This is a genomic window from Rhizobium sp. PAMB 3174 (assembly GCF_052908375.1).
Map to the genome: position 1 here is coordinate 3031356 of NZ_CM128608.1, position 57671 is coordinate 3089026.

The 57671-nt window shown below is 62.6% G+C and carries 49 protein-coding genes, 2 tRNA genes and 1 pseudogene (2 of these 52 cut by a window edge); 21 read left to right on the forward strand and 31 right to left on the reverse strand.

Annotation, left to right across the window (positions count from 1 at the left end):
* The 5 genes from pstB to phoR form a co-directional block, all read right to left on the reverse strand.
* Window positions 1–796: the 5' portion of a phosphate ABC transporter ATP-binding protein PstB gene (gene pstB, locus ACU5AY_RS14560; RefSeq protein ID WP_446825415.1), read on the reverse strand. Its footprint begins 8 nt before the window's first position; only the first 796 of its 804 coding nucleotides appear in the window; the start codon lies at window positions 794–796; its stop codon lies beyond the left edge, outside the window.
* The gene (pstA, locus tag ACU5AY_RS14565; RefSeq protein WP_446825416.1) at window positions 793–1635 is read right to left on the reverse strand and encodes a phosphate ABC transporter permease PstA; all 843 of its coding nucleotides are present in this window, start codon (window positions 1633–1635) and stop codon (window positions 793–795) included. The genes pstB and pstA overlap by 4 nt, the downstream gene beginning before the upstream one ends.
* A 3-nt stretch (window positions 1636–1638) precedes the next feature.
* Complete coding sequence (pstC, locus tag ACU5AY_RS14570; protein ID WP_446825417.1) at window positions 1639–2592, reverse strand: phosphate ABC transporter permease subunit PstC; 954 nt, start codon at window positions 2590–2592, stop codon at window positions 1639–1641.
* A gap of 104 nt (window positions 2593–2696) precedes the next feature.
* Window positions 2697–3755 (reverse strand): phosphate ABC transporter substrate-binding protein PstS, encoded by a 1059-nt coding sequence (gene pstS, locus ACU5AY_RS14575; protein WP_446826748.1) that lies wholly within the window; start codon window positions 3753–3755, stop codon window positions 2697–2699.
* 289 nt (window positions 3756–4044) lie between these two features.
* The gene (phoR, locus tag ACU5AY_RS14580; protein ID WP_446826749.1) at window positions 4045–5325 is read right to left on the reverse strand and encodes a phosphate regulon sensor histidine kinase PhoR; all 1281 of its coding nucleotides are present in this window, start codon (window positions 5323–5325) and stop codon (window positions 4045–4047) included.
* Window positions 5326–5509: 184 nt separating this feature from the next.
* Here phoR and ppk2 point away from each other — a divergent pair, with 184 nt between their 5' ends.
* A complete protein-coding gene (gene ppk2 / locus ACU5AY_RS14585; RefSeq protein ID WP_446826750.1) occupies window positions 5510–6391 on the forward strand; it encodes a polyphosphate kinase 2 in 882 nt (293 codons plus the stop codon).
* Between the two features lie 6 nt (window positions 6392–6397).
* On the opposite strand, the gene ACU5AY_RS14590 is transcribed toward ppk2, so the two are convergent.
* Window positions 6398–7585 carry a hypothetical protein gene (locus ACU5AY_RS14590; RefSeq protein WP_446826751.1) on the reverse strand — a complete coding sequence of 396 codons (1188 nt, stop codon included), beginning with the start codon at window positions 7583–7585 and terminating at the stop codon, window positions 6398–6400.
* Window positions 7586–7831: 246 nt separating this feature from the next.
* Between ACU5AY_RS14590 and ACU5AY_RS14595 the strand changes: the two genes are divergently transcribed.
* The 3 genes from ACU5AY_RS14595 to ACU5AY_RS14605 all read left to right on the forward strand — a co-directional run bounded on the left by ACU5AY_RS14595 (window position 7832) and on the right by ACU5AY_RS14605 (window position 10191).
* A complete protein-coding gene (locus tag ACU5AY_RS14595; protein ID WP_446826752.1) occupies window positions 7832–8791 on the forward strand; it encodes an NAD(P)H-dependent flavin oxidoreductase in 960 nt (319 codons plus the stop codon).
* A 149-nt stretch (window positions 8792–8940) separates the two neighbouring features.
* Window positions 8941–9016, forward strand: a tRNA-Thr gene (locus ACU5AY_RS14600).
* A 284-nt stretch (window positions 9017–9300) separates the two neighbouring features.
* Window positions 9301–10191 (forward strand): hypothetical protein, encoded by an 891-nt coding sequence (locus ACU5AY_RS14605; protein ID WP_446826753.1) that lies wholly within the window; start codon window positions 9301–9303, stop codon window positions 10189–10191.
* 52 nt (window positions 10192–10243) lie between these two features.
* Here ACU5AY_RS14605 and ACU5AY_RS14610 read toward each other — a convergent pair whose 3' ends face one another.
* From ACU5AY_RS14610 to ACU5AY_RS14625, 4 genes are all read right to left on the reverse strand, one after another.
* On the reverse strand, window positions 10244–11674 hold the full coding sequence (locus ACU5AY_RS14610; RefSeq protein ID WP_446826754.1) for a M20 family metallopeptidase: 1431 nt from the start codon (window positions 11672–11674) through the stop codon (window positions 10244–10246).
* A gap of 156 nt (window positions 11675–11830) precedes the next feature.
* Window positions 11831–12961, reverse strand: coding sequence for a vWA domain-containing protein (locus ACU5AY_RS14615; protein WP_446826755.1), 1131 nt, complete (start codon window positions 12959–12961; stop codon window positions 11831–11833).
* A 467-nt stretch (window positions 12962–13428) separates the two neighbouring features.
* On the reverse strand, window positions 13429–14565 hold the full coding sequence (locus ACU5AY_RS14620; protein WP_446826756.1) for an aromatic ring-hydroxylating oxygenase subunit alpha: 1137 nt from the start codon (window positions 14563–14565) through the stop codon (window positions 13429–13431).
* A 70-nt stretch (window positions 14566–14635) separates the two neighbouring features.
* Window positions 14636–14845, reverse strand: a complete 210-nt coding sequence (locus tag ACU5AY_RS14625) for a hypothetical protein (RefSeq protein WP_446826757.1) — start codon at window positions 14843–14845, stop codon at window positions 14636–14638.
* A 93-nt stretch (window positions 14846–14938) separates the two neighbouring features.
* Here ACU5AY_RS14625 and ACU5AY_RS14630 point away from each other — a divergent pair, with 93 nt between their 5' ends.
* Window positions 14939–16654 carry a long-chain-fatty-acid--CoA ligase gene (locus tag ACU5AY_RS14630; protein WP_446826758.1) on the forward strand — a complete coding sequence of 572 codons (1716 nt, stop codon included), beginning with the start codon at window positions 14939–14941 and terminating at the stop codon, window positions 16652–16654.
* On the opposite strand, the gene ACU5AY_RS14635 is transcribed toward ACU5AY_RS14630, so the two are convergent.
* Window positions 16651–18063, reverse strand: a complete 1413-nt coding sequence (locus ACU5AY_RS14635; protein WP_446826759.1) for a helix-turn-helix domain-containing protein — start codon at window positions 18061–18063, stop codon at window positions 16651–16653. The genes ACU5AY_RS14630 and ACU5AY_RS14635 overlap by 4 nt on opposite strands.
* Window positions 18064–18184: 121 nt before the next feature.
* On the opposite strand from ACU5AY_RS14635, the gene ACU5AY_RS14640 reads away from it, so the two are divergent.
* The 6 genes from ACU5AY_RS14640 (at window position 18185) to pgi (ending at window position 27292) form a co-directional block, all read left to right on the forward strand.
* The gene (locus ACU5AY_RS14640; protein ID WP_446826760.1) at window positions 18185–19717 is read left to right on the forward strand and encodes an acyl-CoA carboxylase subunit beta; all 1533 of its coding nucleotides are present in this window, start codon (window positions 18185–18187) and stop codon (window positions 19715–19717) included.
* An 88-nt stretch (window positions 19718–19805) separates the two neighbouring features.
* The gene (gene yghU / locus ACU5AY_RS14645) at window positions 19806–20702 is read left to right on the forward strand and encodes a glutathione-dependent disulfide-bond oxidoreductase (RefSeq protein ID WP_446826761.1); all 897 of its coding nucleotides are present in this window, start codon (window positions 19806–19808) and stop codon (window positions 20700–20702) included.
* A gap of 12 nt (window positions 20703–20714) precedes the next feature.
* Complete coding sequence (locus tag ACU5AY_RS14650; RefSeq protein WP_446825432.1) at window positions 20715–21092, forward strand: hypothetical protein; 378 nt, start codon at window positions 20715–20717, stop codon at window positions 21090–21092.
* Window positions 21093–21097: 5 nt separating this feature from the next.
* Window positions 21098–23101, forward strand: a complete 2004-nt coding sequence (locus ACU5AY_RS14655; RefSeq protein ID WP_446826762.1) for an acetyl-CoA carboxylase biotin carboxylase subunit — start codon at window positions 21098–21100, stop codon at window positions 23099–23101.
* Between the two features lie 319 nt (window positions 23102–23420).
* Window positions 23421–25559 (forward strand): methylmalonyl-CoA mutase, encoded by a 2139-nt coding sequence (scpA, locus tag ACU5AY_RS14660; protein WP_446826763.1) that lies wholly within the window; start codon window positions 23421–23423, stop codon window positions 25557–25559.
* A gap of 107 nt (window positions 25560–25666) precedes the next feature.
* Window positions 25667–27292 (forward strand): glucose-6-phosphate isomerase, encoded by a 1626-nt coding sequence (gene pgi / locus ACU5AY_RS14665; protein ID WP_446826764.1) that lies wholly within the window; start codon window positions 25667–25669, stop codon window positions 27290–27292.
* Window positions 27293–27468: 176 nt separating this feature from the next.
* Here the strand turns inward: pgi and ACU5AY_RS14670 are convergent, their stop codons facing one another.
* The gene (locus tag ACU5AY_RS14670) at window positions 27469–28683 is read right to left on the reverse strand and encodes a polyhydroxyalkanoate depolymerase (protein WP_446826765.1); all 1215 of its coding nucleotides are present in this window, start codon (window positions 28681–28683) and stop codon (window positions 27469–27471) included.
* 108 nt (window positions 28684–28791) lie between these two features.
* Between ACU5AY_RS14670 and ACU5AY_RS14675 the strand changes: the two genes are divergently transcribed.
* The gene (locus ACU5AY_RS14675; protein WP_446826766.1) at window positions 28792–29445 is read left to right on the forward strand and encodes a glutathione S-transferase; all 654 of its coding nucleotides are present in this window, start codon (window positions 28792–28794) and stop codon (window positions 29443–29445) included.
* Window positions 29446–29457: 12 nt separating this feature from the next.
* Here the strand turns inward: ACU5AY_RS14675 and ACU5AY_RS14680 are convergent, their stop codons facing one another.
* Both ACU5AY_RS14680 and ACU5AY_RS14685 read right to left on the reverse strand, forming a co-directional pair.
* Entirely contained in the window at window positions 29458–30384 is a 927-nt protein-coding gene (locus ACU5AY_RS14680; RefSeq protein ID WP_446826767.1) for a carbohydrate kinase family protein, read from the reverse strand.
* 86 nt (window positions 30385–30470) lie between these two features.
* The gene (locus ACU5AY_RS14685) at window positions 30471–31169 is read right to left on the reverse strand and encodes an orotate phosphoribosyltransferase (RefSeq protein ID WP_446825440.1); all 699 of its coding nucleotides are present in this window, start codon (window positions 31167–31169) and stop codon (window positions 30471–30473) included.
* Between the two features lie 178 nt (window positions 31170–31347).
* Here ACU5AY_RS14685 and ACU5AY_RS14690 point away from each other — a divergent pair, with 178 nt between their 5' ends.
* Complete coding sequence (locus tag ACU5AY_RS14690; RefSeq protein WP_446826768.1) at window positions 31348–31863, forward strand: DUF1269 domain-containing protein; 516 nt, start codon at window positions 31348–31350, stop codon at window positions 31861–31863.
* A 38-nt stretch (window positions 31864–31901) separates the two neighbouring features.
* Window positions 31902–32051, forward strand: a complete 150-nt coding sequence (locus ACU5AY_RS14695; protein ID WP_446825442.1) for a DUF3096 domain-containing protein — start codon at window positions 31902–31904, stop codon at window positions 32049–32051.
* Between the two features lie 110 nt (window positions 32052–32161).
* Here the strand turns inward: ACU5AY_RS14695 and ACU5AY_RS14700 are convergent, their stop codons facing one another.
* The 10 genes from ACU5AY_RS14700 to ACU5AY_RS14745 form a co-directional block, all read right to left on the reverse strand.
* The gene (locus tag ACU5AY_RS14700; protein ID WP_446826769.1) at window positions 32162–33289 is read right to left on the reverse strand and encodes a hypothetical protein; all 1128 of its coding nucleotides are present in this window, start codon (window positions 33287–33289) and stop codon (window positions 32162–32164) included.
* A gap of 591 nt (window positions 33290–33880) precedes the next feature.
* On the reverse strand, window positions 33881–34246 hold the full coding sequence (locus tag ACU5AY_RS14705) for an N-acetyltransferase family protein (protein WP_446826770.1): 366 nt from the start codon (window positions 34244–34246) through the stop codon (window positions 33881–33883).
* Window positions 34246–35283, reverse strand: coding sequence for a dihydroorotase (gene pyrC, locus ACU5AY_RS14710; RefSeq protein ID WP_446826771.1), 1038 nt, complete (start codon window positions 35281–35283; stop codon window positions 34246–34248). Before pyrC ends, ACU5AY_RS14705 begins: the two co-directional genes overlap by 1 nt.
* A gap of 80 nt (window positions 35284–35363) precedes the next feature.
* Window positions 35364–36443 carry a response regulator gene (locus tag ACU5AY_RS14715; protein ID WP_446826772.1) on the reverse strand — a complete coding sequence of 360 codons (1080 nt, stop codon included), beginning with the start codon at window positions 36441–36443 and terminating at the stop codon, window positions 35364–35366.
* Window positions 36444–36475: 32 nt separating this feature from the next.
* On the reverse strand, window positions 36476–38731 hold the full coding sequence (locus tag ACU5AY_RS14720; protein WP_446826773.1) for an ATP-binding protein: 2256 nt from the start codon (window positions 38729–38731) through the stop codon (window positions 36476–36478).
* Window positions 38728–39222 carry a molybdopterin-dependent oxidoreductase gene (locus ACU5AY_RS14725; protein WP_446826774.1) on the reverse strand — a complete coding sequence of 165 codons (495 nt, stop codon included), beginning with the start codon at window positions 39220–39222 and terminating at the stop codon, window positions 38728–38730. The genes ACU5AY_RS14720 and ACU5AY_RS14725 overlap by 4 nt, the downstream gene beginning before the upstream one ends.
* Window positions 39223–39253: 31 nt before the next feature.
* Window positions 39254–39652 carry a response regulator gene (locus ACU5AY_RS14730; RefSeq protein ID WP_446825449.1) on the reverse strand — a complete coding sequence of 133 codons (399 nt, stop codon included), beginning with the start codon at window positions 39650–39652 and terminating at the stop codon, window positions 39254–39256.
* 392 nt (window positions 39653–40044) lie between these two features.
* Complete coding sequence (locus tag ACU5AY_RS14735) at window positions 40045–40827, reverse strand: ATP-binding cassette domain-containing protein (RefSeq protein WP_446825450.1); 783 nt, start codon at window positions 40825–40827, stop codon at window positions 40045–40047.
* Window positions 40827–41885, reverse strand: a complete 1059-nt coding sequence (locus tag ACU5AY_RS14740; RefSeq protein WP_446825451.1) for an ABC transporter permease — start codon at window positions 41883–41885, stop codon at window positions 40827–40829. The genes ACU5AY_RS14735 and ACU5AY_RS14740 overlap by 1 nt, the downstream gene beginning before the upstream one ends.
* A 101-nt stretch (window positions 41886–41986) precedes the next feature.
* On the reverse strand, window positions 41987–43012 hold the full coding sequence (locus ACU5AY_RS14745; RefSeq protein WP_446825452.1) for a substrate-binding domain-containing protein: 1026 nt from the start codon (window positions 43010–43012) through the stop codon (window positions 41987–41989).
* A 334-nt stretch (window positions 43013–43346) separates the two neighbouring features.
* Between ACU5AY_RS14745 and ACU5AY_RS14750 the strand changes: the two genes are divergently transcribed.
* Window positions 43347–44594 (forward strand): ROK family transcriptional regulator, encoded by a 1248-nt coding sequence (locus ACU5AY_RS14750; RefSeq protein WP_446826775.1) that lies wholly within the window; start codon window positions 43347–43349, stop codon window positions 44592–44594.
* Complete coding sequence (locus tag ACU5AY_RS14755; protein WP_446825454.1) at window positions 44578–45009, forward strand: RbsD/FucU family protein; 432 nt, start codon at window positions 44578–44580, stop codon at window positions 45007–45009. The genes ACU5AY_RS14750 and ACU5AY_RS14755 overlap by 17 nt, the downstream gene beginning before the upstream one ends.
* 4 nt (window positions 45010–45013) lie before the next feature.
* On the opposite strand, the gene ACU5AY_RS14760 is transcribed toward ACU5AY_RS14755, so the two are convergent.
* From ACU5AY_RS14760 to epmA, 4 genes and pseudogenes are all read right to left on the reverse strand, one after another.
* A complete protein-coding gene (locus tag ACU5AY_RS14760) occupies window positions 45014–46543 on the reverse strand; it encodes an acetyl-CoA hydrolase/transferase family protein (protein WP_446826776.1) in 1530 nt (509 codons plus the stop codon).
* A gap of 149 nt (window positions 46544–46692) precedes the next feature.
* Window positions 46693–46890 (reverse strand): hypothetical protein, encoded by a 198-nt coding sequence (locus tag ACU5AY_RS14765; protein WP_446825456.1) that lies wholly within the window; start codon window positions 46888–46890, stop codon window positions 46693–46695.
* 495 nt (window positions 46891–47385) lie between these two features.
* On the reverse strand, window positions 47386–48447 hold the full coding sequence (locus ACU5AY_RS14770) for a lysine-2,3-aminomutase-like protein (RefSeq protein ID WP_446826777.1): 1062 nt from the start codon (window positions 48445–48447) through the stop codon (window positions 47386–47388).
* An 838-nt stretch (window positions 48448–49285) separates the two neighbouring features.
* A pseudogene (epmA, locus tag ACU5AY_RS14775) lies at window positions 49286–50335 on the reverse strand (EF-P lysine aminoacylase EpmA); the annotation flags it as partial.
* 154 nt (window positions 50336–50489) lie between these two features.
* On the opposite strand from epmA, the gene efp reads away from it, so the two are divergent.
* The 4 genes from efp to phnN all read left to right on the forward strand — a co-directional run bounded on the left by efp (window position 50490) and on the right by phnN (window position 53674).
* Complete coding sequence (gene efp, locus ACU5AY_RS14780; RefSeq protein WP_446825458.1) at window positions 50490–51059, forward strand: elongation factor P; 570 nt, start codon at window positions 50490–50492, stop codon at window positions 51057–51059.
* 191 nt (window positions 51060–51250) lie between these two features.
* Window positions 51251–51952, forward strand: a complete 702-nt coding sequence (locus ACU5AY_RS14785; protein ID WP_446826778.1) for a DUF1045 domain-containing protein — start codon at window positions 51251–51253, stop codon at window positions 51950–51952.
* Window position 51953: 1 nt separating this feature from the next.
* Window positions 51954–53093: an alpha-D-ribose 1-methylphosphonate 5-triphosphate diphosphatase gene (locus ACU5AY_RS14790; protein WP_446826779.1), complete on the forward strand. Its 1140-nt coding sequence runs from the start codon at window positions 51954–51956 to the stop codon at window positions 53091–53093.
* Window positions 53093–53674: a phosphonate metabolism protein/1,5-bisphosphokinase (PRPP-forming) PhnN gene (phnN, locus tag ACU5AY_RS14795; protein WP_446826780.1), complete on the forward strand. Its 582-nt coding sequence runs from the start codon at window positions 53093–53095 to the stop codon at window positions 53672–53674. Before ACU5AY_RS14790 ends, phnN begins: the two co-directional genes overlap by 1 nt.
* A 106-nt stretch (window positions 53675–53780) precedes the next feature.
* On the opposite strand, the gene ACU5AY_RS14800 is transcribed toward phnN, so the two are convergent.
* Window positions 53781–55334 carry an MFS transporter gene (locus ACU5AY_RS14800; protein WP_446826781.1) on the reverse strand — a complete coding sequence of 518 codons (1554 nt, stop codon included), beginning with the start codon at window positions 55332–55334 and terminating at the stop codon, window positions 53781–53783.
* Between the two features lie 103 nt (window positions 55335–55437).
* Here ACU5AY_RS14800 and ACU5AY_RS14805 point away from each other — a divergent pair, with 103 nt between their 5' ends.
* A complete protein-coding gene (locus ACU5AY_RS14805; RefSeq protein WP_446826782.1) occupies window positions 55438–56331 on the forward strand; it encodes a LysR family transcriptional regulator in 894 nt (297 codons plus the stop codon).
* A 112-nt stretch (window positions 56332–56443) separates the two neighbouring features.
* On the opposite strand, the gene ACU5AY_RS14810 is transcribed toward ACU5AY_RS14805, so the two are convergent.
* Window positions 56444–56520 (reverse strand) — tRNA-Arg (locus ACU5AY_RS14810).
* 86 nt (window positions 56521–56606) lie between these two features.
* Window positions 56607–57671: the 3' portion of an ATP-binding protein gene (locus ACU5AY_RS14815; protein ID WP_446826783.1), read on the reverse strand. The gene runs 456 nt beyond the window's last position; the window shows 1065 of its 1521 coding nt (coding positions 457–1521); its start codon lies off the right edge, out of view — the gene reads right to left on this strand; it ends in the stop codon at window positions 56607–56609.

Below are 57671 nucleotides of genomic sequence, written 5' to 3' on the forward strand. Positions count from 1 at the left end.
AGCGACCGGTGACGTAGTCCTGCGTGCGGCTTTCCTTCGGAGACGTGAAGATCTTCGCGGTCTCGTCGAATTCAACCAGCTCGCCGAGATACATGAAGGCGGTCTGGCGCGAAACGCGGGCAGCCTGCTGCATGTTGTGCGTGACGATGACGATGGTGTAGTCGGCGCGCAGCTCGTCGATCAGTTCCTCGATCTTGGCGGTCGAGAGCGGGTCGAGAGCGGAGGCCGGTTCGTCGAGCAGGATGATCTCCGGCTTGACGGCAACGGTGCGGGCGATGCAGAGGCGCTGCTGCTGGCCGCCGGACAGGCTGAGGCCGCTGGCATGCAGCTTGTCCTTCACCTCGTTCCACAGGGCGGCGCGGGTCAGGGCAGCTTCCACCCGTTCGTCCATCTCGCTCTTATTGAGATTCTCGTACAGGCGGATGCCGAAGGAGATGTTCTCGTAGATCGACATCGGGAACGGGGTCGGCTTCTGGAACACCATGCCGACCTTGGTGCGCAGCAGGTTCAGGTCCTTCGACTTGTCGAGAATGTTCTCGCCGTCGATCAGCACCTCGCCCTCGGCGCGCTGCTTCGGATAAAGCTCGTAGATCCGGTTCAGGACACGCAGCAGGGTCGACTTGCCACAGCCCGACGGACCGATGAAGGCCGTGACGCTGCGCTCCGGCAGAGACAGGCTGATGTCCTTCAGGGCCTTGCTGTTGCCATAGTAGAAGTTGAGATTCTTGATCTCGATCTTCGTCTTTTCGGCGGCCTTCTGTGGGGCGACTTTGTCTAGGGAAAGCATCTGGCTCATCTGTCCTCTCTGCGTCCGGTCAGGCTACGGGAAATTACGCTCAAACCCAAGACGGTCATGGTTATGATCAATGCGCCGGTCCAGGCCAATTGCTGCCATTCTTCATAGGGGCTGAGGGCAAACTGGAAGATCGTCACCGGCAGGCTCGCCATCGGAGCATTGAGGTTGGAACTCCAGAACTGGTTGTTGAGCGCGGTAAATAGAAGCGGCGCCGTTTCGCCGGAGATGCGGGCGACGGCGAGCAGGATGCCCGTGACGATGCCCGACGAGGCGGCGCGGTAGGCGACCGAGCGGATGACGATCCAGCGCGGTGCGCCGATCGCCGTGCCGGCTTCACGCAGCGCGTTCGGCACGAGGCTCAGCATGTCCTCCGTCGTGCGCAGCACCACCGGGATGACCAGCACGGCGAGCGCGAAGGATCCGGCCAGCGCCGAGAAGTGGCCCATCGGGCGCACCACGATCTCGTAGATGAACAGGCCGACGACAATGGACGGTGCCGACAGCAGGATGTCGTTGATGAAGCGCACGACCATGGTCAGCTTGCTGAAGCGGCCGTACTCGGCCATGTAGGTGCCGGCCAGGATGCCGATCGGCGTGCCGACGAACATCGCGATGATGGTCACGATCAGGCTGCCGACGATGGCGTTCAGAAGACCGCCCTCCTCACCCGGAGGCGGAGTCATTTCGGTGAAGACCTGCAGGTTCAGACCGGCGGCGCCCTTGTAGACCAGCGCGCCGAGAATGAGCGCAAGCCAGATGATGCCGATGCCGGCGGCGACGACGCAGAGCGTCATCATCACGGTATTCTTGATCTTGCGACGGGGATAGATCGAGGACATCGGTCAGGCTCCCTTCTTGCTCTCGATGCGCATCAGCATGTAGCGCGCGATGGCAAGGATGATGAAGGTAATGATGAAGAGGATAAGGCCGAGAGCGATCAGCGAGGACGTGTACATTTCGCCATCCGCTTCGGTGAATTCGTTGGCGATCGTCGCCGAAATGGTCGTGCCCGGTGCGAAGAGCGAGGCGCTGATGCGGTGGGCGTTGCCGATGACGAAGGTGACGGCCATGGTTTCGCCCAGAGCGCGGCCGAGGCCGAGCATGACGCCGCCCATGATGCCAACGCGGGTATAGGGAACGACGACGTTCTTCATCACTTCCCAGGTGGTGCAGCCGATGCCGTAGGCGGATTCCTTCAGCACCGAGGGCACCGTGTCGAACACATCCTTGGTGATCGACGAGATGAACGGCAGGACCATGATCGCCAGGATCAGCGAGGAGGTCAGCAGGCCGATGCCGTAGGGCGGGCCGGCGAAAAGGCTGGAGAGGATCGGCACGTCGTGGAAAAGATCGATTACAAAGGGCTGAACCTTCGTCTGGATGAACGGTGCGAAAACGAACAGGCCCCAGATACCGTAGATGATCGACGGAATGCCGGCGAGTAGCTCGATGGCGATGCCGATCGGGCGGCGCAGCGGACGCGGGCAGAGCTCGGTCAGGAAGATGGCGATGCCAATGCCGATCGGCACGGCGATCAGGATGGCGATCGCGGAAGTGACGATCGTGCCGTAGATCGGAGCAGCGGCGCCGAAGTTTTCCTTCACCGGGTTCCAGCTTTCGGTGACAAGGAAGGAGAAGCCGAACTTGGAAAGAGCGTCCCACGATCCGATGAACAGCGAGGCCGCAACACCACCGAGAAGAAGGAGGACGATGACAGCGGATGCGCGGGAAACGGCATGGAAAACCGCATCGGTCAGAGCGAAGCGCCGGACGACCTTTTCGCGGCGACCTGCCATTTGTTGATCTGTGACTGCTGCCATCGACATGCGGCTATTCCCCTTCGCAGGCCTGGAACCGAAAGAAGAAGAGGGGCGAGAACTCGCCCCTCTTCATTCATGCATTACATTGCGGAGTAGAGCGGCTTGCCGTCAGAACCGACGACGTCCTTGGCCCACATTTCCTCAACGCTCTTGACGACGCTTTCCGGCATCGCGACGTAGTCGAGTTCGTCGGCCATCTTGCCGCCGTTCTTGTAGGACCAGTCGAAGAACTTCAGAGCCGAACCGGTCGCAGCAGCGTCTTCCGGCTGCTTGTAGACGAGGATCCAGGTAGCAGCCGTCATCGGCCAGGATTCAGCGCCCGGCTGGTTGGCGAGGATGACGCCGTAGCCCGGCTGCGAGTTCCAGTCAGCGTTGGCGGCAGCAGCAGCGAAGGCTTCAGCCGTCGGAGCAACCTTCTTGCCGTCCTTGTTGAGCATGTCGGCATAGGTCATCTTGTTCTGCTTGGCGTAAGCATACTCGACGTAGCCGATGGAGCCCGAGGTCTGCGCAACGTTGTTGGCAACGCCTTCGTTACCCTTGGCGCCGATGCCGACCGGCCATTCTACAGCCTTGTCCACGCCGATCTTTTCCTTCCAGTCGGCGGAAACGTCAGCGAGGTAGTAGGTGAAGTTGTAGGTGGTGCCCGAACCGTCCGAACGGTGAACGACGGCGATCGCCTGCGACGGCAGGGTGACGTCCGGGTTCAGCTTCTTGATGGCTTCGTCGTCCCAGGAGGTGATTTCACCCATGAAGATCTTGGCGAGGGTTTCGCCGTCGAGAACCAGATCGCCCGGCTTGAGGCCTTCAACGTTGACGACCGGGACGATACCGCCCATGACCATCGGGAACTGTGCGAGACCGATTTCGTTGAGCTCATCACCGGAAAGCGGAGCGTCGGAAGCACCGAAGGTGACGGTCTTCGCCTTGATCTGCTTGATACCGCCGCCGGAACCGATCGACTGGTAGTTCAGGCCGATGCCGGTTTCCTTCTTGTAGGCGTCAGCCCACTTTGCGTAGATCGGGTAAGGGAAGGTAGCGCCAGCGCCGGAGATGTCGGCAGCCTGGGCGGCGGAGAACATGAAGCCTGCGGAGGCAGCCACTGCCACGGCATAGGCCATTGGACGGAAGAAGTTTTTCATTGAGGTCGCTCCTCTTGGAATTCGATCTTGTAAGCACCGCGAATGGTGCCTGTCGGGGCCGGACAACAGTTGACGGCTTGGCGTTTTCCGTCGCTGCAACCCAAGGAACGCTTCTTCATCCCCCTGGTCTGCGGCGCTGGATTGTTGACCTTTCCGGCGCCCGGCCCGCTTGTCATATCCGCTCCAGCGCCACCCTTTTATGTCAGTTCAGTGAAAGTTTTGTGACAGTTTAAGATATTGAAAATAAACAATATTATTTTCAAAGACAAATCACCTGCCCTTCAACATGTCAAAAACGGACGGTAAACTTGGCGCCCTTGCCAACTTCCGAGGAAACAAGCAGCCTGGCGCGATGGCGCGTGAGGATGTGCTTGACGATTGCCAGCCCCAGGCCAGTGCCCTTCTTCGACCGGCTATCCTCGACGCTGACCCGGTAGAAGCGTTCGGTCAGGCGCGGCACATGCTCGGCGGGAATCCCTGGCCCGTAGTCGACGACATTGACCTCGGTCGGCTTGCCACCGCCTTCGCTGAGGTAGACATCGATCCGCTTGCCTTCCTGGCCATACTTGCAGGCGTTCTCAATCAGGTTCTCGAACACCTGCACGAGTTCGTCCCGATCGCCGATCACCTCGACAGGTTTTTCCGGCAGGTGCAGGACGATGTCGATGCCGAGTTCCTCCGACAACGGCTTCAGCCCGTCGGTGACCTGGCCGAGCAGCGGCACGAGGTCGACCTTGGCGTCGGGGGCGATATGCGACTTCAACTCCAACCGCGACAGCGACAGCAGATCGTCGATCAGCCGGCTCATCCGCGTCGCCTGCTCCAGCATGATGCCGAGAAAGCGCTGCTGCGCCTTGGGATCGTCCTTCGCCGGCCCCTGGATCGTCTCGATGAAGCCGCGCAGCGACGCGAGCGGCGTCCGCAGCTCATGGCTGGCATTGGCGACGAAATCGGAGCGCATGCGATCGAGACGGCGCAACTCGGAGACATCGCGGAAGGAGAGAAGAAAGAGGCCGGGCCTCGCCTCGCCCGGAACAATCAACGGCTTGACGCAGACGATGAAGCTGCGCTCCGACGGCAGGCGCTCGAAATGTTCGGTCTGGTTGACCTTCCCGCTCGTCACGGTATCGCGCGCCATGTCGAGAATACCGGGCGAGCGGATGCGGGCGGAAAGATGCGCGCCTTCGGTCAGCTCGCCAAAGGCCTTCAGCGCCGCCTCGTTCTGAAAGACGACCGTCAGGTCGCGGTCGAGCAGGAAGAGCGGCATGTCGATTGCCGACAAGGCGGCGCGAACGCCGCGGACGTCGCCGCTCCAGTTGCGCCGTTCTTCCGCCGAATGGCCCTTGGCCTCATCCAGCCGGCGGCCGGCCGGCATGGCGACAAGCGCGACCGCGGCGGCCAACCACAGGATAAGAACGAGAGGCCAGCCGGGGCTGATCACCGCCAGCAGGACGGCGAAGCAGGAGAGCACCAGCAAAGGCCAGGCGGCCAGGCGCAGGCGCACGGCAAGCACGTTCGCAACGCTCGCGGTCTCTTCTCTGGTCTCTGGTTGGTCCGGTCGCTGCAACATTCCCCACTTCCACTTCATTGTGCGGAAGGCCCTTGTTATCCCTTTTTCATGACAGAAGTTTTTTGTCCGCGCCAGAGCGGGTGCCAAGGGCTATCTGCAAGGCATCTTGAACTCGCCGCAAGGATATGGCCACATGCGGCGATCGATTTTCTCACAACGATCAACACCTTGGAGAGGAACCGCCATGAGCGATGTAATGGAGAGCCGCGCTGTGGAACTGACCGTCGGCGGCAAGAAGCGCATCTTCGACATCGACGATCCCAAGCTGCCCGACTGGGCCGACAAGGACGAAATCGAATCGGGCGACTTTCCCTACAAGGAGAAGATGGACAAGGGCGAGTACGAGAAGACGCTCGAAGCGCTGCAGGTTGAGCTCGTGAAGATGCAGTTCTGGATGCAGGAGAAGGGCAAGCGCGTGATGGCCGTCTTCGAGGGGCGTGATGCGGCCGGCAAGGGCGGCTCGATCTTCGCCACCCGCGCCTATCTCAATCCCCGCTACGCCCGGGTCGTGGCGCTGCCGAAACCGAGCGACATCGAACGCGGGCAATGGTATTTCCAGCGCTATGTCGAGCATTTCCCGACGACCGGCGAGTTCGTGATGTTCGACCGCTCCTGGTACAATCGCGCCGGCGTCGAGCCGGTCATGGGCTTCTGCACGCCGGACCAATACGAGCATTTTCTCAAGCAGGTGCCACGCTTCGAGGAGATGCTGGTCGACGACGGCATCTTCTTCTTCAAGTTCTGGCTGAACATCGGCCAGGAAATGCAGATCAAGCGCTTCCACGACCGCCGCCACGATCCGCTCAAGGTCTGGAAACTGTCGCCGATGGACATCGCCGCGCTGTCGAAGTGGGACGATTACACCGAAAAGCGCGACCGCATGCTGAAGGAGACCCACACCAAGGATGCGCCATGGACCATCGTCAAGGCGAACGACAAGCGCCGCGCGCGCATCAACCTGACCCGCCACATCCTGCTGTCGCTGGACTATGACGGCCGCGACCTGAAGGTGATCGGCGAGATCGACGACAAGATCCTCGGCCAGGGCCCGGATTTCCTGAAGTAGCGGCTCTCACCGGCCGGGCAGCAGCCTCACCGCATAGAGATTGATGCCGTTGCCCTTGGCCGCGAGATCCGGATTGATGATCAGCTTGCCCGGTGCGTTCGGCGTCAGCGAGCGGGTGAACTCGATCTGGAACAGCGTGTCGGTCTTTTCCTGCGCCACTGTGAAACGATGCCGGCCACAGCCGCCGAGCGTGGAAAAATCGCACTGCACGGACACCTGCACGTTGTTCTCCGAGGAGGACTGGAAGGTGAGCGCCACCGTCGAGCGCTTGCCGGCCATGGCTCTCAGGATCGCCGGCGGGATCGTCACCGTCACCGAGCCGTCGTCGTCGGCGCTGGTCGAGGTCATCTGGATCGCCGGACCGGCGCTGGTTTCCACCGGATCGATGGTGGCGTTCTGTCGGGCGTTCAGGACGGAGATGTTCTGCGGCGTGAAGAGTTCGATCCATTCGGACGAGAAGCCGGTCTGGATGCCGACCGTCTGCGGCTTGCCGGTTCCGTCGAAATCCTCGTCCGCAACCTGCGGCGTCGGGCTTTGCGGCGCGTCGTCAGCCGTACCACCGCCGAGAAGACCGGTATCGACAGCCCACCAGAGACCGATGCCGACGAACGCGACGGCGACCGACGACATGAAGATGCGCGAGAAGACGCCACGGCTGCGGCGCGGTTTGGCCGACGGCGTGGCGGGCAGATCGAGCGACGCAGCCAGCGGCGACCGGCCGCTTGCCATCGGGCGGGCTTCGGCCGCGCCGAGCGCGGAAAGATCGTTGGCAACCGGCGGCGGGGTTCGCCGGGATGTGCCCGGCGCAGGCGCGTCGAACCAGCCCTTGTCCGCGGCGGGCGGGGCGTCGTGCGATACTTCGGGCTCGGGATAAGCGGGCTTCGCCGGCGCCGGCCGGGCAGGCGCCGGGCGTTCCGGTTGCGGCTCGGGTGCGGCTTGCGGATAGGTCTCTTCCGGCGTCGGCTCGTCGGGCTCTTCAGCCGGCCGCAACTCTTCTTCCTGCTCGATTGCGGCGATCACTCGCTCCAGGCGGCCGCGTTGCGCGGCAATCGTCACCGGGTCATCGATGCCCTGCTTTTCCAGGCCGGATTCGAGCGCCCGGCGCGCCGACTGATAAATCTTGGCTCGAACGCGCGGATCGGAGCGGTTCGCCCGCTCCAGCGCATTTCTGATCGCCGCATCCAATCCCGTCACGAAGAAACCCTTGCCTTGCCGAACATAGCATTCCAAGAACCGGTAGACGCAAAGTCAGGCCGTATCAAGTTCTCGATACTGCCGGCCCTTCCTTGTCCCCGTGGAAATGCCCGGGATCGGCAAGGGCGCACGCGCCGGGTCCCCGGCATTCCCGACCGGCCCGGCTGCGAATTGGGCTTTCCCTTCGCGGTCGCCTCTGCTAGAGATTTTGACGTTCGCGTAAACGTCAATTATGTCGGAGGAGACATGGCGCTTCCCAAACTGCTCAGCGAAAACCTGCGCCTGCCGGTCATCGCCTCGCCGCTTTTCATCATTTCCCATCCGGCCCTGACGCTCGCCCAATGCAAGGCTGGCGTTGTCGGCGCGTTTCCTGCGCTCAATGCCCGGCCCGAATCCCAGCTCGACGAATGGCTGGCCGAGATCACCGAAGGCCTGGCGTCACACAATGCCGCCAATCCGGAGCGCCCGGCCGCACCCTTCGCGGTCAACCAGATCGTCCACACCTCCAACAAGCGCCTCGAGCACGATCTGATGATGTGCGTGAAGTACAAGGTGCCGATCGTCATCTCCTCGCTCGGCGCCGTGCCGGAGGTCAACCAGGCCGTCCATTCCTATGGCGGCATCGTGCTGCACGACGTCATCAACAACCGCCACGCCAATTCGGCGATCCGCAAGGGCGCCGACGGGCTGATCGCGGTTGCCGCCGGTGCGGGCGGCCATGCCGGACGCCTGTCGCCCTTCGCCCTTCTCCAGGAGATCCGCGAATGGTTCGACGGGCCGCTGCTGCTCGCCGGCGCGATCGCCAATGGCGGCGCGATCCTCGCGGCACGGGCCGCCGGCGCCGACATGGCCTATATCGGCTCGCCCTTCATCGCCACGCATGAGGCGCGCGCCAGCGACGCCTACAAGCAGATGATCGTCGACAGCAAGGCGGACGACATCGTCTATTCCAACTACTTCACCGGCGTGCACGGCAACTACCTGAAGCCCTCGGTGATCGCAGCCGGCATGGACCCGGACCATCTGCCGGAAGGCGACCTGAAGACGATGGATTTCGACAGCGCGGTGACCGGCGCCAAGGCCTGGAAGGATATCTGGGGCTGCGGCCAGGGGATCGGCGCGGTCAAGGACATCACCTCCGTCGAAGGTCTGGTGGCGCGGCTCGAACGCGAATACCAGGACGCCAGAGCACGACTCTGCGCCTGAGGCATCCGGCTGTGGGCGCGCGACCGAAAATTGCGGGCTCTCCACGAATTTTTTAAAGCCGGGCGAAACTCATGACTTGAATTCCGCCCGCTTTGCGGTTATCAGCCCCTCACGCCAGCCGCCGGCCCCGCGCCGCCGGCATTTGAAGGGCCGCTTTAGCTCAGTCGGTAGAGCACATCATTCGTAATGATGGGGTCACGTGTTCGAGTCACGTAAGCGGCACCATTTCACTCCCTTGATGCATCAGCCTTCAATATCGTGACGCCCGCGCGCCCTGCCGGTGGTCACGGTTGCGAATGCATCACTCTCCATTGCGGCACTTCATCCGCCCATTTTTGACAAAACGCCATATCCACCTTGCCGGGGACCGCGCGGTGTGCCACCGCGATTAAGCACGATAATAGGTCTTTGGTGACAAAAGAATTTTCTCGTAGCATTGTCAAATTCAAGTTCAGCATATTTCCGACAATCAGCCGAATTCATCAATATAACCTGTCGCGGCGGATAAAGTGACTTGGTCTTTAGGAAGTATCGAGCAGGTCGCCGCCAGCGACGGCTTCGACCAGATTGCAGGCGAGCTGGCGCGCGGTTTCATCAGCGTTCATGACGCGGCGCCGCGTCTGGCTGCGCTATTCGCGACGCAGCAACGGTGGTTTCTCTCGCATCTGGCGCTCGGCATCTATTTTGCCGGGCTGGCGGAGGGCCGCCATGCAATGAACCGGCGCGATATCGTCAAGGCCGCGCTGCAATACCGCATCGCCAGCCGCAACACCGCCATCAGCTTCTTTCTCGAGACCATACACTATGGCGTCATCCGGCCGGTGGAAGGTGTCAGCCAGCGCACGCTGCAGCCCTACGAGCCTTCGCCGCAGACACTCGATCTGCTCGGCCGCTGGTACATGCTGCACCTTGCGGCGCTCGACAAGGTGGATGGCGGCACGCGCTGCGCCTACTTCATGCGCGCCGTCACGGGCAACATCGCGGCGCTGCAGCCGATGCTCGCCCGCCTGCTGCTCGAATGCCCCGAGATCCGTTCTCCCGGCAAGATCTACTCGATCTTCACCTGGATGGACGATGGCGGCCTGGTGATGGACCGGCTGATCGTCGGCAGCGCTGCCGGCCAGACGATGCCGGACGGCATCCGCCTGCTGACGGATGTCACCTCGCTCGGTTACCTCGCCCGCGCCTTCGGCCTGTCGCGTTCGCATGTCGGCCGCAAGTTCGCAGCCGCGGAGGCGATCGGCGCCATCGGCTGGAGCGAGCGTCCGGGACGCTCGCCGATCTGGATATCACCGGCATTCCGGCAGGAATACTACCAGGCGCAGGCGACCAAGATGATGGTGCTCGACCAGACGTTCCAAGCGGTCTTTGCCGACTGCAGGGAGCAACCGGCCGCCTGAAGTTCATTGCCTCCCCGGCCTCCCGCCTCTCGTTCCCGTTTGTTCCGCACCGCTATTCCGCCGCCATCGGCCGCGGCTGGAGCGGCGGCATGACATCGTCCGGGATTGGGCAGACATAGGGCGTTTCGGCCAGCGTCTCGCGATGCTCCTTCTTCGCGCGGGCAAGCAAGGTCTCGTCGGCAATCAGCATCTGCGCCGTCTGCGCCATGATCTTGGCCGCATGCACCATGCCCTTGTGAGCGGCGGGCGCCTTGCCCTGCGCGGTGATCTGCCAGCTGTGGCCAGGCGTGCCGATCGCATGGGTGGCCACCCAGCACTGGACCGTCGGGACCTTCCACGTCACGTCGGCAACGTCGGTGGAGCCCAGCATCTTCTCGCCGCCATTGCGCAGCGGCACGACGTAATCACAGAGCGGCTCGTCCTTGACCGGCTTCATGCCGACACTCGCGTAGCTGGCGCGGATATCCTCATCCGACAGCGTCGCCTGGATGCGACGGGCATAATCACGATCAGCCTCGTCGAAGGGAACGCCGCCGAGCCGGTCGAGCACGCTCTGCATGGTCGCCTCCATCGTCGCATTCGGCAGCATGTTGGAAACGGCCGACATGATGGAGATGTCGACCTCGGTCTCCGTAATCATCGCCGCGCCGCGGGCAACCTTCTTCACGCGCTCGGTCAGCGCCAGCATGCCGGAAAGCGTCAGCGATCGGATCGAGTAGCGAACCTTGGCGCGGGCCTGTACGACGTTCGGCGCCGTACCTCCGACATCGAGATAGGCATAGTGGATGCGACTGTCGGAGGGGATGTGCTCGCGCAGATAATTGACGCCAACGGACATGATCTCGGCGGCATCGAGTGCGGATCGCCCGAGATGCGGCGTCGCGGCCGCATGGCTCGCCCGGCCGGTGAAGACGAAATCCATGCGGGTATTGGCGAGGCTGTCCTCGGTGTCGACGCGCGTCATCGTTGCCGGATGCCAGGTGACGGCAGCATCGACGTCGTCGAAGGCGCCGTCGCGGACCATGAAGGCCTTCGCGGCACCGCCCTCTTCCGCCGGGCAGCCGTAATAGCGCACGCGGCCGGGCGTTCCGGTTTCCGCCAGCCAGTCCTTCAGCGCACAGGCCGCGAGCAGCGAGGCGGAGCCGAGCAGGTTGTGGCCGCAGCCATGACCGTTGCCGCCGGCTTCGACCGGGCGCGGCTCGGCGATGTTGGCTTCCTGGCTCAGCCCCGGAAGGGCGTCGTATTCCCCGAGGATGGCGATCACCGGCCCACCCTCACCCGCCTCGCCCATGACGGCAGTCGGAATGCCGGCGACCTCCTCGGTCACGCGAAACCCCTTCCGTCGCAGCATTTCGGTATGCTCGGCACAGGAGCGATATTCCGCATAGAGCGTTTCCGGCATGCCCCATACCCGATCGGAGAGGCCGATCAGATCCTCGCGATGGTTTTCGACCTTGTCCCAGATGATTTCGGAATTGCGCATGCTGCCGGCTCCAAAGCGTTCAAATCGCGATGACTTTGCCCCGCCACCGGCAGCGTTTCAACGGAAAAGCGGGCCATCGATAGCGATGACCCGCTTTTTGAAGACAGTGCGTTCGTCAGGCAACCGGATCCGGCGGCAGGGGGCTGCTGGACCGTCTCACTGTGTGAGGCGCGATACCTTGGAGGTTGCCTGGGCGCCGATGCTGTTGAAAGCTGCAATCAGGTCGTTGGCGTCGCTGGCGTCGAAGTAATGGGCGGCGTCGGTCGCGCAATAGCTCAACAGCGACTTGCCGGCCGCAGGCGCCATGAAGGCCACCGTATAGATGATGGTGCCATCCTTCTTGGCCTTGTCGCACCAGGACTTCGTCTTCGTGTCGTCGCTCGAGTAGTTGTTCTCGCCGTCGGTCATGAAAACCATGTACTTTGTCGGGACGCCGCCATTCTTCTTCTTGTGTGCCTCATCCTCGGAACTGGCATTCAACTTGTTGCGGGCAGTCTTGACCGCATCGCTGGAATTCGTGCCGCCTTCCGCGACGAGGGCGTTGACGTAGGTCAGCGTCGCCGCGGTTCCCCAATCGAGATTCAGCGCCGAGTCCATCGCGCTATTGTAGGAGACCGCTCCGGTACGCACGTACTTGGTTTCGGGGTCGGCCGTCGCCAGCTGCGCCATCAGATCGGCGACGGCAAGCTTGAGCGCATTGATCTTCGGCAGGTATCCGTTGACGGTCTTCGTGCAGGTCTTTGAATAGTAGTCCTGGGTCCACTTCCAGCCGTTCCAGTACCAGTTGCCCCAGTATCCGCAATCGTATTCGACCTCGTAGCTGCCGTACTGGCTCGACTCCCAGGCCATGGAGCCGGAGCGGTCAAGAACCAGATACATGCTGAGAGGCGACTTGGTGGATTCCGTCGAGGTCTCCGCTACCGAGTTGACCGCGACCGGTCGACTGTCGATGCCGAGGAGTCCCGTCATCGCGGTCATCTTGACGTCGAAGTCAACCGTGACCTGGACCTTGTAGGTGCCAGTTCCATCCGCGTTCGTCGCCTTGGTCGGAACGATATCGATATCGTCCTCGTCCAGGACTCCGCCCAGATCGTTGTCGAGTGCCAGCTGGGAATTGACAAAGTTGAGCGCGAGGACCTTGGCCTGCTCTTCGGTCATGCCGTTGTCGGCCATCGCTTTGGAGGCGACCAGGGCGGCCGAGTCGGCTGCGGCCTGAAGCTGCGACCGTGTATTGAGCAAACGGCTCATGTCGATCGCGACGCCGACGAAGGCGATCAGGACCGGCAAGGAAAACGCCGTCAGGATGGCGAAGTTGCCGTCCCGGGATCTGAAAAACCGCTTGGCTAAATGTGATGAGGTAAGGTTTGTCATCATAACAATACCGTTTATCGGGCCTAAACATGTGTGCTTTGAGCTGATTAGAACGGCTTTATGTTTTGATGGACTTAAGGGATTAGGGAAAATTTTCGTTAAATTCTCGCGGAGCGCGGAAAAGCGGCCTTCCCGCCGCGCGCGATTGTCCTGTTTTGACACTCGTGGAATGGATGCAGTTGCGGCAGACCGCTATAAACTCTGGATTTTGTGGCCACCAAGCGTAGCAAACGTCCGATTGCGGGACCGAAGCCGACCCGTTTCGGAACAGTGCCGGTTTCGCCGGACATCCCTAACAGTTTGCTAAATCTCGGCGGCCTTTGGAGGTGTTCCGGCCGCCGAATGAAGAAGGTGGTCGGGGCGCGGCATTGGCCGCGCCCGCCTCAGCCGGGAATCTTCGACGAAATGTACTGGGCGAATTCGAAGTTGGGCCGCTCCAGGTGCGACAGCGCGCCCGGTGCCGATAGTCTTCCGGTGATACCCTTGTAAACCTTCTCGGTGCAGCCGCGGTCCTCGTCGTTGACATCGTCGAGCAGCGCCTTCAGCGTGGCAAAGTGCTTCTGCGCCTCCGGATCGTTGGCGTAATCCGGATGCATGCCGCCGCCATAGAGGATCTTCACGTGGTCCGGCCCGTCCGGATGCAGGGACAGGTACCAGAAGTAGCCGGGCGTCAGCGTGATGAAGAGCGCCGGATAGATCGACAGAAGCCAGGTCTTGACCCGCTCCTCGCCGGTCAGCGTCGTGTTGGAGGGATGGGCGACCGTCAGCGGCGCATCGCCCTTCTTCAGAATCCAGTGATAGTTGAAGGTGGGAAAGCCCTCCGGACAGGTCATCTTCTCCAGCGACACGAAGCCGCCGATCGTGCCTGAGTGACAGACCGGCAGATGGTAGCTTTCCATGAAGTTCTCGCCGAGCACCTTCCAGTTGGTGTTCCAGCGGTGCTCCTCGCGGAAGGTTTCGATGTAGCTGCCCATGTCGAGATAGCCGACAAGCGCGTCGACATCCTTCAGGCTTTCCTCCGGATCGGGCGCATCGGGATTGAGGCTGACGAGGATCCAGCCCTTCCAGTCGACGCAGCGGATCGCAGGCAGCGCCACATTGTCCTTGCAGAAACCTTCGTTCAGCGTCATCGCCGGCGCACCGCGCAGCGTGCCGTCGAGATTGTAGGTCCAGGCGTGATAGGGACAGACGATCGAGCGCACATGGCCGCTTCCCTGGAGCAGGGTCGACATGCGATGGCGACAGACGTTGGAAAGAGCCCGCAGCTGACCGTCCCGGTCGCGCAGGACGATCACCGGCTCGCCGGCGATTTCCATCGTCAGGTAGTCTCCCGGATTCTTCAGGCCATCGGTCCGTCCGGCGCAGAGCCATTCCTTGGAAAAGATGTGTTCCAGTTCCTGGGCCAGAAAGGACTCGGATGTATAGACGCTCTTCGGCATGGCCGCGGCCTGTTCGAAAGGCACCGACACATTGGCTTTGAGCTCGGCGGCGGGAGACCGCTCAGGACTGTGGATCGTCATTTTACGTCAGCCTTGAAAAGAGGTTGGTACACAAACGAATATTAGGATGGTGACACGATTTTCGGCTTTGTTAAGTCGATTTTTCAGCAAAGCTCATTTTTGTTTCAGAAATCGGCGTGCCACCCCTCATTATGCGCTCCAACGCCTGAAAATGCGGCGATCGGCGACGCGCAAGATTGCGTTTGCACGCCCAGGCATTTGCAGCGATGATGCCTTCAGTCCCAATGCGCGCAACAAAAATATTGACGTTTACGTCAAGGTTATAATAATCAGGTTTCAAGACTGGCGGCTCAATGCTGCCGTCTCCGAACGGAGGAGGAAGCCCCGGCATCCGGGGGAGCCGTTCGGAAGATCAGGCCACGGGAGGGCCCCAATGACCAGCACGATGTCGACCTCCACCGGAGAAGACACCACCGCCACCGCTTCCGGCAAGCCGTGGCTCGCCTCCTATCCGGAAGGCGTGCCGGCCGAAATCCCGCCGCTGGCCTTCCAGTCGCTCGGCGACTTCTTCGACGCGCATGTGGCGAAATACGCCGCCCGGACAGCCTTCACCAACATGGGCAAGGACCTCACCTTCAGCGACCTCGACGCCTCGTCCCGGCGGGTTGCCGCATGGCTCCAGAGCAAGGGGCTGAAGAAGGGCGACCGTGTCGCGGTGATGATGCCGAACATCCTGCAGAATCCGGTCGCCACCTATGCCGTGCTCAGGGCCGGGCTGACCGTCGTCAACGTCAATCCCCTCTATACGCCGCGCGAACTGGAACACCAGTTGAAGGATTCCGGCGCCAAGGCTCTGTTCATTCTGGAAAACTTCTGCGTCACGGCGGAAAAGATCCTGGCGAAGACCGACGTCAAGCACGTCGTCGTCGCCTCGCTTGGCGACATGCTCGGGCTCAAGGGCCTGATCGTCAACCTGGTCGTGCGCCGGGTGAAAAAACTCGTGCCGCAATGGTCGATCCCGGGCCATACCCGCTTCAAGGACGTGCTGGCCGAGGGCGGCCGCCTGCCTTTCAACAAGCCTACACTCGGCCAATCGGACGTCGCCTTCCTGCAATATACCGGCGGCACGACCGGCGTTTCCAAGGGAACGACGCTGACGCACGCCAATCTGCTCGCCAACACCTCGCAGGTCATGACCTGGCTGACGACGCGTGCCAACGCCAAGCCGCTGCCGGAAGATATCCTGATGGTCTGCGCGCTGCCGCTCTACCACATCTTCGCGCTGACGGTGAACTCGCTGGTCGGCATGGCGCTTGGCGGCCACAACCTGATGATCACCAATCCGCGCGACATTCCGGCCTTCGTGGAAGAGCTGAAGAAACACCCCTTCCACATCTTCCCCGGCCTCAACACGCTCTTCAACGCGCTCCTCAACAATCCCGATTTCCGCAATCTCGACTTTTCCAACGGCCTTCTCGTGCTTGGCGGCGGCATGGCCGTGCAGCGCCCCGTGGCCGAACGCTGGAAGGAAGTGACGGGGATCGCGATCACCGAAGGCTACGGACTTTCCGAAACCTCGCCGGTGGCGACCGTCAACCGGCTGGATGCGACCGAGTTTTCCGGCACGGTCGGCCTGCCGCTGCCCTCGACCGACATCGATATCCGCGACGAGGAAGGCAAGTCACTGCCGATCGGTGAAGTCGGAGAGATCTGCATTCGCGGTCCGCAGGTGATGACCGGCTACTGGAACAGGCCGGAAGAGACGGCACAGGTGATGACGGCGGACGGTTTCTTCCGCTCCGGCGACATGGGCTTCATGAACGCGTCGGGCTACACCACCATCGTCGACCGCAAGAAGGACATGATCCTGGTGTCGGGTTTCAACGTCTATCCGAACGAGATCGAGGAAGTCGCCGTCATGCACGAAGGCATTCTCGAGGCGGCGGCCGTCGGCGTTCCGGACCAGCATTCGGGCGAGGCGGTGAAGCTCTTCGTCGTGCGCAAGGACCCGAACCTGACGGAGGCCGACGTGAAGGCGCATTGCGCGGAAAACCTCACCAATTACAAGCGCCCGAAGTTCATCGAATTCCGCGACGAACTGCCGAAGTCGAACGTCGGCAAGATCCTGCGCAAGGAACTGCGCGGCTAAACCAGCCGGTAAGGCAGGATATCGCGGTTTTCGTGATCGACGACGATGCGGCTCTTGACCGGCGGCATGGCGCGGCTCGGACAGCTCTGCCGCTCGCAGATGCGACAGGAAATGCCGATCGGATCGAAGGCCGCCCGGTTGCCGAGATCCATGTCGTCGGCATAGACGAAGTTTTCCGCGTACGAGACCTCGCAGCCGAGCGCCAGCGCATATTGCTGCTGGCTCTGGCGGAAGCCGCGCCCGCCCTTGGAAACCTGGAGGGCGACGCTGAGATAGCGCACGCCGTCCGGCGTCTCGGCCAGCTGGCGGACGATGCGGCCCGGCATTTCAAATGCCTGATGTACCTTCCACAACGGACAGGCGGAGCCGAAGCGGGCGAACTGCAGCTTGGCGGCGCTGTGGCGCTTGATGATGTTGCCGGCACGGTCGATCTTGGCAAAGAACACCGGCACGCCTTTCATGCCGGGACGCTGCAGCGTGGAGAGTCGATGACAGACCTGCTCAAGGCTCGCGCCGAAACGCGCCGTCAACAGGTCGAGGTCGTGGCGCAGGTCACGGGCCGCGTCCATGAACTTGCGATAGGGAAGGACGAGCGCCCCGGCAAAATAGTTCTGCAGCCCGATCGTGCAGATCTCGCGCGCCTCGGCGGTGCGAAAGCCGGCGGCGCCGGCGATGGCGTCGATCGCGTCGCCGGCCTCGACCTGGGCGATCTTCATGGCGATCTGGAAGGCCCGCGTCTGCGCCGGCAGGTAGGGGTTCAGCGACAGAACCCGCGCATCGGCATCATAATGGCGGATCATGTCGTCACCACGGGCGGCGCGGATGACGCGGATATCGTGCGCCTCTTCGAGAAAGCCAGTCAGGGCCGCGTTGAGGTCCACCTCGCCGACGCCCAGCCGCGTTGCCAGCTTTTCCGCCTGCAGGTCGAGATCGTGGACGTAGTTGTCGACGAAATGGAAGTAGTCGCGCACTTCCTCATAGGGCGTGTTTTCGCCAAGCGTCGCGCCCTGGCCCAGCGACTGGTCCAGGCTGGCAATCTGTTCGGAATTGTGGCGGTAGGCCTGGTGGCAGGCGATCAGCGCATGGGCAATCCCCGGCGCATTCTGCACCACCATCTTCATGTCTTTGAGCGTCGGTGACCATGCCTGGAACATCGGATCGGCCAGCGCCTCGGACAGCGCCGAGAGAAGCCGGTCGTCCTCGCCGCCCGACAGATCCGCCAGATCGATGCGGTAGCGCTCCGCGAGCGCCAGAAGAACAGCGGCGGAGACGGGCCGCTGGTTGTTCTCGATCTGGTTCAGATACGAGACCGAGATGCCGATGCTTTCGGCAAAGCGGGCCTGCGTGGCCTTGTTCTGCTGTCTGAGTTCCCGCACCTTGCGGCCGATATAGAGTTTGCCGATCGCCATGTTCGCAACTTTGCAAAATTCATCTTCTTAATCTGTAAATTGTGCACATTCACATTTTCAAGCATTTTATGTGCGCGCAAAGCGGATTATGTAACGGCAACAATCCGAATGAGGAGGATCCATGTCCGAAATTCTCGAGCAACTGGAAGCCCGTCGCGCCGAAGCGCATCTCGGCGGCGGCACGCGGCGCATCGAGGCCCAGCACGCCAAGGGCAAGCTGACGGCGCGCGAACGCATCGAAGTGCTGCTCGACGAGGGCTCGTTCGAGGAATACGACATGTACGTCACCCACCGCTGCGTCGACTTCGGCATGGCGGAGAGCAAGGTGCCGGGCGACGGCGTGGTGACCGGCTGGGGCACGATCAACGGCCGCCAGGTCTACGTGTTCAGCCAGGACTTCACCGTGCTCGGCGGCTCGCTGTCGGAAACCCATGCCCAGAAGATCTGCAAGATCATGGACATGGCGGTCAGGAACGGCGCACCTGTGATTGGCCTCAACGATTCGGGCGGCGCGCGCATCCAGGAAGGCGTCGCATCGCTCGCCGGCTACGCCGAAGTCTTCCGCCGCAACGCCGAGGCCTCCGGCGTCATCCCGCAGATTTCCGTCATCATGGGGCCTTGTGCGGGCGGCGCGGTCTACTCGCCGGCGATGACCGACTTCATATTCATGGTCCGCGATAGTTCCTACATGTTCGTGACCGGTCCGGACGTCGTGAAGACGGTCACCAACGAGATCGTCACGGCCGAAGAGCTCGGCGGCGCCTCCACCCACACGAAGAAATCCTCGGTTGCCGATGGCGCCTATGAGGACGACATCGAGACGCTGGAGCAGGTGCGGCTGCTATTCGACTTCCTGCCACTCAACAATCGCGAGAAGCCGCCCGTCCGCCCCGTCCACGACGACCCGGCGCGCATCGAGAACCGCCTCGACACGCTGATCCCGGACAGCGCCAACAAGCCCTACGACATGAAGGAGCTGATCCACGCGATTGCAGACGAAGGCGACTTCTTCGAGCTGCAGGCGGAGTTCGCCAAGAACATCATCACCGGCTTCATCCGCATCGAAGGCCAGACGGTCGGTGTCGTCGCCAACCAGCCGATGGTGCTCGCCGGCTGCCTCGACATCGATAGTTCGCGCAAGGCGGCGCGCTTCGTGCGCTTCTGCGACGCCTTCTCGATCCCGATCCTGACGCTGGTCGACGTGCCCGGCTTCCTGCCCGGCACCGCGCAGGAATATGGCGGCGTCATCAAGCATGGCGCCAAGCTGCTGTTCGCCTATTCGGAAGCGACCGTGCCGATGGTGACGCTGATCACCCGCAAAGCCTATGGCGGCGCCTATGACGTGATGGCGTCGAAGCACATCGGCGCCGACGTCAACTATGCCTGGCCGACCGCCGAAATCGCCGTGATGGGCGCCAAGGGCGCCACCGAAATCCTCTACCGCTCCGAGCTTGGCGATCCCGAGAAGATCGCCGCGCGCACGAAGGAATACGAGGAGCGCTTCGCCAATCCCTTCGTCGCCGCCGAGCGCGGCTTCATCGACGAGGTGATCCGCCCCCATTCCTCGCGCCGCCGCATCGCCCGCGCCTTTGCGTCTCTCCGCAACAAGAACCAGACGACGCACTGGAAGAAGCACGATACGATACCGCTGTGAGGGGCGGAAATGTTGTCTGCCTCGCCTATATTAGAGTGCCGGCGTCCGGCCCCTCGGATGCCGCAGGCAACATTTCAGGATGGATTTCATGACCGATAAGAACCCGCAAGACAATTTTCCCGCCGGATACGAGCCGGCCAAGGTGTGGACCTGGGACAAGGGGAATGGCGGCGCATTCGCTTCCATCAACCGCCCGATCGCCGGCGCGACGCATGACAAAGAGCTGCCGGTCGGCAAGCATCCGCTGCAGCTTTATTCGCTGGCCACGCCGAACGGCCAGAAGGTCACCATCATGCTGGAGGAGCTTCTGGAAGCCGGCCACAAGGATGCCGAATACGATGCCTGGCTGATCAAGATCGGCGATGGCGACCAGTTCGGCTCCGGCTTCGTCGAGGTCAACCCGAACTCCAAGATCCCGGCGCTGATGGACCGCTCGACGGCCGAGCCGACCCGCGTCTTCGAATCCGGCTCCATCCTTCTCTATCTCGCCGAAAAGTTCGGCGCCTTCCTGCCGAAGGACCACAAGGCCCGCACCGAGACGATGAACTGGCTGTTCTGGCAGATGGGCTCGGCGCCCTTCCTCGGCGGCGGCTTCGGGCATTTCTATGCCTACGCGCCGATCAAGATCAAATACGCGATCGACCGCTACGCGATGGAAGTGAAGCGGCAGATGGACGTGCTCGACCGGCATCTGGCCGACCATCAGTTCATGGCCGGCTCCGACTATTCGATCGCCGACATGGCCATCTGGCCCTGGTACGGGCGCCTTGCCCGCAGCGAGGCCTATAACGACGCCGGCACGTTCCTCGAAGTCGAGGGCTACAAGAACGTCAAGCGCTGGACGGACGAGATCGGCGCGCGGCCGGCGGTCAAGCGCGGCATCATGGTCAACAAGGCCTCCGGCGATCCGTCCGAACAACTGCATGAACGCCACGACGCCTCCGACTTCGAAACGAAGACGCAGGACAAGATCGGCAAGAACTGAGGATACACTGGAATGGCCAAGCTTCCCGACATGACGAAACACCGCGGATTTCCGTCCGGCATGCCGGGAACCGGCCTCCAGTTCACCATAAGGCGGGCGAACCCCAAGGGGATTTCCCCGCTGGTGGTGCTGCCGCGGCGCTTCAGCCGCGACGACACCGAGCACCGCGCCGATGCCGCCTTCATCCATGCGATCTGGCACTGCTTCGGCGCGGAGCCCTTCGAGCGCGGCAATCTCGATGCCCGCCGCCTGTCGCGCCTGTTCGAGCGCGAGGTGGTGCCGGCCGAAAAGCCGTTCGACAAGGCCTCCTACCAGGCCATGCTGCAGCTCAACGAGCCGCTCGCCCGCTCGAATTTCCCCGAAGCCTTCGAAGACGTGCTGGAAGTGTGATGCCGATGATCAAGAAAATCCTGATCGCCAATCGCGGTGAAATCGCCTGCCGGGTCATCAAGACGGCGCGGAAGATGGGCATTGCCACCGTCGCCGTCTATTCCGACGCCGATCGCGAGGCCATGCATGTGAAGATGGCCGACGAGGCCGTGCATATCGGCCCGGCGCCTTCCAGCCAGTCCTATATCGTCATCGACAAGATCCTCGACGCGATCCGCAAGACCGGCGCCGATGCGGTGCATCCGGGCTACGGCTTCCTGTCGGAGAACCCGCTGTTTGCCAAGGCGCTGGAGAAGGAGGGCGTGACCTTCATCGGCCCGCCGGTCGGCGCCATCGAGGCGATGGGCGACAAGATCACCTCGAAGAAGCTGGCAGCCGAAGCCGGCGTTTCCACCGTCCCCGGCCATATGGGGCTGATCGAGGACGCCGACGAGGCGGTGAAGATCGCCTCTTCCATCGGCTATCCGGTGATGATCAAGGCATCGGCCGGCGGCGGCGGCAAGGGCATGCGCATTGCCTGGAACGACGCCGAGGCGCGCGAAGGTTTCCAGTCATCGAAGAACGAGGCGAAATCCTCCTTCGGCGACGACCGCATCTTTATTGAAAAATTCGTCACCCAGCCGCGCCATATCGAAATCCAGGTGCTCGGCGACAAGCACGGCAACACGCTCTATCTCGGCGAACGCGAATGCTCGATCCAGCGCCGGAACCAGAAGGTGATCGAGGAAGCCCCCTCGCCGTTCCTCGACGAGGAAACGCGCAAGGCCATGGGCGAGCAGGCCGTAGCGCTGTCGAAGGCGGTCGGCTATCACTCCGCCGGCACGGTGGAATTCATCGTCGACGGCGACCGCAATTTCTACTTCCTCGAAATGAACACCCGCCTGCAGGTCGAGCATCCGGTCACAGAACTGATCACCGGCATCGATCTCGTCGAACAGATGATCCGCGTCGCCTCCGGCGAAGAACTCTCCTTCGGGCAGGACGACATCCGCCTCAACGGCTGGGCGATCGAAAGCCGGCTTTATGCCGAAGATCCCTATCGCAACTTCCTGCCGTCGATCGGCCGGCTGACCCGCTATCGGCCGCCGGAAGAAGGCACGGCTGCGGACGGCACGACGGTCCGCAACGATACCGGCGTCTTCGAGGGTGCGGAAATCTCGATGTATTACGATCCGATGATCGCCAAGCTCTGCACGCATGGTCTCAACCGGACGGAAGCGATCGATGCCATGGCGGATGCGCTCGACCGTTTCGAAGTCGAAGGCATCGGCCACAACCTGCCCTTCCTCTCGGCGGTCATGGGTCAGGAGCGGTTCCGCAAGGGGACGCTGACGACGGCCTATATCGCCGAGGAGTTTCCCGACGGCTTTTCCGGCGTCAAGCCGGATGCCTCCGAGACCCGTTTCCTGGCGGCAATCGCCACCCATGTGCACCTCACGCTGCAGGAGCGCGCCGTGCAGATTTCCGGCACGATCGGCAATCACCGCCGCGTGCCCGGCAAGGACTGGGTCGTCCGCTTCAACGGCGAAGGCATTGCCGTCTCCAGTGTTGCAACCGAGAAGGGCCGGCTTGTCGAATTCGAGGACGGCCAGTCGCTCACCATCGTCAGTGATTGGACGCCGGGCCGCACCACCGCGCTCTTCAGCGCCGGCGGCGAAGCGGCGCATGTGAAGGTCGAAGCGGCGGGAACCGGCATCCGGCTGCGCTGGCGTGGCATTGATCTGACCGCCCATGTCCGCTCGCCGCGTGTCGCCGAGCTTGCCCGCCTCATTCCGGAAAAGCCGCCGCGCGATACGTCGAAGATGCTGCTCTGCCCGATGCCGGGCGTGCTGACAGCGCTCAGCGTTGCGGAAGGCCAGACCGTGGAAGCCGGCCAACCGCTGGCGACCGTCGAAGCCATGAAGATGGAAAACGTGCTGCGCGCCGAAAAGCGCGGCGTGGTCAAACGCCTCGCCGCCGCCGCCGGCGCCAGCCTTGCGGTGGACGAGCTCATTCTGGAGTTCGAGTGATGTCGTACTCTGACTTCCATCATCAGGCCCCCTTCCTTCTATTTCAGGAAAGCCCCTCCCCAATCCCTCCCCACAAGGGGGATGGGCTCCTTTGCCATGCCGTTTGCGCCAGACAGACACCGTTCCAAGGTGGAAAGCGGATCAGCTTTATATGGCGGCTGCCGCAAGCTAAGCCCCTCCCCCTTGTGGGGAGGGGTTGGGGAGGGGATCTTGTCGAAACATATCGGCGACATCGACCTGTTTCGACAAGATCCCCCCTCGTGGGGGAGATGCCCGGCAGGGCAGAGGGGGGTAGTGACCTCCCCAGGGAGGGAACGAAATGACCGACAAAACCATCAAGGACTGGCAAACACTTGCCGAAAAGGAGCTGAAGGCCTCGCCCGACAAGCTCACCTGGGAGACGCCGGAGGGCATTGCCGTCAAGCCGCTCTATACCGGCGACGATCTACAGGGCATGGAGCACCTGGGGTCGCTCCCCGGCTTCGAGCCATTCCTGCGCGGGCCTCGGGCCACCATGTATGCCGGCCGGCCATGGACGATCCGGCAATATGCCGGCTTCTCGACGGCGGAAGCATCCAATGCCTTCTACCGCAAGGCGCTCGCCGCCGGCCAGCAGGGCGTCTCCGTCGCCTTCGACCTTGCCACCCATCGCGGCTATGACAGCGACCATCCGCGCGTCGAGGGCGATGTCGGCAAGGCGGGTGTGGCGATCGACAGCGTCGAGGACATGAAGATCCTGTTCGACGGCATTCCGCTCGAAAAGATTTCCGTGTCGATGACCATGAATGGCGCTGTGATCCCGATTCTCGCAAACTTCATCGTCGCCGGCGAGGAACAGGGTGTCACGCGCGACAAGCTGTCGGGGACCATCCAGAACGACATCCTCAAGGAGTTCATGGTCCGCAACACCTATATCTATCCGCCGGAACCCTCCATGCGGATCGTCGCCGACATCATCGAATACACGGCGCGCGAGATGCCGAAGTTCAATTCGATCTCGATTTCCGGCTACCACATGCAGGAGGCCGGAGCGACGCTGGTGCAGGAACTCGCCTTCACGCTGGCCGACGGGCGCGAATATGTGCGCGCGGCGCTGAAGAAGGGCCTCGACGTCGACGAGTTCGCCGGTCGCCTCTCCTTCTTCTTTGCCATCGGTATGAACTTCTTCATGGAGGCGGCAAAGCTCAGGGCCGCCCGCCTCCTCTGGTCGCGCATCATGTCGGAGTTCGAGCCGAAGAAGGCCTCGTCGAAGATGCTGCGCACCCATTGCCAGACATCGGGCGTGTCGCTGGCCGAGCAGGACCCTTATAACAACATCATCCGCACCGCGTTTGAAGCCATGTCGGCCGTCCTCGGCGGCACGCAGTCGCTGCACACCAATTCGTTCGACGAGGCGATCGCGCTGCCGACGGAGTTCTCCGCCCGCATCGCCCGCAACACGCAGCTGATCCTGCAGCACGAGACCGGCGTCACCAAGGTCGTCGATCCGCTCGCCGGCTCCTACTACGTCGAGAGCCTGACGAACGAGCTTGCGGAAAAGGCCTGGGCGTTGATCGAGGAAGTGGAGGAGCTCGGCGGCATGACCAAGGCGGTCAATGACGGGCTGCCGAAGCGCCTGATCGAGGCGGCGGCGACGAAGCGGCAGGCCGCAGTCGACCGTGGCGAAGAGGTCATCGTCGGCGTCAACAAGTACCGGCTGGAAAACGAGGACGATATCGACATTCTCGACATCGACAACACCGCCGTTCGCGCCTCGCAGATCAAGCGCCTCGCCGAGACGAAACGCCGGCGTGATCCCAAGGCCGTCGAAAAGACGCTGGCTGCGCTGACCGAAGTCGCGAAAACCGGCAAGGGAAACCTGCTCGGTGCCGCCGTGGACGCCGCCCGGGCGCGCGCCACCGTCGGCGAGATTTCCGATGCCATGCGAACCGCCTTCGGCGACCATTCGGCAGTGCCTGAAGTGGTGCACGGCGTCTATGGCGAAGCCTATGACGACGATCCGGAAATGCAGGTGCTCGCCGGACGGCTGGCCGATTACACCAAGGCCTCCGGCCACCGGCCGAAGGTCATGGTCGCCAAGCTCGGCCAGGACGGTCACGACCGCGGCGCCAAGGTGATCGCATCCGCCTTCGGCGACATCGGCTTCGACGTGCTCTCCGGTCCCCTCTTCCAGACGCCGGAAGAGGCTGCCGATACGGCCATCGAAAGCAAGGTCGCCGTCGTCGGCGTCTCCTCGCTTGCAGCCGGCCACAAGACGCTGGTGCCGCAGCTTGTCGATGCCCTTAAGGCCAAGGGCGCCGAAGACATCATCGTCGTTGCCGGCGGCGTCATCCCGCGGCAGGACTACCAGTTCCTGCTCGATCACGGCGTCTCGGCCGTCTTCGGTCCCGGCACCAACGTGCTTTACGCCGCCCGCTCCGTTCTCGATCTGGTCGAGGGCCGGTTGCGCAACACCTGACTGGTCGCGGGCAGGTGACGAAATACCTGCCCGCCACTCCCCCGTCCCTTGATTTACCTGGCAAAGCGGCTAGTTTCGCGGCGACAAGACTATCAAGGAGATGCCCCATGCAGTCCATCGTTGAAGCGCTGAAGAAGACCGTCGCGTCGACCGCCGCCACCGACATCCGCGCCGCCTTTGCCGCCGATCCGGACCGGTTCGCCCATTTCAGCGCCGCCTTCGACGATCTGTTGATGGACTATTCCAAATGCGCCGTGAATGCCGAGATCATGGCCGGGCTGCTCGAGCTCGCCGACAGAGGCGGCGTCGCCGCCAAGCGCGATAAGATGTTTGCCGGCGAGGCGATCAACTTCACCGAGGACCGGGCCGTGCTGCACACGGCACTGCGCAACCGCTCCAACAAGCCGGTGATGGTCGACGGCAAGGATGTGATGCCGGACGTCAACGGCGTGCTCGATGCCATGGGCGCGTTTTCCGATGGCATCCGCTCGGGCAAGCTTGCAGGGGCTACCGGCCGCAAGATCACCGACGTCGTCAACATCGGCATCGGCGGCTCCGATCTCGGCCCGGTGATGGCGACGCTGGCGCTGGCGCCCTTCCATGACGGCCCGCGCCTGCATTTCGTCTCCAATGTCGACGGCGCCCATATTGCCGACACGCTGAAGACGCTCTCGGCCGAAACCACGCTCTTCATCATCGCCTCGAAGACCTTCACCACCATCGAGACGATGACCAACGCGAAGACCGCCCGCGACTTCGTCGCCAAGGCGCTCGGCGAAGCCGCCGTCAAGCACCACTTCGCCGCCGTCTCGACCGCGCTCGACAAGGTCGCCGCCTTCGGCATCGACGCAGACCGCGTCTTCGGTTTCTGGGACTGGGTGGGCGGACGCTACTCCATCTGGTCGGCAATCGGCCTGCCGCTGATGATCGCCATCGGCCCCACCAACTTCGGCAAGTTCCTCGACGGCGCGCATGCCATGGACCGGCATTTCCGCGAGGCGTCGGCGGAGAAGAACCTGCCGATGCTGCTCGGCCTGATCGGCTACTATCATCGCAACGTGCTCGGCTACGGCTCCCGGGCGATCATCCCTTACGACCAGCGTCTGTCGCGCTTCCCGGCCTATCTGCAGCAGCTCGACATGGAATCGAACGGCAAGGGCGTCACCGTCGACGGCACGCCGGTCAAGGGCGAGAGCGGCCCGGTCGTCTGGGGCGAGCCCGGCACCAACGGCCAGCACGCCTTCTTCCAGCTCCTGCACCAGGGCACTTCGATCATCCCGATCGAGTTCATGATCGCCGCCACTGGCTTCGAGCCGGAGCTTCGCCACCAGCATGAGCTGCTGATGGCAAACTGCCTTGCCCAGAGCCAGGCGCTGCTGAAGGGCCGCACTCTCGCCGAAGCCAAGGCGCAGCTGACCGCCAAGGGCATGGACGACAAGCAGGCCGACTTTATAGCCCCGCATCGCGTCTTTACCGGCAACCGCCCGTCGATCACCTTCGTCTACGACCAGCTGACGCCATTCGCGCTCGGCCGGCTGATCGCGCTCTACGAGCATCGCGTCTTCGTCGAAGGCGTTCTGTTCGGCATCAACTCCTTCGACCAGTGGGGCGTCGAGCTCGGCAAGGAACTGGCAACCGGCCTGCTGTCGGCCGTCGAAGGCAAGACCGACGGCGGCGACCTCGACAGTTCGACGGCCGGGCTGGTCAAGACGTTGATCGCGCGGAAGGGGTAACGGCCCTCTCTGCCCTGCCGGGCATCTCCCCCACAAGGGGGGAGAAAGCGCGCGGCGACGCCCTGCCCTCCGTCGGCAATATCACCCGCAGAGATGCTGTCTTTTGAATGACGCGAAAGACGAGGAGGTAGCCCCTCCCCCCTGTGGGGAGGGGTTGGGGAGGGGTATTACTGACCCTATTCCATCGCCAGAATATGGTTGCGGACCACCGGATAGATCTCGCCGTCCCACTTGCGGCCGTTGAACACGCCGTAATGGCCGACATTGGCCTGCAGGTGGTGACGGCGCAGGTGCGGGCGCAGCGAATTGCAGAGATCGTGGGCGGCGGCCGTCTGGCCCATGCCACAGATGTCGTCGCGGCCGCCCTCCACCGTCAGGAGCGCCGTCTTGCGGATCGCGCCCGGATCGACCAGGCGGCCGCGATACATGAAGGTGCCGTTCGCCAGCTCTGCCTTGTGGAAGACGCGGTCGATCGTCTCGATGTAGAATTCCTCGGTCAGGTCGAGCACGGCGAAATACTCGTCGTAGAAGGTCTTGATCTTCTCCGCCTTCTCGGTCTCGCCCTTGGCCAGGTATTCGTAGAGGTTCTGGTGGGCGGTGCGGTGGCGGTCGATGTTCATGGCCATGAAGGCGACCAGCTGCAGGAAGCCGGGATAGACCTTGCGGCCACCGCCCTTGAAGCGCCACGGCACGGTGGTGATAACCGAATGCTCGAACCAGGCGAGCGACTTCTTGACCGCGAATTCGTTGACTTCCGTCGGGCTTTCGCGCGGATCGACCGGCCCCGCCATCAGCGTCATCGAACGGGGCGTCGCCGGATGATCGTCCTGCGACATGACCGCGACGGCGGCGAGCGTCTGCACGCAGGGCTGACAGACGGACAGCACGTGCGCGCCCGGGCCCATCTCTCCAAGGAAGCGGATGATGTATTCGACGTAATCCTCGACGCCGAACGCGCCGGCGCTCAAGGGCACGTCCCGGGCATTCGTCCAGTCGGTGATGTAGACGTCGTGGTCGCGCAGGAGCGTTTTCACCGTTCCGGCCAGAAGCGTCGAGAAGTGACCGGAGAGCGGCGCGACGACCAGCACCTTCGGCTGCTCGGCCTCGGTCTCCTTGACGAAATGCAGGAGATTGCCGAAAGGCAACGACAGCGCCACCTCTTCCCGAACGGGCGTCATGGTGTTGCCGCTCATCACCTCGCCGATGCCGAAGTCGGGTCGCTCGTGGCTGAGCTTGAAGCGGGAGATGAGTTCCATGGCGGCGAGGAAATGCTGATTTGCACCCTGCCCGACGCCGCTGACGCCCCAGTTGCCGAAGCGCATCCACAGCCGCGCCATTTCGCGAAAAGGTCCAACCAAGTCGTCCTGGAACTGGTAGACCTGATAAAGCATGAGGGGGCATCCTTTTTCGTCTTGTGCAATGCACAAAAACTAGTGCATCTTTGACCAACTTGCCAGAGAATAGTGACGATATCGAAAAGGCGCGAAAAAGGGCGGATCATGTTGCACGGAACGCTGACCATCTCCTCGAAGAACTATTCCTCCTGGTCGCTGCGCGGCTGGCTGCTGTGCCGCATGGCGGGCCTCTCCTTCACCGAGGTGATGGCGAAGCCGGACGAGAAGAACCGGCAGGAACTGCTGCTCCTGTCGCCTTCCGTCCTGGTGCCGCGGCTGACCCATGGCTACGTCACCGTCTGGGACACGCTGGCGATTGCCGAATATGCCGCCGAATACGCACCGACCTCTGGCCTGCTGCCCTATGACCAGGCGGTCAGGGCGCATTGCCGGGCGATCTGCGGCGAAATGCATTCCGGTTTCCACAATCTCCGCTCGGCCCTGCCGATGAACATCAAGGCGCGGCACGAGCGCTTCAAGATCTTTTCCGGCGCGCGGCCGGACATCGAGCGGATCAAGGAAATCTGGAACGAGTGCCTGGACCAGTATGGCGGGCCGTATCTGTTCGGCACGGCACCCAACATGGCCGACGCCATGTTCGCGCCGGTGTGCTCGCGCTTCCGCACCTATGCCGTCGAGCTGGACGACCGGCTGTCCGACTACTGCAACCTGATCCTCAACTGGGACCTGATGCAGGAATGGGCCGAAGGTGCCGCCGGTGAAGAAGACGAGATGATCGAGCTCGAGGTCGAGTTCTGATCGACCGTCGCCTCAGAGGCCGATTTCATTCGCCCAGGGCGGATTGGCGCCGGCGCGGGAGACTGTGACGGCGGCGGCCTTTGCCGCCAGCGACAGCGCACCGCGCACCGCCTCTTCGCTGAGCGACGCCACCTTTTCCTTGGTCAGAAGGTCGTTGCGCTTCAAAGACGCCAGTACGCCGGCATCGAAGGTGTCGCCGGCGCCGACCGTGTCGACCACCTCGGCCTTGACCCCGGGAACCGAGACCTTGAAGTCCTTCGTGTAACCATCGGCGCCATCTGCGCCCTTGGTGATGATCAACAGCTTGGCACCGTGGTCGAGCCAGTGACGGGCAAGGTCCTCCTGGCTGCCGGTCATGCCGAACCATTCCAGATCCTCGTCGGAAAACTTGACGATGTCCGACATGGCCGCCATGCGGTTGATGCGCTGCATGTGCGCGACCTTGTCCTTGATGAAGCCTGGGCGGATATTGGGGTCGAGCGAGATGACGCGGCGGTCGTGTTCGCGCGCCATCAGCGCCTCATAGGTCGAGCCGCAGGGTTCGGAAATCAGGCTGATCGCACCGAAATGCAGCGCCTCGCAATCGTCGCCGAGATCCGGAAGATCGTCTTCGGTGATCATCCGGCCGGCGGTGTTCTCGTCGTAGAACGCGTAGGACGCGCTGCCATTGGTCAGCTTGACGAAGGCGATCGTCGTCGGCCGCGAGGAGATGGCGCAAGGCGACGCATCGACATTCGACGCCTTCAGCGCCTTCTGCAGGATGTCGCCCATCATGTCGTCGGAGAGACCGGTGAAGAATGCCGTCGGCACGCCGAGACGGCCGAGCGCGATCGCCGTGTTGAAGACCGCGCCGCCGGCATAGGGCGCAAAGCCATTTTCACCCTTGGTCGTTTCACGCGGCAGCATGTCGATCAGGGCTTCGCCACAGCATAGGATCATAGTCTCTCTCCCAAAGAATGAATTTCAATCGATTTAAGTCAACGTTCCGACAAAAGCCAGCATTTTATGCCTGCATAGGCAACGGCTTACTGGGTCGGGAGTTCCGACACGCCGCCGTGCTCGGCCGACCATTTGAGCGGCGCATCGAGGAAGGCCGCGACCGAGGTCAGCGTCGCCTCGTCGAACAGCTTGTCCTGGCGGGCGGCGGCCAGGACCTCGCGCCATGTAGAGATGTGGTGCAGCTTGACCTTGCCATTGACGAAGCGCTCGCCAGCCTCCGGAAAGATACCATAATAGAAGAGCGCCATGCCATGGTCGACGATGCCGCCGGCGGCGCGGATCGCGTCGATGAACTTGAACATGGAGCCGCCGGCCGTCGTCAGATCCTCGATCACAAGGACCCGGGCGCCTTCGGGCATATGGCCCTCGATCTGGGCATTGCGGCCGTGACCCTTGGGCTGTTTGCGGACGTAGATCATCGGCAGGCCGAGGCGATCGGCCAGAAAGGCGGCGAAGGGAATCCCCGCCGTTTCGCCGCCGGCAACACAATCGAACTGTTCAAAACCCGCCTCGCGCAGCACGGTGGAGGCGGCAAAGTCCATCACAGCCGAGCGGATGCGCGGATAGGAAATCAGCTTGCGGCAGTCGATGTAGACCGGGCTCATCATCCCCGAAGCGAGCTTGTAGGGCTTGTCGGCGCTGAAATGCACCGCCTTGATCTCCCAGAGCATCCGGGCCACGAGAGACGCCATCTCGGCGCGATCGGGAAACGAGTTCTGAAACATCGGCGCTCCTTGCAAAGCCATGGACTGGACAGCGCATAGCAGGATGCGCGACGGTATTCCAGAAGCGTGGCTGGCTTCATGAACAAAGTTTAACGCATTCAGCCCTTTCAAATGCAACAAAACGACGCCAAGTCAGTTGTATATCCCGACGATGGGACGATGACGGAAAGGAACCGCGATGTCCGAGCTGATAGTCATTGGTTACAATACGGAATCACAGGCAGAACAGGCCCGCGAGACGCTCTACGGCCTTTCGAAGGAATATCTGGTGGAGATCAAGGACGCCGTGGTCGCCTCCGCCGGAGCAGACGGCAAGGTCAAGCTCAACCAGATGGTCCACATGTGGGCGGTCGGTGCCAGCGGCGGGGCCTTCTGGGGCATCCTCGCCGGCCTCATCTTCTTCAACCCGCTGATCGGACTTGCCGCCGGGACGGCGACCGGGGCTCTTGCCGGCGCACTGACCGACTACGGCATCTCCGACAATTTCATGAAGGATGTCGCGGGTGTCCTGCAGCCTGGCCAGGCGGCGCTCTTCATCCTCGCCGACCGCGCCTCCTCCGACAAGGTGATCGACAAGCTGAGCATGCATGGCGGCCGCATCCTGCGCACCAACCTCGACACATCCCAGGAAGGCAAGCTCAGGGAAGCCTTCGACCATGCGCGCAGCGCACCGACCCCGGCGGATGCCGGCTGATACCCGTTGAAGCAACCTTATGAAGAAGGAGCACTGACATGATTTCCGCCGTTTACATCCAGCCGATCATCGCCCTGATTGCCGGCATCCTGATCCTGGTCGCGCCGCGTATCCTCAATTACGTGGTGGCGATCTATCTCATCCTGATCGGCCTGACCGGGCTGTTCCCGCACATGATGGGCGGTTGAACTCGCAGGTGCCGCCAGGTTTTGCGCCCCTTTGAGGGCGGCCCGGCAGTATCCCTCATATGGAAAAGGCCCGCTTGACGCGGGCCTTTTCATTCTCGTGGCCTGAAAGCCTATTTCAGAACGACATAGTCGCAGCCCGGAGTGCGATTTTCCGGAAGCGTCTTGACGTAGTAGAAGCAGGCGGCACCGCTGCCCGCACCGGTATCAATCGTCGCAACGACCGGCACCGGCTTGTGGTGAGGCTTCCAGTGGTGACGATGATGCTTCCAGTGATGGCGGTGCTTGTGATGCGGCTTCATCACGTGATGCTTGCGATGCGGCGGCTTCATCATGTGGTGCTTCTTGTGACCGGGCCGCTTGCCCTCGACCTTGTGGAACGGCTTGTGGTGAGGACGCTCCTTGATCTCCGGCTTCTTGTTCCAGTCCTTGCCGGGGAACATCGGCTTGATATCGTCCCAATTGCGCGGACCGGACGACTTGACCGGGCGATTGCCGGGCTTCTTGAAGTCCTTGCCCTTCGGGCCTTCGCGATGACCGCCCATCTTCTGCGGGCCGGGCTTTTGTCCGCCCCATTCCCCGCCGCGATGACGACGTTCATTGCTGGCGTGCATCGGCTTCCCGCCTGACGGACCACGGAAGTTCTTGCCGCCGCCGCGCTTGTTGTCTTCGCGGTTGCCGAACATCGGCTTCTGCCCAGGCTTGCCCTCGAAGCCGCCGCGCTTGCCGTCGGACTTGCCGCCGTCACGGCCACCAAACATCGGCTGCGGACCGCGCTTGTTACCGAAGCCTCTGTCGTTGCCCGGCTTCTTGTCGTCACGACCGCCGAACATCGGCTGCGGACCCGGCTGCTGCTGTCCACCGTTCTGCGGGCCGCCAGACTGATGCTGGCCGCCGTTCTGCGGACCACCAGACTGCTGCTGCCCACCATTCTGCGGACCACCAGACTGCTGCTGCCCACCATTCTGCGGGCCGCCAGACTGCTGCTGCCCACCATTCTGCGGGCCACCAGACTGCTGCTGGCCACCGTTCTGCGGACCACCAGACTGCTGCTGGCCGCCGTTCTGCGGGCCGCCAGACTGCTGCTGTCCACCGTTCTGCGGACCACCAGACTGCTGCTGCCCACCATTCTGCGGGCCGCCAGACTGCTGCTCTTGGCCACCGTTCTGCTGGCCACCAGACTGCTGCTGTTGGTCTCCCCGTCCGGCAGCATATGCCGCCGACGAATAGAATGCAGGCATTGTACCGATCGTCGCGAATGCAAATGCGGCGACAAAAGTCGAAACGACGATCTTTCTGCTTGAAGTACTTTCTCTACTTGGGGAATTGACGCACCCCGAGACAATCTTACCCATGAACTCCACTCCTACGCAAAACAAATACCGGACCATCCCCGGTAATGAAGTATTATCCACAACTAATTTTAAGTTGCAATCGAAGTTTAAGATATGGTTAACCTTGAAAAACAACAGGATGCGCGGGATATACTTAGTTTTAATAAAGTTTTAGGGATTTTATTTATGGTTAAGGCTTGACAAGCAACGGCTAGACGAAACCTGTGCCGCGGCAAAACAGGCTCCGAAAATGCTGTCGGACGCTTCGCGATTCAGACTGAAAACATGGGAGACCGGGATTGCGGGAGACGACCTCAAGCAGCGCACCTGCGCCCAGATTCCGTGGACCGACCCTGTCGGAATCACGACATCAAGGCGGGGCGTCAGGAGCCGCTCAAGCTCCTGTTCAGATCAAGACAGATACGGGGAAAGATCGAGGTGCGAGACTGCAGCTTGTGCAGGCTTTCGTGCAAAGCGCCGTGCGCCAGAGTTGCCCGTTTAAGCGGTGAATTCCAGCCGCGTGCCGCCACGCCGGGAACCCTCGCCACCGGCGGCTTCGACCAGCAGCCTGCCGGCGCCACGTCCCCGTGAGCCGGCGCGGACGTAAAGTTCCTTCATGAACCAGGTATTGTGGAGGTGAAGGCCGGGAAAGGTCTCGTAAAGCGTGGCGAAACCGATGCCCTCGTCACCGTCGAGGGCAACGAGGAAGCAATCGGGCGGATTGTCGTTCAAGATGCGGAACAGGCGCTGGCGAGCATCATGTTCGGCGACAGCCGCCTCGCCCAGATAATGGCGTTCCATGTCCAGCATCAGGGGCAGCAGACACTCGAAATCGTCCGCCGTCGCCTGGCGAACGGAGATCACTACTCGACATCCCAGTGCAGCGGGAACATCGGATCGAAGACCGTGACGGGGCCTGCGCCGGTCTCTATCTTCTTCGGAAATTCGACCGGAGAGTCGCGCTTGACGAGCGTGATCGTCTCTTCGTTCGGCGTCAGCCCGTACCAGGCGGGGCCGTTCAGCGAGGCGAAGGCTTCGAGCTTGTCCAGCGCGCCCTCCTCTTCGAAGACATGGGCGAGGCAGCTCATCGTGTTGACGGAGGTGTAGATGCCGGCACAGCCGCAGGCGCATTCCTTCAGCGGGTCGACATGCGGGGCCGAGTCCGTGCCGAGGAAGAAGCGCGGATCGCCGGAAACAGCAGCCGCCCTCAGCGCAAGGCGGTGGCTCTCGCGCTTGGCGACCGGCAGGCAGTAGTAGTGCGGCTTGATGCCGCCAACCAGGATGGCGTTGCGATTGATGATCAGGTGATGGGTGGTGAGCGTGCCGGCAAGATTGCCGGCAGACGACTTGATATAGTCGATGCCGTCCTTTGTGGTCACGTGCTCCATCGTCACCTTCAGTTCCGGCACCCGGCGGCGCAGCGGATCCAGGACGGTTTCGATGAACACGGCCTCGCGGTCGAAGATGTCGACTTCCGGCGTCGTGACCTCGCCATGGACGCAAAGCGGCAGACCGATCTTCGCCATGCGCTCCAGCACCGGCATGACCTTGTCGAAATCGCGCACGCCGCCATGGGAATTGGTCGTGGCGCCGGCCGGATAGAGCTTCACGGCGTTGATCAGCCCGCTCTTCCTGCCTTCCTCCACGTCGTCCGCATTGGTCCCCTCCGTGAGGTAGAGGGTCATCAGCGGCGCGAAGCGATCGCCCGCGGGGATGGCATCGACGATGCGTGCCTTGTAGGCGAGCGCATCGGCGGTGGTGACGACCGGCGGCACGAGATTGGGCATGATGATGGCGCGGGCGAAATGCCGGCTGGTGTCGCCGATCACGCCCTTCAGCATCTCGCCGTCGCGCAGGTGCAGGTGCCAATCGTCTGGGCGGCGGATGGTGAGGCGTTGCATGATCGGCTATCTCCGGCTGATGTCACTGTCAGTCGGGCCATAACATTTTCGAGCGCCGGAAAACAATCCGGAACTGATCCTCAGACGGCTTCCAGATACTTCGCGGCGAGCGTGAGTTCCGTTTCCTGGAGCGCCATGTCCTCATCCCTGATCGCCCGGATCTTCGGCAGGGCACGCTCGAATGCGGCCACGCATCCGGGATCGAACTGCGATCCGGCGCGGGCGAGAATGTGGGCGACCGTCCGGTCGAAGGGCCACGCCGACTTGTACGGCCGCTCGGATGTCAGGGCGTCGAAATTGTCGGCAATGCAGACGATGCGGCCGGCAAGCGGGATTTCCTCTCCGGCAATGCGGTTGGGATAACCCTGCCCATCCCAGCGTTCATGATGGCTTGCAGCGATTTCCGCAGCCAGCTGCAGCAGCGAGGAGTGAGACCGACCGAGAATGTCGCTTCCGACCAGCGCATGGCATTGCATCTGCCGGTATTCCGCCTCGGTCAACTTGCCCTGCTTCAGAAGCACCGTATCGGGAATTGCGACCTTGCCGATGTCGTGCATGGGCGCCGCCAGCTTGATGTCGCGGCAGAGATCTTCCGGCAGGCCGAGCTCGGCGGCAATCGCTTCGGCATAGGCGGCGACACGCAGCGTGTGATGCGCCGTGTCCGGATCCTTGTATCCGGCCGCAAGCGTCAGACGCTGGATGATCTCCTCCTCACGCTCGCGCAACTCCTTCACGGTCTTCTCGACCTCGGTGCGCAGCCATTCGGCGCGCTTCTGAAGCTCGCTGCGGGCGCGGGCAAGATTGACGATGTTGTGGACGCGCGCGTTGAATTCGAGCGGATTGACCGGCTTCATCAGGAAATCGATGGCGCCGGCGTTCAGTGCCTCCATGCGCGTTGCCTGGTCGGTATCCGCGGTCACGAAGACCACCGGCATCTGCGCGTATTTTTCGAACCGGACGATTTCGGTATAGAGCTCGACACCATTGTAAGTGGGCATCTGGTAATCGAGGATCGCCAGATCGAGGTCGAGATCGGGCAAGGCGCCGAGCGCCTCGTCCGGCGTGGAGAAGGCGACGATTTCGCACCCTTCGATCTTGCCGGCGAGATGCACGAGAAGCTTGAGGCTGGTCTTGTTGTCGTCGACGATGAGGATGCGCATGGGCTTGTTGCCTCCCTTGTAAAATCTTTTGCTCAGGCTGCCTGATCCGGCCGATGGGCCTCGATCTTTTCCGCCAGGTATTCGATGTCGGCGATTGCGGGTTGCCTGCCGCGAAGCTGTTCGGCCATGCCGGCGACTCCGTTGAAGCCGAGGTTGGCGGCCATGCCCTTCAATGTGTGAAGGCCCTTGTCGATGCCGCCGGTATCGCCATTGGCGAGTGCCACATGCAACTCGTCGAGAAGCTCGGCGGCATCTGTGAAATAGGAGTCCAGAAGCTCCTCAAATATCTCTTCACCCAGAGCCTCCGTAAGCTCGTCGCGGCGCGCACGATCGAAGTCTTCGCCGCGAGGCGCTGCATTCAGTGCGTCGTCCGTCGAAACCGGAGCGGCCGCCTGCGGCGCTTCTTCAGCTATAGCTGCGCCTACGTCTTCCGCTGAAGCCGAGGCGTGAACGGCCAAGATGCCGCGCAGGCGATCGAGGGAAATCGGCTTCGACTCGAAGGCCTGCATGCCGGCCTGCCGGCATTTTTCCCTGTCGTCATCGGACGCGTTTGCGGTCATCGCGACGATCGCGGTCCGGGCGCTCAATCCGTCGCCCTGCCTGATCTCGGTCGTCGCCTGAATGCCGTCCATCACCGGCATCTGCATGTCCATCAGGATCAGGTCGAACTTCGAGTTCGCGGCCATGTCCACGGCTTCGGCGCCGTTCGCCGCAACCACGACCTCCTGCCCAAGCCGGTCCAGAAAGCGCATGGCGACCTGCTGGTTGACGCGATTGTCCTCGACAAGGAGAACGCGGCGGCGCTGAAGGGGGCCCTCGGCCTGCTCGGCGCGTTCGTGGCTGCAGGTTTCCGCTGCGACGGCACGCGTGACGGGCAGTTCGAACCAGAAAGTCGAACCCTCGCCGATCCGGCTCTCGACCCCGAGCTTGCCACCCAGCCGCTCGACGATCTGCTTGCAGATGGTCAGGCCCAATCCTGTTCCGCCGTAACGACGGCTGATCGAGGCATCGACCTGCGAGAACGGCTGGAACAGCTTCTTCTTGCCCTCTTCATTGATACCGATGCCGGTGTCGGACACCTCGAACCGCAGACGCAAGGCGTTGCCCTCGTCGAATTCCCTGACCTTCAGGGTGATCAGGCCACCCTCCGTGAACTTGGCGGCATTGCTCATCAGGTTGAGAAGCACCTGCCGCAACCGGGTGGGGTCGGTGGCGACGCATGGCGCCTCAAGACTATCGGGAATGTCGAGGACCAGCCGGTTGCGCCGCTCCGCGGCCCTTCCCGTCACGATCTTCGCGACCATCTCGGAGAGTTCACGCACATCGACAGGCCGAGACTCCACATCCAGATTGCCGTGCTCGATCTTGGAAAAGTCGAGGATCTCGTTGATGATTTCCAGCAGCGCCTCGCCGGAGGAACGGATGACGCCGACATTGGCGGCCGCCGGCTTCGGCAGATCCGACAGTTCCAGCAATTCGGCCATGCCGAGAATGGCGTTGAGCGGCGTGCGGATCTCATGGCTCATGGTCGCCATGAACTGCGATTTGGCCCGGTTGCCGGCGTCGGCCGCCTCATAGGCGGAGCCAAGCTCGTCGGCCATGTGCTCAAGCTTCAGGCCGGCGGCGCGGACGGATTTCAGCTGGCGGCGCAGCATCACGATCAGCATGCCGACCGACAGGAACAGCAGACCAAGCATGATGGCGGAGGTGCGTTCGAGCTTGAAGACCTCTTCTCGGCTCTCCGCCCGCACCTCGCTCAAACGCGAATTGATATAGAGCAGCAGCTTTTCGGAATGTCCGGTCAACGAGGCAACCGCGCCGGACAGTGCCGTGATCTCCTTATCCGTCGGGTAGACCTTGCGGTTGATCCGGTCGAAGAGCGGCTCGTTGGAGAATATGATGTCGCCCACATTGCTTACAACGTCCGCAAACTTGCGATCGGTCGCGAAGAACTCTTCGAAGCGAGTCTCCTTGATCAGCTTGATGCGCGAGTAAAGGATATCGTAGCGAAGGGACATGTCCTTGTAATTGTCGGCCGTCCGCAGCTGCGGCGAACGCACCATGCCGTCGACGGCGAAGGCAAGCGTTCTGGCCTCCCGGTCCAACTGGTAGATCGACCACTGGGTGTTTTCGCGAATGCCGTCCTGAAGGGACGTGTAGCGGGACGAGATATCGGAATAGAGCATGGCCAGGACGACCAGCAGCATGACGGAAACGCCCTGCAGGACCGCAGTGGCCTTTCCCGCCCGGCGAATGGCCTCGCTGCTGATTTGGTCCCTCCGCTTCACTCGACGACCTCGATTTCCTTGATCTGCCAGACCGAACGGCTGAAATAGAGTTCGTTGTAGAGGTCCTTGTTCTCGTCAAACGGATAGACCACCATCAAAGGTCCCTTGTCGCGAACGGACATGACCTCGCCATCCTGATGATCGGCGAGAATGACGTTGAGTTTGGCATCATCGGCCGGCACTTCGGCAGCATAGTCGTTGAGCGCGCGCACCTTCAGCATGTGGCCTTCGGCGCCAGCGGCCTTCAGGACCTCGCGCAGGAGCGGGCCCGAGAACTCTACCTTGCCCTTCGTCCAGGGCGTCTCCATGGACGCCTTGCGTCCCGGCAGCGCGGCAAGCATCTCGCGGTCGAAGGCCGCCGTGCCGTCGACATTGGTATTGGTGATGGCACCCTTGATGACCAGGATCACGTCACCCTTGGGGGCATCGAGCGCCCAGGCGGGAGCCGCCAGGCAGACTGCAGCGAGACATGCTGTAAAGAACTTCTTCATGATGGACCTCTTGGATTTCGACAGATTGCCGTCAGGACGCCGCACTCATGCCGGGTCCGACCGAGGGAAGATGGAGATGGGTGAACAGCAGCTCGCGAAATGCGACGGCCTCCACCGGCTTCATGAGGAAATCGTCGACACCGGCGTCGATGGCCTTTGCCTTCAGGTCCGGACCGTGATCGGCCGTCACCATGATCACCGGCGTCTGTCTGTACCGGTCGATCATCCTGATCGCCTTGACGAATTGGACGCCTGACATGGTCGGCAACATCTGGTCGACAATGAGCAGGTCGAACAAGGTCTGATGGCACAGGGCCAGGGCCTTGCCCGGATCCGCCTCGACGCGGATTTCGCCCGCCTCGATCTTCTTTGCGAGATGCTTGAGGATCAGAGCGTTGGTGGCGTTGTCTTCAACGATCAGAATTGCCATGTCATTCCCCATGTAGTCCGCGGCGGCCGGCGCCGGGACAAGACCTGCACGAACGTCCAACGCGGCGGGCTGGGGCGAACCGGCCGGCGACTATGGCTCGATGCATCGATTTCTAGAGAGACAACGCCGGGCTTTCCGGCTCAGTGCGGGGGCTTCATGCCGACCCATCTAGGGCTTCGCTCTGGCTTATACGCTCTTTCTAATGGAGATAGCCTGAAGAACGGTGAAGCCCATCATTCAAATTTTAGCGAAGCAAGAAAATCGTCCTGTAATACTGCACAGCAGTGCCACAACGCTCCGCTTCTTCTGCCATTCCGAGTAGACAGGAGAGGCTGTTCTCGACGCATGAAGAAATCCGGCATCGGGACTGCCGATGCCGGATCAAAGACTTGTCAGGCAGCCAGGCTTGCCTCTGGCGGCTCCTTGGCCCCGGTCATGAAGGCCACCGCATCCGACATGGTGTAGTCCTTCGGATTGATGACGCAGAGGCGCTTGCCGAGGCGGTGCACATGGATGCGGTCCGCGACTTCGAAGACATGCGGCATGTTGTGCGAAATCAGCACAATCGGCAGGCCGCGCGACTTGACGTCGAGGATCAGTTCCAGCACGCGGCGGGATTCCTTGACGCCGAGGGCGGCGGTCGGCTCATCCATGATGACCACCTTCGAGCCGAAGGCCGCAGCGCGGGCCACGGCCACGCCCTGGCGCTGGCCGCCGGACAGCGTTTCCACCGCCTGGTTGATGTTCTGGATGGTCATCAGGCCGAGTTCGGTGAGCTTGTCGCGCGCCAGCTGTTGCATCTTCTTGTGGTCGAGCATGCGAAACATCGAGCCCATCAATCCCGATTTGCGGATTTCGCGGCCGAGGAACATGTTGTCGGCGATCGACAGCGCCGGCGACAGGGCAAGGTTCTGGTAGACGGTTTCGATGCCCGCCTCGCGCGCTTCCATCGGAGAATGGAAACGGACCTTCTTGCCGTTCAGATGGATCTCGCCCTCGTCCGGGGTCACGGCACCGGAGAGCGCCTTGATGAGCGAGGACTTGCCGGCGCCGTTGTCGCCGATCACGGCGAGGATTTCGCCGGGATAGAGATCGAAATCCGCCTGGTCGAGAGCCGTGACGCGGCCATACCGCTTGACCAGACCGCGAGCCTTGAGAAGAGGTTCGGTTGCCATCACGCTGCTACCTTTCTGATCCACTGGTCGACGGCGACAGCCGTGATAATGAGAACGCCGGTCAGGAAGACCTTCCACTGCGGGTCGGCGCCGAGCATGTTGAGGCCCATGGAGACCACGCCGACGATCATCGCGCCGATCAGCGTCCCGAGGATGGAACCGCGTCCGCCGAAGAGCGAGATGCCGCCGATCACCGCGGCGGTGATGGACTGAAGATTGTATTCGGTGACGGCCGCCGAGGGCGAGATCGAGCCGTTGCGACCAATCGATACCCAGGCAGCAAGTGCCGCGATGACACCGGCGAGCATGTAGGTGGAGATCAGCACGCGGCGCACGCGGATGCCGGACAGTTCCGCCGCATCCGGATCATCGCCGACGGCATAGAGATGCCGGCCCCAGGCGGTGTGGTTCAGCGCGTACCAGAGAATGCCCACAAGGGCGACCATCATGACCACGCCGAGCGTCAGGACAGCGCCGCCGAGCTTGAAGCTGATGCCGAAGAAATGCAGGAACTCGGCATTGGCGGAAATGTCGGAATCACGGATGGTCTCGTTGTCCGAATAGATGAAGTTCGTCGCCATGACGATGTACCAGGTGCCGAGCGTCACGATGAACGGCGGCAGCTTCATCACCGCGACAAGGACACCGTTCAGAAGTCCGCAGAGTCCGCCGGCAAGGATGCCTATGCCGATGGCAAGGACGGGCGGCAGACCGTATGTGACGGCGCAATTGCCCATGATCACTGTCGAGATGACCATGACGACGCCGATCGACAGGTCGATACCGGCAACCAGGATGACGAGCGTCTGACCGGCCGCGAGAATGCCGACGATGGCGATCTGCTGCAGGATCAGCGTCAACGTATAGGCGGAGAAGAAGCGGTCGCCCTTCAGCACGCCGAAGATGATGATCGCTGCGATCAGCACGATTCCCGGCACGGCGGCCGGCGTGGAATGAAGGAAATGCTGCAGCTTCTGCAGCGGGGTATGGTGCTTGAATGACGCGACATTCTTGTCGCTTTTTTCGAGTTCCCGTTCGAACTCCTGCATCGTGGCCATGGCGTCAATCCTCCCGAGCCGTCCGGATTTGTTTCCGGTTATTGAAAAGGGCGGCCGGAACCGCCCTTCCCTGTCCAGACTGATCCTAAATCAGCCCTTCATCAACCCCAGCACTTCTCCAGGCCTTCCTTGACGCTGATCGACGTGACGCCGTCAGCCGGCTTGTCCGTGACGAGGTTCACGCCGGTGTCGAAGAAGTTCTTGCCTTCGGTCGCCTGCGGCTTGGTACCGTCCTTGGCGAAGGCAGCGATCGCCTCGATGCCCTTGGAAGCCATCAGCAGCGGATACTGCTGCGAAGTCGCGCCGATCTGGCCTTCCTCGACAGCCTTGACGCCCGGGCAGCCACCGTCGACGGACACGATCAGGACGTCGTTTTCCTTGCCGATAGCCTTGAGCGCCTGGTAGGCGCCGACAGCGGCCGGCTCGTTGATGGTGTGGATGACGTTGATGTCCGGGTCCTTCTGAAGAAGGTTTTCCATGGCCGTGCGGCCGCCTTCTTCGTTGCCGTTGGTCACGTCATGGCCGACGATGCGCGGATCGTCTTCGTCGCCGATCTTGTTCGGATCCTTCGGATCGATACCGAAGCCCATCATGAAGCCCTGGTCGCGCAGGACGTCGACCGTCGGCTGCGACGGGGTGAGGTCGAGGAAGCCGACCTTGGCGTCGTTCACCTTGTCGCCCATCGTTGCCTTGGCCCAGGCGCCGATCAGCTTGCCGGCTTCCAGGTTGTCGGTGGCAAACGTCATGTCGGCGGCGTCGATCGGATCGAGAGGCGTGTCGAGTGCGATGACCAGCAGGCCGGCGTCGCGTGCCTTCTTGACCGAGGGAACGATGCCCTTGGTGTCGGACGCGGTGATCAGGATGCCCTTGGCGCCATCGGCGATGCAGGACTCGATTGCGGCAACCTGGCTTTCAGAGTCGCCGTCGATCTTGCCGGCATAGGTCTTCAGGTCGACGCCGAGTTCCTTGGCCTTCTCGGTCGCGCCTTCCTTCATCTTGACGAAGAAGGGGTTGGTGTCCGTCTTGGTGATCAGGCATGCCGATACACCTGCGGCGCTTGCCGGCGCTGCGAATACGACACCGAGTGCCAGCGCGCCGAGCGCGGATGCCACGAGAGACTTTTTCATTCTATCCTCCCAGAGTTCAAATTATGCCGGTGCCCGAAGATGCTTGCTCCAATAGGCCCGGAAACTTCATTTTGCGAAAGCGTCCAGCTCCTCGGGATCGCCTTCACAACGGCGCCATTAATCGCCTCGCCGGCGACATCTGTCAATAATTAATTCCAGTTGATTTAGTATTTTTTTGTGGCATGGTGCTGATCAAAGAAAAGAACTGGCGGCAACGAGCGGTTTAGGGAATTGAAGCTGAAGGGATTGGAGGCTACAGCTTCTGCAAGTTTCATTCGAACGACCCGACGCGGAAAACCCTTTGTTCGCGGCCAGCGCGGGAGGATACGAGGACATGTCGACGCACAGCGGCTCTGGCGGCACGCCACCACCGCAGGTGGTTCTTGATCCGGGCGGCGGCTCCAATCAGGAGCGCGTCCGCGCCTACAATGAACGGCTGGTGCTGTCGCTGATCCGACGGCACGGCAGCCTTTCGAAGGCCGACATCACGCGCCGCACGGGATTGTCGGCGCAAACCGTTTCCGTGATCATCCGCGCGCTGGAAAAGGACGGGCTACTCGGCCGCGGCGAGCCCGTGCGCGGCCGGATCGGCCAGCCTTCGGTGCCAATGTTTCTCAATCCGGATGCCGTCTACTCCTTCGGCGTCAAGATCGGCCGGCGCAGCGCCGACCTGATCCTGATGGATTTCGTCGGCAGGATCCGAACCCGGCTGCATCACACCTACGCCTTTCCGACACCCGAGCAGATCATCGACTTCGTCGTCGAGGGGATCACCGCTCTGGAAACCGGCCTCGAGCTCCAGCAAAGAAAGCGCATCGCCGGCGTCGGCGTCGCCGCGCCCTTCGAACTCTGGAACTGGGCCGATCAGGTCGGTGCTCCGCCTAAAGCGATGGATGTCTGGCGCGACTTCGACCTTCGCGCCGAGATTGCCGCGAGGACCCAACATCCCGTCTTCCTGCAGAACGACGCGACCAGCGCCTGCGGCGCGGAACTGGTGTTCGGCGCCGGCGCCGGCTATCCGGATTTCGTCTACTTCTATGTCGGCTCGTTCATCGGCGGCGGCGTGGTGCTGAACTCGTCGATCTTCACCGGCAGGACCGGCACCGCCGGCGCGCTCGGTTCGATGCCCGTGCGCAATGCCGCCGGCGAGACACGACAGCTGCTCGAGATCGCATCGATCTTCGTGCTCGAAAACATGTTGCGCAAACGCAATGTCGATCCGCAGCCGCTGTGGTATTCGGCCGACGACTGGATCGATTTCGGTGAACCGACGGAACTCTGGATCCAGGACAGCGCAAAAGCGCTGGCCCAGGCGATCGTGTCGGCCGCCTCGGTCATCGATTTTTCCGCAGCGATCATCGACGGCGGTTTCCCGGCCTGGATTCGGGCCCGGCTGACCGACGCCACACGCCGGGAGGTCGGCAAGCTCGACCTGCAGGGCGTGCTCATCCCGGAGATTGTCGAAGGCTCCGTCGGTGCGCAGGCACGCGCCATCGGCGGCGCCAGCCTGCCGATCTTTTCACGCTACCTCATCGACCAATCGGTTCTCTTCAAGGATATCGACAGTGCTCAAGTCGCTTGACCCCCTGCTCAGCCCGGACCTTCTCTACACGCTGAGGGCCATGGGCCATGGCGACGAGATCGCCCTTGTCGACGGCAATTATCCCGGGCAGGAACATGCGAGACGGCTGATCCGCATGGACGGACACGGCGTCGTGCCGGTGCTCGACGCGATCCTTAGCGTGCTGCCGATCGACGATTTCGTCCCGGCCGCCATCTTCCGGGCCACCGTGAAGGGCGACCTGAACCTCGTCGATCCGGTGCACGAGGAGATGATCGCCTGCTGCGCCCGCCACGAGCCAGACCGCAAGGTGGTGCCGCTGGCCGGGGACGAGTTCTACAACCGCGTGCGCGCGGCCCACACGATCGTCCAAACCTCAGAGCCGCGCCTCTACGGCAACATCATCCTGCGCAAGGGCGTGATCTATCCGGCCTGAGCGATCAGGCCGTCTTCATCCGCAGTGCGCCCGTCACGTCTTCTTCGGGCCTCATCGTGCCGCGCTCGCGTAGTGCGGCGTGCCATGAGAGCGCCTCCTCGATCAGATGCGGCGTCTGTCCGCCGCGCGAGAGCGCCCGCTCGTAGTACTCCGCCAACAGGTCGCGATAGGACGGGTGCACGCAGTTGGCGATGATCTTCTCGGCCCGCTCGCGCGGGGCAAGACCGCGCAGGTCCGCCAGCCCGCATTCGGTGATCAGGACATCGACGTCATGTTCCGTATGGTCGACGTGGCTCACCATCGGCACGACCGAGGAGATCGCACCCTTCTTGGCGATCGACTTGGTGACGAAGATCGACATGTAGCTGTTGCGGGCAAAGTCGCCCGAACCGCCGATGCCGTTCATCATGTGCGTACCGCCGACATGGGTCGAATTGACATTGCCGTAGATGTCGAACTCCAGCGCGGTGTTGATGGCGATGATGCCGAGACGGCGGACGACCTCCGGATGGTTGCTGATTTCCTGTGGCCTGAGGACCAGCCGGTCCTTGTAGGCGTCGAGATTGGGCATCACGCGCGCGTTCATCTCCTCCGAAAGCGTCATCGACGAGCCCGAGGCAAACAGGAGCTTGCCGCAATCGAAGAGCTCGAAGGTCGAATCCTGCAGCACCTCCGAATACATGGTGAGATCGCGGAAGGGCGAGTCGATGAAGCCGTGCAAAACCGCGTTGGCGATGGTGCCTATGCCCGCCTGCAGCGGCTGCAGCCGCTCGGTCAGCCGGCCGGCGGCGACCTCGCCTTCGAGAAAGCGCATGAGATGCGCCGCGATCGCCTTCGTGTCTTCGTCAGGAGGCTGGACCGGCGAGAAACTGTCGTGCTTGTGGGTTACGACAATGGCCGCGATCTTCTCCGGCGGAATGGGAATGTATGGCGTGCCGATGCGGTCGCCGGGCTCGATCAACGGGATCGGCAGCCGGCGCGGCCGGTGCGTGGGAATGTAGATGTCATGCAGGCCTTCCAGCGCCGGATTGGCGTCAAGGTTGACCTCGACGATGACCTTGTCCGCTAGGATCGCGAAGCTTGCCGAATTACCGACCGACGTCGTCGGAACGATGCCGCCCTCGCGGGTGATGGCGACCGCCTCGACAATGGCGATGCCGACCGGCGGGATCTGGCGGGTGCGCAGCTGTTCGACAGTTTCGGAAAGGTGCTGGTCGATGAACATCACCTCGCCGGCATTGATCGCCTTGCGCAAGCCCGGATCCGACTGGAACGGCAGGCGGCGCGCCAGCACGTGGCGGCTGGCCAGCGTGCTGTCGAGATCGTGGCCCAGCGAGGCGCCGGTCATCAGCGTGATGCGGATTTCTTCGCGGCGGGCGCGTTCGGCGAGCGCCAGCGGCACCGCCATCGCCTCGCCGGCCCGCGTGAAGCCGCTCATGCCGACGGTCATGCCGTCGCGGATCAGGCCGGCGGCCTGTTCGGGGCTGACAATCCTGTCTAGGAGTTCGGGGCAACGAATGTGGCTGGAAAACATGGGCAATATTCCATTGGTTGAAATCCTGCCCAGATTAGCGGCCCGGTCCGGCCGCCGATCTGACATATGTCAAACCTGCGATGGAAATTCCGGTTCAACGCAGACAGGCCGCGACCGTCGGCCTGTCCGTATCATGGGTTTCGCCAGCCTCATGCGTGCATGGCTTCCTTCGGCCTTCCGCGGACCATCAGGTCGCGAATGGCCGAGGTGACCGCCTCGGGCGAATCAAACCGCTGCTCGTCCAGCGGATGCACATGAAACTTGACGGCAATGAATTTCAGTCGATTACCTTCCGGCACGACAATTCCGACGGGCTCGCCGCCGTATTCGATTACAGCTTTTTGCATAATATCTTCCTCTATGCGTCTGCGGCCCCCCTAGGGGCATTATGGTCCGGCGTTTTATACGAGCCGGTATCGCATTCGGCCTGAGCGACAGGCGGAGGAACGGGGATAAAACTCTCCCCAGACTAAGACTTTTACTGAGGCAATGCTGTCCTTGTTCAACATGTCATACCCTCATTGGATGTTTCCCGCTTACAGGACAGAATACACCACGCATCGATGGCGGCAGCATGACGCGATTGGGTCGCCTTGCAAAATTTCATCCCGAAAGCGGCCCCGGTCCCGGCACCCGCACGCCAAACCTGTTGGTTTCCAGGGGATACGGGAACGATTCAATGTGAGTTAAATTTTTGTAATGTGACTACCACCGCGCGGGAAGGCGACGCTTCGCTCACAAGCCGGAGGCGATGCCGGCAAATTGATGGCAGGAAGAGACAGGTTGCGCAAATTCCAAAGGACCGGCGGCAGGGTCCATGGCTGCACAGCCGGCAGCCCTTGTCATTCGGGGGTCGTGTCTTCCGCCGGCGGATAGGCGTGCGAGCCTCCCTTACGGTCGCGCACCACGAATGTGCTACCGGCTGTCTGGCAGACAGGCGAATTGGTCAGCGGCACCTTGCCGAACCCGCCCGGAATGTCGAGCACATAGGTCGGCATGCAGAGGCCCGAAACCCTTGCCCTCAACGCCTCGACGATTTCTCGGCCCTTCTCGATGTCGACACGGAAATGCCCCGTGCCGGGCGCCAGGTCGGGGTGATGCAGGTAATACGGCTTGATGCCGGTCTCGACGAAGCTGCGCATCAGGTCCGCGAGGACCGCCGGATCGGCATTGACGCCCTCCAGCAGCACGGTCTGGCTGACCATGGAGATGCCGGCGTCGATCAGCCGCCTGCAGGCAGCGCGCGCCCTGGGCGTCAGTTCGCGGACATGGTTGGCATGCAGGGCGACAACGACGGTCTTGCCGGCGGCCTTCAGCGCCTCGATCAGGTCGGCATCGATCCGCGCCGGATCGACCGCCGGCACGCGGGTATGAAAGCGGACGATCTTCACATGCGCGATCGCGCCGAGCATGGTCATGATCTCGGCGAGCCGGCGCGGCGACATGACGAACGGATCGCCACCGGTGAGGATCACCTCCCAGATTTCCGGTCGCGACCGTATATAATCCATGGCGGTAACAAGCGTCGGCGTATCCAGCATGCCGGCGCCCTCCGGGCCGACCACCTCGCGACGAAAGCAGAAGCGGCAATAGACCGGGCAGACATGAACGGCCTTCAGAAGGACGCGGTCGGGATAGCGGTGAACGATGCCTTCCACCGGCGAGTGCGGGGCATCACCGATCGGATCGGCACGCTCTTCCGGCGTCGTCAAAAGCTCGGCGGGGTCGGGAAGGAACTGTCGGGCGATCGGATCGGCCGGGTCGGCCGGATCGATCAGCGCAGCAATGTCCGGGGAGATCGCGACCGCATAGCGCGCGGCGACCGTCTCGGCCTCACGCAGGCGCTCTGCCGGCAGGAGACCGGCGGCAACCAGCCCGCCGGCCGTCTTCAATGCTGCCCCCACGCGATCCTCAGCCCTTGGCTTCCTTGAGTTCGAGAAGATCCAGACCGTCCCAGCCCTCGAACGGATCCTTGTCGTCGTGATCCTCGGATGCGTCCTCGGCCTTGGTCGCGTTTACCTCTTCGACCGGTGTGGCCACTTCGCCGTCCTCGACCTCTTCGATCGCGAATTCGGGTTCGAGCACGAGCGCGGCCAGAATTTCGGCCTCCATGGCGTCGGAGAGATCAATATCCGCGTCGATCTCGTCCTCGGTCAGTTCGTCATTCGTCTGCTCGCCTTCTTCATGAACTTCGGCATCAGCCTCGTCCGTGACAGGCAGGTCGATATCGGGCTGGATGACTTCCTCAGGCTCGAGGTCGGAGAGGTCCAGCATCGAGGCTGCCTCTTCATCCGCCTGCCCGACCTGTGCATCGGCGACAGTCTCTGTCTCGGCTTCGGCTTCGGCTTCGGAAATATCGTTCATGTCAGCGAATGCTTCGAAGACAAATGCCTCGGCATCTTCCGGTGCGGAGATCTCCGCTTCGGCTTCCGCCTCCGAGGGACTTTCCGCGGAATTCGGCGCATCAACTGTCGAAGACGACGCCTCGGCGTCATCGACGGCGACCGGCTCTTCGGCCGGCGCAGCCTCATCTGCGTCCACGAGATTGCCGCCCATCGAAACGCCGGCCACAGCCGCCGAGATCAAGGCGACGAAATCGGCTGTCGCTGCGGGTTCCGTTTCAGCAGCAATCGGAGCAGCCGCTGCGGCGGAAACGACCGGAATCACGGCAGGCGCTACCGGCTTCTGCAGGACCGGCTGGCTTTCGACGCGGTCCACCTGCTGCATCTCGAATGCCGGTACTGCGACCGGCGCCCAGATGACCTGGTCGATGCGCGATGCACCCGCAGCGAGCATGACGAGCCGCTCGAAGCCGAGCGCAATGCCCGCCGATTCCGGCATGGCCGAAACGGCTTCAAGGAAATCCTCGTCGATCGGGTAGCTCTCGCCGTAAACCCGGCGCTTGATGCGCATCTCTTCCTCGAAGCGGGCACGCTGCTCGCTCGCATCCGTCAATTCGCCAAATCCGTTCGCCAGCTCGACGCCGCAGGTATAGAGCTCGAAACGTTCGGCGACGCGATGATCCTCCGGCGAACGACGCGCGAGCGCCGCTTCGCAAACCGGATACTGGTCGAGGATGGTCGGGCGGCCATGGCCGAGATTGGGCTCGATGCGTTCGACCAGCACGCGGCTGAAGATGTCGGACCAGGTATCGTCCTCGGCCACCCGGATGCCGGCAGCCATCGCCTCATCGGCAAAGCCTTCGCGGTCCGTCAGGCCTTCCGGCGACAGCGTTGCGAGCAGGTCGATGCCGACGTAGCGGTCGAAGGCCTCGGCAACGCTCAACCGTTCCGGCGAAAGGAACGGGTCGCAGCTCACACCGCGCCAGTTGAACTTGTTCGCCTTCGCCTTTTCCGAGGCGCGCGCGAGGATCGCGGCGCAATCCTCCATCAGCTTCTCGTAGCCTTCTCCGACACGGTACCATTCGAGCATGGTGAACTCGGGATGGTGCATCGGGCCATGCTCGCGGTTGCGGAAGGCATGGGCGAAGGTGAAGATGCGCGTCTCGCCGGCGGCAAGCAGCTTCTTCATCGCGAATTCGGGCGAGGTGTGCAGGTAGAAGGGCCGGCTCTGGCCGTCGATGGAAACGGCTTCGGTCGAAAACGCATGCAGATGCGCCTCGTTGCCCGGCGAAACCTGCAGGATCGAGGTATCCACCTCCAGGAAGTCCCTTGTGGCGAAATAACCGCGCAGCGAGGTCTGAATTGCGTTGCGAGCCATCAGGAAAGGACGCCGATCCGCGTGGACGTCGGACGTCCACCAGGCGGAGGTCTTCGTATTTACAAGTGTCATTCGCGATGTTTCTTCTTCATACAGCCGCCAGAGGCTGGCTATTTTCCCTGTTTTGGTTTAGGTGCGCCCCAGAAAAATATCTCAAACAGGGCGTAATCGGGTTGGCAGTTAGCTCCCCTCTACGACTCATTTGCAGCAGAAACAAGGAAGACTCATGGCAAAGGTTATCGCCTCTTCGCTCCGCAAGGGCAATGTGGTGGACGTCGACGGCAGGCTCTATGTCGTTCTCACTGCACAGAATTTTCACCCCGGCAAGGGCACGCCGGTGACCCAGGTGGACATGCGCCGCATCTCCGACGGCACGAAGGTTTCCGAGCGCTGGAAGACCACCGAGCAGGTCGAGCGCGCCCATGTCGAGGACGCCAAGTTCACCTTCCTCTATTCCGACGGCGAAGGCTTCCACTTCATGAACCCGGAAACCTACGACCAGGTCGTCATGGATCCGGAAACCATCGGCGATTCCCAGGCCTACCTGCAGGAAAGCATGGAAGTTATGCTCTCCATCCATGAAGGCAATGCCATCGCCATCGATCTGCCGCGTCATGTCACGCTCGAAGTCATGGAAACCGAGCCGGTCGTCAAGGGCCAGACGGCGTCCTCGTCCTACAAGCCGGCTATGCTTTCGAACGGCGTACGCTCCAGCGTCCCGCCACACATCACCGCCGGCACACGCATCGTCGTGCTGACCGAAGACGGCTCTTACGTGGAGCGCGCCAAGGACTGATCGAACCGATCATCCCTGACTGACATTGAGGCCCGCGACCTGCCCAGGTTCGCGGGCCTTTCATTTTTCGGACCCTTTTCCGCAGCCGCTTTTTGCGTGGCCGTCATATTGAATGCCCGATCCACGGCTATATGCTGGAGCGAGATTCGCCAGCCCTGATTGCATCCCCCAGACCGAAGAGGAGCGGACCCTTGCGCTATGCCGTGTTCTTCACGCCGCCGGCAGATGATCCGCTGACGGAAACGGCGGCGGCCTGGCTTGGCCGGAATGCCTTCGTCGGCGCCGCTCTCAATCCACCGTCTGCTGCGGGCCTCGATCTCGCCGCCCTGACCGCCGAGCCTCGCCGCTACGGCTTCCACGGCACGCTGAAGGCGCCGTTTCACCTGAAGGCCGGCCGCAGCGAGGCCGATCTCTTCGCTGCCTTCGATGCGTTCGTGCGCGACTACCCGGCCTTCACCATTCCGAAGATGGTCGTCGGCGCACTCGGGCCGTTCTTCGCGCTCGTTCCCGCCGCCAATGCGGGAGACGGCATTTCCGCGCTCGCCCGCGCCTGCGTCGAAGCCTTCGAGCCGCTGCGCGCCCCGCTTTCCGAGGCCGATATTGCCCGGCGCAACCCGGAACGGCTGAACGAGCGCCAGCGGACCTATTTGGCCGAATGGGGTTACCCCTACGTCTTCGACGAGTTCCGCTTTCACATGACGCTGACCGGTGCGGTGCCGGAGGCCGAGCGGCCGGCCATGCGGCAGATGCTGGACGCCACCTTCGCTCCCTTTGCCGGGCAGCCGATGCGGGTCGGTCATCTGGCCCTTTTTGCCGAGCCCGAGCGCGGCGCGCCCTTCACGGTGCTGCGACTGGCCACACTTGGCGACACCGACAACGGGAGGATTGCCTGACATGGCAGCGGAAAGCACATTCACCAACGGCCGCATCGTTCTGGAGGACCGCATCCTCTCCGGCACGGTCGTCATCCGCGACGGACGGATCGTCTCGGTCGACGAAGGAAGTGTGTCTTCCGGTGAGGATCTCGACGGCGATTATCTCATTCCCGGTCTCGTCGAACTGCACACCGACCACCTGGAAACGCACCACACGCCCCGCCCCGCCGTCCACTGGCCGAAGCTCGCGGCGATCCAGTCCTATGACGGCCAGATCGCCAGCTGCGGCATCACCACCGTCTTCGACTGTCTCCGCCTCGGTTCCGACGAGGATGGCCGCTTTGCCGACAATGCCATGCGCGACATGGCCGGCGCCCTGATGAGTGCGCGCGCCGACGGGCGGCTGAAGGCCGATCATTTCATCCATCTGCGCTGCGAAGTCTCCTCGCACGACGTCCTTGAACAGTTCGACACGTTCGGTGACGTCGACATCGTTCGCCTGGCCTCACTTATGGATCATGCGCCCGGCCAGCGGCAGTTCCAGACGATGGAGCAGTTCACACTCTATTATAAGACCATGCGCGGCCTCTCGGACGAGGAGTTCGACGCCTATGTCGCGCGCCGGCAGGCCGCGTCCGCCACCTATTCCGACCGGCACCGCACCACGATCGCGGAAGCCGCCCGCGGGCGCGGCATCACGCTCGCCTCGCATGACGATGCGACGGAGGCTCATGTCGAGGAAGCCATCGCGCTCGGCGTGCGGCTTGCGGAATTCCCGACCAGCCTGGCGGCGGCCGATGCCTCGCACAAGGCGGGCCTGAGCGTCCTCATGGGCGCGCCGAACATCGTGCGCGGCAAGTCCCATTCCGGCAACATCGCCGCCCGCGATCTCGCCGCGCGCAAGACGCTCGACGTGATCTCGTCCGACTACGTGCCCTACAGCCTGATCCATGCGCCCTTCGTGCTGGCCGAGCAGGTCTCCGGCGTCAGCCTGCCGGAGGCGATCGCCATGGTCACGGCGACGCCTGCGCGCTCGGTCGGCCTTGCCGATCGCGGCCGAATTACCGAAGGCCTGCGGGCCGATCTCGTGCGCGTGCGCGTCGCCGACGGCGTTCCGATCGTGCGTAGCGTGTGGCGAAACGGCGAGCGTATCGCCTGATGCGGGCCGCGACAGGCAGGATGGTCGCGATCGTCGGCCCGAGCGGCGCCGGCAAGGACACGCTGATCAACTTTGCCCTCACGCGCCTTGCCGGCAGCGACCGCTTCCGCTTCGTCCGCCGCTTCATCACCCGTCCGACCGAAGCCGGCGGCGAAGACCATATCGAACTTTCGGAGCAGGCTTTCGAACGACAGAAGCAGGACGGCGGTTTCGCGCTTGCCTGGAACGCCCACGGACTGTCCTACGGGCTCCCCGCCGACACGCTCGCCGACATGGCCGCAGGCCGCATCCTGATCGCCAACGGCTCGCGCTCCGCCCTGCCGTTGTTTCGCGAGGTCTACGCGGCACTGGACGTCATCATGATCACCGCCTCCGTCGACGTGCTCGCCGCGCGCCTCGCCGCCCGCGGCCGCGAATCGGCCGAAGACATCCGCCAACGCCTCGCCCGCCAGCCGGTCACGGCACTTTCCGACTTCCCGACCTTCGTCATCGACAACAGCGGGGAGATGAATGAGGCGGGGGAGAAACTGGTGGCGCGGCTTGAGGGGGTTGCAGGCCGGGGCAGCGCCGACACCGGTTGATCCAACCCGGCGATCAGCAGACAGACCTTGCGCGCAAGGTGAAAATATCCCCATCCCTCCGCCACGCCCTTCCCAGGCGTCTCCCGGGTTTCTGCTTTCGAAGCCCTTAGCGCTTGACCGCCGCTCCAGCGGCATCGGCCCCCTCTCGTTGCGTCAACAGCATGAAGACTGCAACGGCGCTCAGCGTCGTGATGCCGGCCAACACCCATGACAACGTCGCAAAAGCAGACTGATAGGCCTGAATCAGTACCGCACCGTCGAGTTGCGGAGAGATCGCCGAAGCGCCGGCCGCATCGCCAACCGCGAGTCGCTGGCCAGCTTGCGCCGAAAACAGTGCGGACATGCCCGCGTCATGGTGAAGGGTGGCTGCGATCATTCCGCCAAGCGTCGCGCTGACGACCGCCAGGGCGACGCCTTCGCCCGCCACGCGCACCGTCCCGAAGATGCCCGTCGCCATCCCGGCCCGCTCCTTCGGCACGACGCTCACGGACAAGCCATCCATCAGCCCCCAGGGCAGACCGCTACCCACGCCGATGAGCAACATCGGCCCGATGGCGGATAGGCCGGCCCCCACCTCCACGGTTCCCAGCCAGACGAGGCCACCCGCCGCGGCCAGCAGGCCAATACCGGAGAGTGCGCCAGGCGAGACATGTCTTGCCAGCATTCCCGCGACGATCGGCACCACGAGCATCGGCGCCGAAAGCGACAGCATCAGCAAGCCGGTCTCCACCTCGCTCCGCCCCTCAATGCCGATGAAGCGCAGGGGCATGAGGACCAGCAGGACAACGAAGCAGGCGCAAGTGGCAATCGGCAGAAGCTGGACGCCGACGAAGCGGTGATAGCGGAACAACGACAGATCGAGCATCGGCCGCGCGGTCCGCAGTTCGACGAAAACGAAGGCCAGCAAGGACACTATGAACGCGGCACCAAGCGCAAGCATTGCCGGGCTTCGCCAGCCGATGGTCGACGACTCGATCATCGCCACGGTGAATATGGTGAGTGAAGTGGTGAAGCTGATGGCTCCGGGCCAGTCGAGGCTGCGCGCATCGGGATCGCGGGTCTCGCGCATCCGCGGTGGCCCGAGCACGAGCGCGGCGGCTCCAACAATCGTGCAGGTCAGAAAGACCGCACGCCAGCCGACGGTCTCTATCATGAACCCTGTCAGGACAGGTCCGAATGCGAGCCCGACACCGAAAGTGGCACCAAGCAGGCTGAAGGCGCGCGTGCGCACCTGACCCTCAAATTCCTGCGCCAGCGCGGCGCTGCCACCGGCCAGGGCCGCTGCCGCCCCAACACCCTGTCCGGCGCGAAGCAGGTCCATCAGCCACACCGAGGGTACCCAACCCAGAGCAAGCGAAAAGGCCGTAAACGTCGCCATGCCGATCGTGAAGACGCGCTTGCGGCCGTAGCGGTCGGCAAGCGTTCCGGCAGCCATCAGCAGGCTGCCGAACGTCAGCATGAAAGCGTTGGTGATCCATGTCAGAGCCGCCGCGCTGCCGCCGATATCACGGGCAATCGCCGGTGTTGCGACCGCTCCGGCGGAAAAGCTGAGCGGAAGCGTCAGTGCGGCAAGGCAAACCGCGCCGAGAACCAGCGGGCTTCCATTCTTGACGTGCGAGGTATCGGTCATCGTGCATCTCCAGGCAAAGCGGTCGGTCATGCGGCAACTCCTCCGCACCCGGTCGGCACTATCCCTTATTGCTCAATCAGCGATAATATGCTTGCGTGTCCCTTCATTAGTTCCTGCTGGGATATAATCATCGTTGGAAAGTCTTGGTGACATCGCTGCCTTCGTGCGCACCGCCGATCGTCTGAGCTTTGCGGAGGCAGGGCGTGATCTCGGATTGTCGCCTTCGGCAATCGGCAAAAGCGTGGCGCGGCTTGAGGCTTCACTCGGTGTGCGGCTGTTTCACCGCACGACCCGACGCGTGTCGCTGACCGAAGAGGGCTCGCTGTTCCACGAACGATGCCGCAGCATTCTCGATGATCTTCGCGACGCCGAGACCCTGGTCGCCCGCAGCGTGGGCACACCGCGTGGCATCCTGCGGATCAGCCTGCCGACCATCGGCTATCGCTTTCTGTTGCCAACCTTGCCCGAGTTTCTGGACCGTTACCCCGAGATCGAACTGGAGCTTGATTTCAACGATCGGCTCATCGACCTCGTTGAAGGCGGTTTCGACGCCGCGATCCGCAGCGGTCCACTGGCGGACTCCAGCCTTATGTCGCGCCGGCTCGGTCCTTTCCGCTTCACCCTGTGTGCCGCTCCACAATATCTGCACCGGAAAGGCACGCCTGCCCGACCCGCCGACCTTGCAATGCACGACGCGCTGCGCTTCCGCTTCCCGACGACAGGCAAGCTCCAGGAATGGGGCCTCGCCGGAGAGGTATCGCCGCCCCGTCCGCGCACTGTACTGACCTGCAACAACATGGAGGCCATGCGTGCAGCGGCAATCGAGGGGCTTGGTATCGCCTATATGCCGGATTTTCTTGCCGCAGAGGCCTTAAAGGACGGATCACTCGTAACCGTTCTGGACCGCTTTCTCATCGATCCGGGCCAGTTCTCCATCTTGTGGTCGTCTGGACGGCAAATATCATCTCGACTGCGGGCCTTCATAGAATTCACCGCCGACCGCCTCTTCACCGATCCGTCGCGGTGACACGCGCATGACACAAAACGGCGCTAGAGCCGAATGAACAGAGACGTGCGCGTTGGGGCGTCAAGCACCGGCGTGCGGCAGTCCTTAAGCAAGCAATGTATGTGAAGGGAAGTGGCGCACCCGAAGAGATTCGAACTCCTGACCCCCAGATTCGTAGTCTGGTGCTCTATCCAGCTGAGCTACGGGTGCGTGTTGCATTGCCGGTGACCGGCTGCGTGGCGATCCTCTAAAACGTCCGGTTTGGGAATGCAAGAGCAATTTTGAGAAAAAGTTGGTCAAGGGGTCTTCGAAGGTTCGCCGCCGCTGCGGGTTATCGCCGCTTCGCCCGCCGTGCGGGCCCGGTAATCCTCAATGGAGACAGGGCGGTCCGGGATCTCGATCCGGAACAGCGTGCCTGCGCCCGGTTTTTCCACAAGCGCGATCGTGCCGCCATGGGCGAGCACCAGTTCGCGGGCGATCGTCAGGCCGAGGCCGGTGCCGCCCGAGCGGGCCGAACCACGGAAGGCCATGAACAGGTTTTCGCGTGCCTTCTGCGGCAGGCCGGGGCCGGTATCGTCGACCGAAATCGTCACGACGCTGCCCATCCGCTTGGCCGAGACGGTGATGACCTTGACCAGCATGCCGTCGTCCTCGCCCCGGCAGCCGGAAAGCGCCTGATAGGCGTTGCGGCAGAGATTGGAGAGCACGCGGTAGAGCTGGTCGCTGTCGGCATCGACCTCCAGCTCGGGATCGACCTGTTCCAGGAACTCGATGCCGCCTGCCGGATCGATCGCCAGCGTCTCGCGGATTTCCTGGACGAGACCCGCCAGCAGGAAGCGTTTGCGGTTGGGCGCCGCCTCGGACGCCTTGCCGAAGGAGAGAACCGAATTGGAATAGCCGACTGCCCGATCGAGACTGCGCAGCAGCTTCTGTGCAAAGCTCCTGACCATCGGATCGTCGACATCAGCCAGACGGTCGGACATCAGCTGCGCGGAGGCGAGAATGTTGCGCATGTCGTGGTTGATCTTGGAGACGGCGAGGCCGAGGTCGGCGAGATTACGCTGCTGCTTCAGCGTCCGCTGCAGCTGCACCTCCATCTCAGACAGATGGTGGGCGGCGAGCGCCAGTTCGTCATGGCCGCGGTCCGCCGGCAGGATGCGATTGGGATCCTCCGGGTTTTCCGAAAAGATCTGCATGCTGCGCGTCAGTCGGCGGATCGGCCGGATCATGATGCGGTTGATGGCGAAGAAGATCAGCGTGGCGGTGATCAGCGAGATCAGCACCGAGAGAAGAAGCACGTTGCGCGAATAGACGAACATGGCGGAACGCAGCGCATCCTCCTCGAGGATCAGCTCGATGAT

What these genes read in the sequence shown, in the direction of transcription:
- pstA (WP_446825416.1), bottom strand. Translation starts at nt 1,635, where the DNA reads ATGTCCTCGATCTATCCCCGTCGCAAGATCAAGAATACCGTGATGATG.
- pstC (WP_446825417.1), bottom strand. Translation starts at nt 2,592, where the DNA reads ATGGCAGGTCGCCGCGAAAAGGTCGTCCGGCGCTTCGCTCTGACCGAT.
- pstS (WP_446826748.1), bottom strand. Translation starts at nt 3,755, where the DNA reads ATGAAAAACTTCTTCCGTCCAATGGCCTATGCCGTGGCAGTGGCTGCC.
- phoR (WP_446826749.1), bottom strand. Translation starts at nt 5,325, where the DNA reads ATGTTGCAGCGACCGGACCAACCAGAGACCAGAGAAGAGACCGCGAGC.
- ppk2 (WP_446826750.1), top strand. Translation starts at nt 5,510, where the DNA reads ATGAGCGATGTAATGGAGAGCCGCGCTGTGGAACTGACCGTCGGCGGC.
- ACU5AY_RS14595 (WP_446826752.1), top strand. Translation starts at nt 7,832, where the DNA reads ATGGCGCTTCCCAAACTGCTCAGCGAAAACCTGCGCCTGCCGGTCATC.
- ACU5AY_RS14610 (WP_446826754.1), bottom strand. Translation starts at nt 11,674, where the DNA reads ATGCGCAATTCCGAAATCATCTGGGACAAGGTCGAAAACCATCGCGAG.
- ACU5AY_RS14620 (WP_446826756.1), bottom strand. Translation starts at nt 14,565, where the DNA reads ATGACGATCCACAGTCCTGAGCGGTCTCCCGCCGCCGAGCTCAAAGCC.
- ACU5AY_RS14630 (WP_446826758.1), top strand. Translation starts at nt 14,939, where the DNA reads ATGACCAGCACGATGTCGACCTCCACCGGAGAAGACACCACCGCCACC.
- ACU5AY_RS14635 (WP_446826759.1), bottom strand. Translation starts at nt 18,063, where the DNA reads ATGGCGATCGGCAAACTCTATATCGGCCGCAAGGTGCGGGAACTCAGA.
- ACU5AY_RS14640 (WP_446826760.1), top strand. Translation starts at nt 18,185, where the DNA reads ATGTCCGAAATTCTCGAGCAACTGGAAGCCCGTCGCGCCGAAGCGCAT.
- yghU (WP_446826761.1), top strand. Translation starts at nt 19,806, where the DNA reads ATGACCGATAAGAACCCGCAAGACAATTTTCCCGCCGGATACGAGCCG.
- ACU5AY_RS14650 (WP_446825432.1), top strand. Translation starts at nt 20,715, where the DNA reads ATGGCCAAGCTTCCCGACATGACGAAACACCGCGGATTTCCGTCCGGC.
- ACU5AY_RS14655 (WP_446826762.1), top strand. Translation starts at nt 21,098, where the DNA reads ATGATCAAGAAAATCCTGATCGCCAATCGCGGTGAAATCGCCTGCCGG.
- scpA (WP_446826763.1), top strand. Translation starts at nt 23,421, where the DNA reads ATGACCGACAAAACCATCAAGGACTGGCAAACACTTGCCGAAAAGGAG.
- pgi (WP_446826764.1), top strand. Translation starts at nt 25,667, where the DNA reads ATGCAGTCCATCGTTGAAGCGCTGAAGAAGACCGTCGCGTCGACCGCC.
- ACU5AY_RS14670 (WP_446826765.1), bottom strand. Translation starts at nt 28,683, where the DNA reads ATGCTTTATCAGGTCTACCAGTTCCAGGACGACTTGGTTGGACCTTTT.
- ACU5AY_RS14675 (WP_446826766.1), top strand. Translation starts at nt 28,792, where the DNA reads ATGTTGCACGGAACGCTGACCATCTCCTCGAAGAACTATTCCTCCTGG.
- ACU5AY_RS14680 (WP_446826767.1), bottom strand. Translation starts at nt 30,384, where the DNA reads ATGATCCTATGCTGTGGCGAAGCCCTGATCGACATGCTGCCGCGTGAA.
- ACU5AY_RS14685 (WP_446825440.1), bottom strand. Translation starts at nt 31,169, where the DNA reads ATGTTTCAGAACTCGTTTCCCGATCGCGCCGAGATGGCGTCTCTCGTG.
- ACU5AY_RS14690 (WP_446826768.1), top strand. Translation starts at nt 31,348, where the DNA reads ATGTCCGAGCTGATAGTCATTGGTTACAATACGGAATCACAGGCAGAA.
- ACU5AY_RS14695 (WP_446825442.1), top strand. Translation starts at nt 31,902, where the DNA reads ATGATTTCCGCCGTTTACATCCAGCCGATCATCGCCCTGATTGCCGGC.
- ACU5AY_RS14700 (WP_446826769.1), bottom strand. Translation starts at nt 33,289, where the DNA reads ATGCCTGCATTCTATTCGTCGGCGGCATATGCTGCCGGACGGGGAGAC.
- pyrC (WP_446826771.1), bottom strand. Translation starts at nt 35,283, where the DNA reads ATGCAACGCCTCACCATCCGCCGCCCAGACGATTGGCACCTGCACCTG.
- ACU5AY_RS14715 (WP_446826772.1), bottom strand. Translation starts at nt 36,443, where the DNA reads ATGCGCATCCTCATCGTCGACGACAACAAGACCAGCCTCAAGCTTCTC.
- ACU5AY_RS14725 (WP_446826774.1), bottom strand. Translation starts at nt 39,222, where the DNA reads ATGAAGAAGTTCTTTACAGCATGTCTCGCTGCAGTCTGCCTGGCGGCT.
- ACU5AY_RS14730 (WP_446825449.1), bottom strand. Translation starts at nt 39,652, where the DNA reads ATGGCAATTCTGATCGTTGAAGACAACGCCACCAACGCTCTGATCCTC.
- ACU5AY_RS14735 (WP_446825450.1), bottom strand. Translation starts at nt 40,827, where the DNA reads ATGGCAACCGAACCTCTTCTCAAGGCTCGCGGTCTGGTCAAGCGGTAT.
- ACU5AY_RS14740 (WP_446825451.1), bottom strand. Translation starts at nt 41,885, where the DNA reads ATGGCCACGATGCAGGAGTTCGAACGGGAACTCGAAAAAAGCGACAAG.
- ACU5AY_RS14745 (WP_446825452.1), bottom strand. Translation starts at nt 43,012, where the DNA reads ATGAAAAAGTCTCTCGTGGCATCCGCGCTCGGCGCGCTGGCACTCGGT.
- ACU5AY_RS14750 (WP_446826775.1), top strand. Translation starts at nt 43,347, where the DNA reads ATGTCGACGCACAGCGGCTCTGGCGGCACGCCACCACCGCAGGTGGTT.
- ACU5AY_RS14760 (WP_446826776.1), bottom strand. Translation starts at nt 46,543, where the DNA reads ATGTTTTCCAGCCACATTCGTTGCCCCGAACTCCTAGACAGGATTGTC.
- ACU5AY_RS14765 (WP_446825456.1), bottom strand. Translation starts at nt 46,890, where the DNA reads ATGCAAAAAGCTGTAATCGAATACGGCGGCGAGCCCGTCGGAATTGTC.
- efp (WP_446825458.1), top strand. Translation starts at nt 50,490, where the DNA reads ATGGCAAAGGTTATCGCCTCTTCGCTCCGCAAGGGCAATGTGGTGGAC.
- ACU5AY_RS14790 (WP_446826779.1), top strand. Translation starts at nt 51,954, where the DNA reads ATGGCAGCGGAAAGCACATTCACCAACGGCCGCATCGTTCTGGAGGAC.
- phnN (WP_446826780.1), top strand. Translation starts at nt 53,093, where the DNA reads ATGCGGGCCGCGACAGGCAGGATGGTCGCGATCGTCGGCCCGAGCGGC.
- ACU5AY_RS14800 (WP_446826781.1), bottom strand. Translation starts at nt 55,334, where the DNA reads ATGACCGACCGCTTTGCCTGGAGATGCACGATGACCGATACCTCGCAC.